Origin of the sequence: Vibrio sp. vnigr-6D03, from assembly GCF_002835515.1 — a bacterium.
Taxonomy (GTDB): domain Bacteria; phylum Pseudomonadota; class Gammaproteobacteria; order Enterobacterales; family Vibrionaceae; genus Vibrio; species Vibrio penaeicida.
In genome coordinates this window covers 57,672-115,342 of record NZ_PIZL01000019.1, presented here as the reverse complement: position 1 = coordinate 115,342, position 57,671 = coordinate 57,672, and the positions used below count along the sequence as shown (strand labels likewise).

54 protein-coding genes and 2 riboswitches (2 of these 56 cut by a window edge) are annotated in these 57,671 nt (G+C 43.9%); of the genes, 29 read left to right on the top strand and 25 right to left on the bottom strand.

Going from position 1 to position 57,671, the window contains the following annotated elements:
- The 11 genes from CW749_RS15700 to deoD form a co-directional block, all read left to right on the top strand.
- A protein-coding gene (locus CW749_RS15700; RefSeq protein ID WP_180958423.1) for an ABC transporter permease crosses the window boundary here: on the top strand, window positions 1-105 show its final stretch. The gene continues 903 nt to the left of window position 1, outside the view; only the last 105 of its 1,008 coding nucleotides appear in the window; its start codon lies beyond the left edge, outside the window; its stop codon occupies window positions 103-105.
- Between the two features lie 34 nt (window positions 106-139).
- Window positions 140-916: an SDR family NAD(P)-dependent oxidoreductase gene (locus tag CW749_RS15695; protein ID WP_101113213.1), complete on the top strand. Its 777-nt coding sequence runs from the start codon at window positions 140-142 to the stop codon at window positions 914-916.
- Window positions 917-1,005: 89 nt separating this feature from the next.
- Entirely contained in the window at window positions 1,006-2,286 is a 1,281-nt protein-coding gene (locus tag CW749_RS15690) for an FGGY family carbohydrate kinase (RefSeq protein ID WP_101113212.1), read from the top strand.
- The gene (locus tag CW749_RS15685) at window positions 2,255-2,581 is read left to right on the top strand and encodes an FGGY-family carbohydrate kinase (RefSeq protein WP_101113211.1); all 327 of its coding nucleotides are present in this window, start codon (window positions 2,255-2,257) and stop codon (window positions 2,579-2,581) included. Before CW749_RS15690 ends, CW749_RS15685 begins: the two co-directional genes overlap by 32 nt.
- A 66-nt stretch (window positions 2,582-2,647) precedes the next feature.
- Window positions 2,648-3,682, top strand: coding sequence for an alcohol dehydrogenase catalytic domain-containing protein (locus tag CW749_RS15680; protein ID WP_101113210.1), 1,035 nt, complete (start codon window positions 2,648-2,650; stop codon window positions 3,680-3,682).
- 17 nt (window positions 3,683-3,699) lie between these two features.
- Window positions 3,700-5,250, top strand: a complete 1,551-nt coding sequence (locus CW749_RS15675) for an FGGY family carbohydrate kinase (protein ID WP_101113209.1) — start codon at window positions 3,700-3,702, stop codon at window positions 5,248-5,250.
- 104 nt (window positions 5,251-5,354) lie between these two features.
- Window positions 5,355-6,131: a TatD family hydrolase gene (locus CW749_RS15670; RefSeq protein ID WP_101113208.1), complete on the top strand. Its 777-nt coding sequence runs from the start codon at window positions 5,355-5,357 to the stop codon at window positions 6,129-6,131.
- A 206-nt stretch (window positions 6,132-6,337) separates the two neighbouring features.
- Window positions 6,338-7,600: a NupC/NupG family nucleoside CNT transporter gene (locus CW749_RS15665; protein WP_101113207.1), complete on the top strand. Its 1,263-nt coding sequence runs from the start codon at window positions 6,338-6,340 to the stop codon at window positions 7,598-7,600.
- 426 nt (window positions 7,601-8,026) lie between these two features.
- A complete protein-coding gene (deoC, locus tag CW749_RS15660; protein ID WP_101113206.1) occupies window positions 8,027-8,803 on the top strand; it encodes a deoxyribose-phosphate aldolase in 777 nt (258 codons plus the stop codon).
- Between the two features lie 216 nt (window positions 8,804-9,019).
- Window positions 9,020-10,348, top strand: coding sequence for a thymidine phosphorylase (deoA, locus tag CW749_RS15655; protein WP_101113205.1), 1,329 nt, complete (start codon window positions 9,020-9,022; stop codon window positions 10,346-10,348).
- 237 nt (window positions 10,349-10,585) lie between these two features.
- Window positions 10,586-11,302 carry a purine-nucleoside phosphorylase gene (gene deoD / locus CW749_RS15650; protein WP_101113204.1) on the top strand — a complete coding sequence of 239 codons (717 nt, stop codon included), beginning with the start codon at window positions 10,586-10,588 and terminating at the stop codon, window positions 11,300-11,302.
- Between the two features lie 83 nt (window positions 11,303-11,385).
- Here deoD and CW749_RS15645 read toward each other — a convergent pair whose 3' ends face one another.
- On the bottom strand, window positions 11,386-12,000 hold the full coding sequence (locus CW749_RS15645; protein ID WP_101113203.1) for a YtjB family periplasmic protein: 615 nt from the start codon (window positions 11,998-12,000) through the stop codon (window positions 11,386-11,388).
- Between the two features lie 98 nt (window positions 12,001-12,098).
- Here CW749_RS15645 and serB point away from each other — a divergent pair, with 98 nt between their 5' ends.
- On the top strand, window positions 12,099-13,067 hold the full coding sequence (serB, locus tag CW749_RS15640) for a phosphoserine phosphatase (RefSeq protein ID WP_101113202.1): 969 nt from the start codon (window positions 12,099-12,101) through the stop codon (window positions 13,065-13,067).
- A gap of 97 nt (window positions 13,068-13,164) precedes the next feature.
- On the opposite strand, the gene CW749_RS15635 is transcribed toward serB, so the two are convergent.
- Window positions 13,165-15,507 carry a PilZ domain-containing protein gene (locus CW749_RS15635; RefSeq protein WP_101113201.1) on the bottom strand — a complete coding sequence of 781 codons (2,343 nt, stop codon included), beginning with the start codon at window positions 15,505-15,507 and terminating at the stop codon, window positions 13,165-13,167.
- A gap of 138 nt (window positions 15,508-15,645) precedes the next feature.
- Between CW749_RS15635 and radA the strand changes: the two genes are divergently transcribed.
- A complete protein-coding gene (gene radA / locus CW749_RS15630; protein WP_101113200.1) occupies window positions 15,646-17,025 on the top strand; it encodes a DNA repair protein RadA in 1,380 nt (459 codons plus the stop codon).
- Between the two features lie 75 nt (window positions 17,026-17,100).
- Here radA and CW749_RS15625 read toward each other — a convergent pair whose 3' ends face one another.
- The 3 genes from CW749_RS15625 to CW749_RS15615 form a co-directional block, all read right to left on the bottom strand.
- Complete coding sequence (locus tag CW749_RS15625; protein ID WP_101113199.1) at window positions 17,101-18,579, bottom strand: hypothetical protein; 1,479 nt, start codon at window positions 18,577-18,579, stop codon at window positions 17,101-17,103.
- Between the two features lie 31 nt (window positions 18,580-18,610).
- A riboswitch (cyclic di-GMP riboswitch) is annotated at window positions 18,611-18,704 on the bottom strand.
- A gap of 213 nt (window positions 18,705-18,917) precedes the next feature.
- Complete coding sequence (locus CW749_RS15620) at window positions 18,918-20,435, bottom strand: hypothetical protein (RefSeq protein WP_101113198.1); 1,518 nt, start codon at window positions 20,433-20,435, stop codon at window positions 18,918-18,920.
- 39 nt (window positions 20,436-20,474) lie between these two features.
- A riboswitch (cyclic di-GMP riboswitch) is annotated at window positions 20,475-20,573 on the bottom strand.
- Between the two features lie 196 nt (window positions 20,574-20,769).
- Window positions 20,770-22,272, bottom strand: a complete 1,503-nt coding sequence (locus CW749_RS15615; RefSeq protein ID WP_180958422.1) for a hypothetical protein — start codon at window positions 22,270-22,272, stop codon at window positions 20,770-20,772.
- Between the two features lie 538 nt (window positions 22,273-22,810).
- Here CW749_RS15615 and CW749_RS15610 point away from each other — a divergent pair.
- Complete coding sequence (locus tag CW749_RS15610) at window positions 22,811-23,692, top strand: HAD family hydrolase (RefSeq protein WP_180958421.1); 882 nt, start codon at window positions 22,811-22,813, stop codon at window positions 23,690-23,692.
- Between the two features lie 350 nt (window positions 23,693-24,042).
- Window positions 24,043-26,127, top strand: coding sequence for an elongation factor G (gene fusA, locus CW749_RS15605; RefSeq protein WP_101113196.1), 2,085 nt, complete (start codon window positions 24,043-24,045; stop codon window positions 26,125-26,127).
- A 110-nt stretch (window positions 26,128-26,237) separates the two neighbouring features.
- Here the strand turns inward: fusA and CW749_RS15600 are convergent, their stop codons facing one another.
- Window positions 26,238-26,777, bottom strand: coding sequence for a dihydrofolate reductase family protein (locus tag CW749_RS15600; RefSeq protein ID WP_101113195.1), 540 nt, complete (start codon window positions 26,775-26,777; stop codon window positions 26,238-26,240).
- Between the two features lie 103 nt (window positions 26,778-26,880).
- Here CW749_RS15600 and CW749_RS15595 point away from each other — a divergent pair, with 103 nt between their 5' ends.
- Window positions 26,881-27,450: a TetR/AcrR family transcriptional regulator gene (locus tag CW749_RS15595; RefSeq protein ID WP_101113194.1), complete on the top strand. Its 570-nt coding sequence runs from the start codon at window positions 26,881-26,883 to the stop codon at window positions 27,448-27,450.
- Between the two features lie 17 nt (window positions 27,451-27,467).
- Here CW749_RS15595 and CW749_RS15590 read toward each other — a convergent pair whose 3' ends face one another.
- On the bottom strand, window positions 27,468-28,427 hold the full coding sequence (locus CW749_RS15590; RefSeq protein ID WP_101113193.1) for a LysR substrate-binding domain-containing protein: 960 nt from the start codon (window positions 28,425-28,427) through the stop codon (window positions 27,468-27,470).
- Between the two features lie 100 nt (window positions 28,428-28,527).
- Here CW749_RS15590 and CW749_RS15585 point away from each other — a divergent pair, with 100 nt between their 5' ends.
- Window positions 28,528-28,734 carry a DUF1127 domain-containing protein gene (locus CW749_RS15585; RefSeq protein ID WP_101113192.1) on the top strand — a complete coding sequence of 69 codons (207 nt, stop codon included), beginning with the start codon at window positions 28,528-28,530 and terminating at the stop codon, window positions 28,732-28,734.
- Window positions 28,735-28,871: 137 nt separating this feature from the next.
- Here the strand turns inward: CW749_RS15585 and CW749_RS15580 are convergent, their stop codons facing one another.
- A complete protein-coding gene (locus CW749_RS15580; protein WP_101113191.1) occupies window positions 28,872-29,807 on the bottom strand; it encodes a LysR substrate-binding domain-containing protein in 936 nt (311 codons plus the stop codon).
- A gap of 111 nt (window positions 29,808-29,918) precedes the next feature.
- Here CW749_RS15580 and CW749_RS15575 point away from each other — a divergent pair, with 111 nt between their 5' ends.
- The gene (locus CW749_RS15575; RefSeq protein ID WP_101113190.1) at window positions 29,919-30,131 is read left to right on the top strand and encodes a hypothetical protein; all 213 of its coding nucleotides are present in this window, start codon (window positions 29,919-29,921) and stop codon (window positions 30,129-30,131) included.
- A gap of 165 nt (window positions 30,132-30,296) precedes the next feature.
- On the opposite strand, the gene CW749_RS15570 is transcribed toward CW749_RS15575, so the two are convergent.
- Window positions 30,297-31,988, bottom strand: coding sequence for an AMP-binding protein (locus tag CW749_RS15570; RefSeq protein WP_101113189.1), 1,692 nt, complete (start codon window positions 31,986-31,988; stop codon window positions 30,297-30,299).
- Between the two features lie 341 nt (window positions 31,989-32,329).
- On the opposite strand from CW749_RS15570, the gene CW749_RS15565 reads away from it, so the two are divergent.
- Both CW749_RS15565 and CW749_RS15560 read left to right on the top strand, forming a co-directional pair.
- A complete protein-coding gene (locus CW749_RS15565) occupies window positions 32,330-32,536 on the top strand; it encodes a Flp family type IVb pilin (RefSeq protein ID WP_101113188.1) in 207 nt (68 codons plus the stop codon).
- A 159-nt stretch (window positions 32,537-32,695) separates the two neighbouring features.
- Window positions 32,696-33,280 carry a hypothetical protein gene (locus CW749_RS15560; RefSeq protein ID WP_101113187.1) on the top strand — a complete coding sequence of 195 codons (585 nt, stop codon included), beginning with the start codon at window positions 32,696-32,698 and terminating at the stop codon, window positions 33,278-33,280.
- A gap of 9 nt (window positions 33,281-33,289) precedes the next feature.
- Here CW749_RS15560 and CW749_RS15555 read toward each other — a convergent pair whose 3' ends face one another.
- Both CW749_RS15555 and chrA read right to left on the bottom strand, forming a co-directional pair.
- Window positions 33,290-34,444: an HD domain-containing phosphohydrolase gene (locus tag CW749_RS15555; protein WP_101113186.1), complete on the bottom strand. Its 1,155-nt coding sequence runs from the start codon at window positions 34,442-34,444 to the stop codon at window positions 33,290-33,292.
- 200 nt (window positions 34,445-34,644) lie between these two features.
- Window positions 34,645-35,799: a chromate efflux transporter gene (gene chrA, locus CW749_RS15550; RefSeq protein WP_101113185.1), complete on the bottom strand. Its 1,155-nt coding sequence runs from the start codon at window positions 35,797-35,799 to the stop codon at window positions 34,645-34,647.
- Between the two features lie 158 nt (window positions 35,800-35,957).
- On the opposite strand from chrA, the gene CW749_RS15545 reads away from it, so the two are divergent.
- Complete coding sequence (locus tag CW749_RS15545; protein ID WP_101113184.1) at window positions 35,958-36,869, top strand: LysR family transcriptional regulator; 912 nt, start codon at window positions 35,958-35,960, stop codon at window positions 36,867-36,869.
- An 11-nt stretch (window positions 36,870-36,880) separates the two neighbouring features.
- Here CW749_RS15545 and CW749_RS15540 read toward each other — a convergent pair whose 3' ends face one another.
- Both CW749_RS15540 and CW749_RS28425 read right to left on the bottom strand, forming a co-directional pair.
- Window positions 36,881-37,240: a hypothetical protein gene (locus CW749_RS15540; RefSeq protein ID WP_101113183.1), complete on the bottom strand. Its 360-nt coding sequence runs from the start codon at window positions 37,238-37,240 to the stop codon at window positions 36,881-36,883.
- Window positions 37,241-37,516: a T6SS effector amidase Tae4 family protein gene (locus CW749_RS28425; RefSeq protein WP_237322466.1), complete on the bottom strand. Its 276-nt coding sequence runs from the start codon at window positions 37,514-37,516 to the stop codon at window positions 37,241-37,243.
- A gap of 383 nt (window positions 37,517-37,899) precedes the next feature.
- Here CW749_RS28425 and CW749_RS15530 point away from each other — a divergent pair, with 383 nt between their 5' ends.
- Window positions 37,900-38,712, top strand: coding sequence for a LysR family transcriptional regulator (locus tag CW749_RS15530; RefSeq protein ID WP_101113423.1), 813 nt, complete (start codon window positions 37,900-37,902; stop codon window positions 38,710-38,712).
- 47 nt (window positions 38,713-38,759) lie between these two features.
- Here CW749_RS15530 and CW749_RS15525 read toward each other — a convergent pair whose 3' ends face one another.
- The 8 genes from CW749_RS15525 to CW749_RS15490 form a co-directional block, all read right to left on the bottom strand.
- Complete coding sequence (locus CW749_RS15525) at window positions 38,760-39,791, bottom strand: efflux RND transporter periplasmic adaptor subunit (protein ID WP_101113182.1); 1,032 nt, start codon at window positions 39,789-39,791, stop codon at window positions 38,760-38,762.
- 2 nt (window positions 39,792-39,793) lie between these two features.
- Entirely contained in the window at window positions 39,794-40,351 is a 558-nt protein-coding gene (locus CW749_RS15520; protein WP_237322464.1) for a magnesium transporter, read from the bottom strand.
- Window positions 40,352-40,477: 126 nt separating this feature from the next.
- Window positions 40,478-41,983 (bottom strand): hypothetical protein, encoded by a 1,506-nt coding sequence (locus tag CW749_RS15515; RefSeq protein ID WP_101113181.1) that lies wholly within the window; start codon window positions 41,981-41,983, stop codon window positions 40,478-40,480.
- Window positions 41,984-42,099: 116 nt separating this feature from the next.
- Window positions 42,100-42,492 carry a ribosome recycling factor family protein gene (locus CW749_RS15510; protein WP_101113180.1) on the bottom strand — a complete coding sequence of 131 codons (393 nt, stop codon included), beginning with the start codon at window positions 42,490-42,492 and terminating at the stop codon, window positions 42,100-42,102.
- A 101-nt stretch (window positions 42,493-42,593) separates the two neighbouring features.
- A complete protein-coding gene (locus CW749_RS15505; RefSeq protein ID WP_101113179.1) occupies window positions 42,594-43,733 on the bottom strand; it encodes a glycerate kinase in 1,140 nt (379 codons plus the stop codon).
- Between the two features lie 24 nt (window positions 43,734-43,757).
- Complete coding sequence (locus tag CW749_RS15500; protein WP_101113178.1) at window positions 43,758-45,113, bottom strand: GntP family permease; 1,356 nt, start codon at window positions 45,111-45,113, stop codon at window positions 43,758-43,760.
- 262 nt (window positions 45,114-45,375) lie between these two features.
- Window positions 45,376-46,518 (bottom strand): sugar diacid recognition domain-containing protein, encoded by a 1,143-nt coding sequence (locus tag CW749_RS15495; RefSeq protein ID WP_101113177.1) that lies wholly within the window; start codon window positions 46,516-46,518, stop codon window positions 45,376-45,378.
- Window positions 46,519-46,527: 9 nt separating this feature from the next.
- Window positions 46,528-47,082, bottom strand: a complete 555-nt coding sequence (locus tag CW749_RS15490) for a gamma-glutamylcyclotransferase family protein (RefSeq protein ID WP_101113176.1) — start codon at window positions 47,080-47,082, stop codon at window positions 46,528-46,530.
- 801 nt (window positions 47,083-47,883) lie between these two features.
- On the opposite strand from CW749_RS15490, the gene CW749_RS15485 reads away from it, so the two are divergent.
- From CW749_RS15485 to CW749_RS15460, 6 genes are all read left to right on the top strand, one after another.
- On the top strand, window positions 47,884-48,330 hold the full coding sequence (locus tag CW749_RS15485; RefSeq protein ID WP_101113175.1) for a DUF4402 domain-containing protein: 447 nt from the start codon (window positions 47,884-47,886) through the stop codon (window positions 48,328-48,330).
- Window positions 48,331-48,352: 22 nt separating this feature from the next.
- Window positions 48,353-48,817 carry a hypothetical protein gene (locus CW749_RS15480; protein WP_101113174.1) on the top strand — a complete coding sequence of 155 codons (465 nt, stop codon included), beginning with the start codon at window positions 48,353-48,355 and terminating at the stop codon, window positions 48,815-48,817.
- Window positions 48,814-49,518, top strand: coding sequence for a fimbria/pilus periplasmic chaperone (locus CW749_RS15475; RefSeq protein WP_101113173.1), 705 nt, complete (start codon window positions 48,814-48,816; stop codon window positions 49,516-49,518). Before CW749_RS15480 ends, CW749_RS15475 begins: the two co-directional genes overlap by 4 nt.
- A 72-nt stretch (window positions 49,519-49,590) precedes the next feature.
- Window positions 49,591-52,134, top strand: a complete 2,544-nt coding sequence (locus CW749_RS15470; RefSeq protein WP_101113172.1) for a hypothetical protein — start codon at window positions 49,591-49,593, stop codon at window positions 52,132-52,134.
- A 422-nt stretch (window positions 52,135-52,556) separates the two neighbouring features.
- Window positions 52,557-53,246, top strand: coding sequence for an MOSC domain-containing protein (locus tag CW749_RS15465; RefSeq protein WP_101113171.1), 690 nt, complete (start codon window positions 52,557-52,559; stop codon window positions 53,244-53,246).
- A gap of 92 nt (window positions 53,247-53,338) precedes the next feature.
- Entirely contained in the window at window positions 53,339-53,986 is a 648-nt protein-coding gene (locus tag CW749_RS15460; RefSeq protein WP_101113170.1) for a DsbA family oxidoreductase, read from the top strand.
- Window positions 53,987-54,105: 119 nt separating this feature from the next.
- Here the strand turns inward: CW749_RS15460 and CW749_RS15455 are convergent, their stop codons facing one another.
- Window positions 54,106-54,294, bottom strand: coding sequence for a YqaE/Pmp3 family membrane protein (locus tag CW749_RS15455; protein WP_101113169.1), 189 nt, complete (start codon window positions 54,292-54,294; stop codon window positions 54,106-54,108).
- 114 nt (window positions 54,295-54,408) lie between these two features.
- Here CW749_RS15455 and CW749_RS15450 point away from each other — a divergent pair, with 114 nt between their 5' ends.
- Window positions 54,409-55,578: a MalY/PatB family protein gene (locus tag CW749_RS15450; RefSeq protein WP_101113168.1), complete on the top strand. Its 1,170-nt coding sequence runs from the start codon at window positions 54,409-54,411 to the stop codon at window positions 55,576-55,578.
- Window positions 55,579-55,701: 123 nt separating this feature from the next.
- Here CW749_RS15450 and dapD read toward each other — a convergent pair whose 3' ends face one another.
- The 3 genes from dapD to CW749_RS15435 all read right to left on the bottom strand — a co-directional run.
- The gene (dapD, locus tag CW749_RS15445) at window positions 55,702-56,733 is read right to left on the bottom strand and encodes a 2,3,4,5-tetrahydropyridine-2,6-dicarboxylate N-succinyltransferase (protein ID WP_101113167.1); all 1,032 of its coding nucleotides are present in this window, start codon (window positions 56,731-56,733) and stop codon (window positions 55,702-55,704) included.
- Between the two features lie 254 nt (window positions 56,734-56,987).
- The gene (locus CW749_RS15440) at window positions 56,988-57,299 is read right to left on the bottom strand and encodes a YebG family protein (protein ID WP_101113166.1); all 312 of its coding nucleotides are present in this window, start codon (window positions 57,297-57,299) and stop codon (window positions 56,988-56,990) included.
- A 99-nt stretch (window positions 57,300-57,398) separates the two neighbouring features.
- Window positions 57,399-57,671, bottom strand: the 3' end of a protein-coding gene (locus tag CW749_RS15435) for a LysR substrate-binding domain-containing protein (RefSeq protein ID WP_101113165.1). 612 nt of this gene lie beyond the right edge of the window; only the last 273 of its 885 coding nucleotides appear in the window; its start codon lies beyond the right edge, outside the window; it ends in the stop codon at window positions 57,399-57,401.

Below are 57,671 nucleotides of genomic sequence, written 5' to 3'. Positions count from 1 at the left end.
CTGCTTGGGGTGTTTGTGCTGATCCGCGGAGGACGCATTCACGCGCTAAAGCCTAAAGAGAAACAGCCTTACGAAGCCGATAAATCGGTGCTTTCGTCAAAATAAGACCAAGGTCAACAGACACTAGGGATGGTGAAAAATGCAAAATACGAGTCGATTCGACGGTCGAACGGCCATCATTACCGGAGCCGGGAATGGTATTGGTCGAGCGTGCGCACTCGAGCTGGCGAAGGATGGCGTAAAGATCCTGATATGTGACATTAACAACAAAGGGCTCGAAGAAACTCAGGCGCTTATTGAAGCCGAAGGTGGATGCTGCCACTTACAGGTATTCGATATCTGCAATGAAGATCAGGTGGCGGAATCGATTGGACGCTGGGTATCGGAATTCACAGTGGACATGCTAATTAACTGCGCAGGGATAGTGCAGGAAAGCAGTTTTGTTGATATCTCGCTTTCCGAATGGGAGAAAGTATTTTCCGTTAACTTAACAGGGGTATTCCTGGTCACACGTGCTGTTATCCCGTCCATGTTGGAAAACAACTACGGAAAAATCGTCAACATCTCTTCTCAGTCTGGCATCTTCGGCAGACCTAGGCGCGTGGCGTACAGTGCGTCTAAGTTCGGTTTGAATGGATTAACACAGGCGTTGGCGCTGGAATTGGCTCCGCACAATATCAACGTAAATGCCATCTGCCCCAGTCGAATCGAATCGAAAATGACCGAGGAAATACTCGAGTCTCGGGTTGAAAGCACCGGTGAAGATTACGCCTCGGTTCGTGCAAAGTACGAGAAAAGCGTACCCATTGGACGGTTAGGAACTCCAGAGGATGTCGCCTCTTTAACGGCTTATCTTATCAGTGACGAGTCGTCCTACATTACAGGGCAGTTCATTTCATCGTCGGGTGGTCGCTAAGTGATCTTTAACCAAGAGATAGGTTTAAGCTAGGGACAGGTTTTAACAAGAAATGGGCAGACGTTATCTTTTTGAAGGAATAAATAGATATGAGCGCAGACAACAATGCAGAACCTTTGGTTATGGGGATTGATGCTGGGACGGGTGGTTTAAGAATTGGCGTATTCAATGCTAAAGGTGAATGCCGATACCTGCGAAATCAAGATTACGCCACTTGCTTCCCCAAGCCAGGGTGGGCAGAGCAGAGCCCAGAAGATTGGTGGAGTGCGTTAGTAAACTCTGTTCAAACACTGTTTTCAGAATCTGACATTAAACCCGAGCAAATCCGTGCTATTGCTGTGGATGGAACCGCGAGTACCGTGGTATGCGTGGACGATAATGGTGAATCTATAGGACCTGCTATTTTATGGATGGATGCCCGTGCCAGCGATCAGGCTGAGAATATCTTTCGCACTGGACATCCCATTTTAGAGCGATCAAGTGCAGGGGTCAGTTCTGAGATGATGTTACCCAAGTTGTTGTGGCTGAAAGAGAATGACCCAGAGCGTTTCGAGCAGTCCCGCTATTTTATGGAAGAAGTGGATTATCTGACGATGAAACTCAGTGGTGTTCCTGCGTTGAGTATCAATCACATTACGCATCGATGGTTTTACAACCCGCGTACAGGAGGTTGGCCGCATGACTTTTATCAACATATTGGGCTCGGCAACATTGTTGAAAAATTTCCAGAACGCGTGCTGCCAATGGGAGAGTCGGTCGGTAAAATTTCGAACGATGTCGCGGAGTTAACAGGGTTATCGCCCGATACCTTGATAGCCATGGGCGGCTGTGACGCTTACGTAGGAATGTTAGGGCTCAATGCCGTAAGAAAGAATCAAGCCGCGTTGATCACAGGATCTTCCCATGTATTTTTGCCTGTATCAGACAGCACGGCACCGATTAAAGGGGTGTTTGGCCCTCATCCAGATTGTGTGATCCCCGGTTTAACGGTGTATGAAGGGGGTCAGGTCTCTAGCGGCTCTATCATAAAATGGTACAACGACAACTTCATTCATGAAGCGATGTTCGACAACCCCGGGTTACCGGAAAAAAACACAGATAAGTTGGAGAAACTAACTCAAGAAGCCAAACAGATCTCGATTGGGTCTGAAGGGTTAATTGTATTGGATTACTGGCAGGGAAACCGAACGCCGCATACCGACTATAAAGTTCAAGGTGCTATTTGGGGGCTGACGTTGAAACACAGTAAGGCCCATGTGTATCGGGCGATTTGTGAGTCAATTGCCTACGCGACAGAAAGCATGCTGACTCGGCTTCGGAAAAACGGTGTCCACATCAATGCCATGTATTTTGGGGGGGGGATTCTCTAAAAGCGAATTCAGTTTGCAGCTTCATGCCGATGTTAGCAACGTCGATATTTATGTTCCTGAGTTTACGGAAGCAACCGTGCTTGGGTGTGCCATCTGCGCGGCTAAAACTGCTGGGTTTTACGGCGATTTGGTCACCGCTTCCGACAATATGGTCACCATCACCAAGGTCATTAAGCCTAACCCGAAATCTCACCAAGATTATCAATTCTATTTTGATTTGTACGAAAAAACGTACGACGCGATGATGCCTCTCATGCACGAGATGGCGGAGCGACCGGATTCTGAAAGTACGTAGAACCCGAACGATACCCAATTGAAACAGGTCAACAGACCTTAATTATTCTATCTACGCGAGGCATACATGAAAGCGCTAGTAAAAACTCAGTCAGGCGTTGGGCACCTGAGGTTATCTGACATCCAAAAACCCACTCCTCTCGCCAATGAAGTATTGGTAAAAGTCAAAGCAGCAGGAATATGTGGAACCGATCTTCACATCAAAAAAGATACCTTTATTAATTTTCCACCTGTGACTTTAGGGCATGAGTTTTCTGGGGAAATAGTCTCTGTTGGAGAGGCGGTAACGGGCTTTCAGGTAGGCGAACGTATTGTTTCCCAACCCCATAAAGGCGGCTGTGGTCATTGTCGATATTGCAAAAATGGACAGGTCGAGATCTGCCCAGAGAAAAAAGCCATTGGTTACAAAATTGATGGCTGTTTTTCTGACTATATATGTATGCCCGCGGCGTCGCTACACCGCATACCCGACTCGTTATCTTTTGAAGAAGCCGCGTTAGCCGAGCCACTTGCTGTCGGCGTGAAAGCTGTGTTAGAGCGCAGCAAAGTTGAACCCAACGATGTCGTGGTGGTGCTTGGTTGTGGTGCGATAGGGCTGCTTGCAGCTGCCGCAGCTAAAGCCAGTGGAGCAAAAAAAGTTTTGGTAACAGGCATGGACAGTGATCTTGATGTCCGGCTAAAGATTGCTAAAGAGATGGGTATGGACGATGCGGTGAGCGTTCAGCAGGTGGATATCAAAGAGAAGATAGCGGATTGGACGAATGGATTAGGTGCCGACTTAGTGGTGGAAGCCAGCGGGGCTCCTACTGCTATTGGTCAAGCATTTGAATTAGTGCGCCGAGATGGTCGAATTTGCGCCATTGGATTAACGGGAAAAGAGTCGGTGCCTGTTCCTTGGAACCTTGCGATGCATAACTCCGTCACCTTATCGTGCAGTTACAGCACCAGTTGGACCAGCTGGGAGACCGCGATTTCGTTACTGGATTCAAAGCGCGTCAATGTCGCGCCTTTGATGTCAGGAACGTATTCACTCCACGAGTATGAAGATGCGTTTCGACAGCTTGAAAACCTCCAAGCCGTAAAAAACTTATTCGTTTTCTGAGAATATGAGAGGGTAGCATGAACAAAAATGAAAGATTGCTCATTGGTGTAGACTGCAGTACCAGTGCAACCAAGGTAATTGTGTTTTCTATGTCGGGGAAAATTGTTGCTCAGAGTGCTAATAGCTACCCTCTTATTATGGAAAAACCGGGTTGGGTAGAGCAGAAAGCTGAAGATTGGTGGAATGCGTTTATTGCAGGGTGTCAGGACGTGATGTGCCACCCAGATGTAGATGCGAGGAAAATTTCTGGCATCGGTATTACTCATCAAAGGTTCACTTTTGTTCCCGTTGATTCAGATATGAAACCGCTTCGAAATGCCATTTTGTGGAACGACATTCGATGCAGTGAAGAGGCAGAATTTGCTGGAAGAGAAATTGGTGCACAACTGATATTCAGTAAAACAGGGTATGCGCCAGGGCAATGGACTTTGTACAAAGCTTTGTGGTTAAAGCGCCACGAACCGGGCTTGTATTCACGAACGTTTAAACTGATGCTAGTGCAAGATTACTTGGTTTACCAACTTACTCGCCAATTGGTTACCCTTAGCGGTGCGGCAACCATGACAGGTGCCCTCGATATCGAAACACCGACTCAATGGGCGAGCGAAATTATTGGTGCTCTAGGTGTAAGAAAAGACATATGGATTGATACGATATTACCCGGTTGTAGCTCTGCGGGAGCCGTCACGAAAGAAGCTAGCCAGATAACAGGGCTGCCTGAAGGGATTCCCGTTGTGGTGACGGCCGGGGATCAACCATGTGGCATTCTTGGTGCGGGTGTTACGGAACCGGGTGAGATTGGTATCAACGGTGGTACATCTTGCACCAATGAAATGCTGGTGAAAAGTTTGCCCTCTCGAGATCGGCAAGATTACATTATTGAACTCAGCCCTTCTGGTAACTATGTGATGGAAAATTACATCTCAAGCGGTGGTTCGGCACTGATGAAGTGGTATAGAAATAATTTTTGTTTGAGTTGTAATAACGAAGAAGTGTGTCCTGATTGGAGTGATGTTTATCGATCTGCGGAGCGAAGCCCCGTCGGGAATAGTGGCATGATGATTGTACCGTATTTTCAGGGAGCAAACGGGCCTTATTGGGATTTAAATGCACGTGGGATGGCGTTCGGGCTTCACACTGAACATGGTCAACCACAGATGGTTCGCGGAATCATGGAAGGGCTGGCTTATGAGTCGAGACGGCAAGGTGAGCTGATGGAAGTGGGCGCGAAAACGTTAATAGAACAGATTAAAATGTACGGAGGCTCTGCGCGAAGTGATGTTTGGAATCAGATTTTCGCTGATGTGTTTAACAAGCCCGTACTCGTTCCTAATACCTCAGAAACCACCGCCTTGGGTGCAGCGATTAGTGCTGCTGTCGGTTGTGGTGAATACAACGATTGCAAGTCAGCTGCAGAAAACATGGTGTCGGTAAAATGCTGCTTCAATCCGATTTCAAAGAATGTTGATATCTACAATGAGTATTATCAGAAAGTGTACTTACACCTTCACGACGCCGTGAAAACCTTATCTAAAACCAATGCTCAAATTACCTCGAATCTCGTTTGAAAGCCCAACAAAAGGCTGCGGCAGAAGATATAGCCTTACCCCTGCATTTTGAGCTGGTTTGGGTATAAACTAAACGAAGAATCTCAGCACAATGTAGTCAGTCCATGTCTTCACTCTTTGATACCCATTGCCATTTCGACTTTGATGTTTTTTCTGATATTGATGTAGAACTTGCATTAGCCAAACAATTTGATGTTGAGCGAATCTTGATTCCTGCTGTTGGCTTGGTTAACTGGGATAAAGTGAACGAGCTTGCTTCTAGCCACCAAGAAATTTACTTCGCATTAGGGCTTCACCCTTATTTCATCGACCAACATCTGGATGCGCATTTGGAACAGCTGGACGACAGGCTCCAAGATCGCAGTGACAAATGTGTTGCCGTTGGTGAGTGTGGGTTGGACTTTTATTCCGGTAGCGATACCCAATTGAAGCAAGAAGCGCTGCTTCAGGGGCAGATTGAATTGGCAAAACGACACCAGCTTCCACTGATTCTTCATCAAAGAAAGTCCCATCAATCGATGGTATCGATGCTCAGAAAGTCACGATTTGATGGTGGGGGAGTGATCCATGGTTTCAGTGGTAGCTTTCAACAAGCCAAAGATTGGATTGATCTCGGATTTGCTATTGGTGTTGGTGGGACAATTACTTACCCAAGAGCTCAAAAAACACGCAATACGATCACCAAATTACCCCTTGATTCCTTAGTGCTAGAAACCGATTCACCCGATATGCCTATGAATGGATATCAAGGGAAGCCAAATCATCCTAAGTACTTACCTCTAGTCTTGGAATGTCTTGCGGAGCTCAAAAAAAGAACAAAGCAAACGATTGCGCCACAGCTGTGGAGTAAAAGCAATTTAGTGTTCGGAATTTGTGAATAAATCGCCATCTTCACTGAAAGTTCCGCAAGCATACGATTGCTTTGTGTGATTGTTGTCACAATTTATAATGATACAAGAGTGAATAAGGCACGAATTTGTGACTATGCCATTACTTTATTTATAGCGGGGTGCTTATAATGCCCACGCTTCATATAAGCGCCAATTTGTAACACGCCAATAAATAACTAATAAGGAAGTCATAAACTATGAGCCTGTTTATGAGCCTCGTCGGTATCGTTGTACTGCTAGGAATTGCAGTACTGTTATCCGGCAACCGCAAAGCAATTAATTTCAGAACAGTGGGTGGCGCTTTTGCTATCCAATTCGCACTCGGTGCTTTTGTTCTATACATCCCTTGGGGTCGTGATCTTCTGGCTGCATTCTCTGCAGGTGTTCAGAATGTGATCGACTACGGTAAAGACGGAACAGGTTTCCTGTTCGGTAGCTTAGTTAACTTCTCTGTTGACGGTATTGGCTTCATCTTTGCTTTCCAAGTTCTACCAACACTAATCTTCTTCTCTGCACTTATCTCCGTTCTTTACTACGTCGGTATCATGCAGTGGGTAATCAAGATTCTTGGTGGTGCTCTTCAAAAAGCATTGGGCACATCTCGTGCAGAATCCATGTCGGCAGCAGCTAACATTTTTGTAGGTCAAACAGAAGCACCTCTAGTGGTTCGTCCATTCGTACCTAAAATGACTCAATCTGAGTTGTTCGCGGTAATGTGTGGTGGTCTAGCATCTGTAGCGGGTGGTGTACTAGCAGGTTACGCATCAATGGGTGTTCCTCTAGAGTACCTTGTTGCAGCGTCCTTCATGGCAGCACCTGGTGGTCTTCTGTTCGCTAAAATCATCATGCCTGAAACTGAAAAGGCAAAAGATGACCTCGATTCTGATATCGATGGCGGCGACGACAAGCCAGCTAACGTAATTGATGCAGCAGCAGGCGGCGCCTCTGTTGGTCTTCAGCTAGCATTAAACGTTGGTGCAATGCTATTGGCATTCATCGGTCTTATCGCTCTAGTGAACGGCGTTCTTGGTGGCGTTGGTGGCTGGTTCGGTATGCCTGAACTGACTCTAGAACTTGTTCTTGGTTGGGTATTCGCTCCTCTTGCATTCGTTATTGGTGTGCCTTGGGAAGAAGCGACACTTGCAGGTTCATTCATCGGTCAGAAGATTGTTGTAAACGAATTCGTTGCTTACTTGAACTTCACACCATACATCGGCGAAGGTGCGAAAGTGGTAGCTGAAACGGGTCTGCCAATGTCTGAGAAGACAACAGCAATCATCGCATTTGCATTGTGTGGTTTCGCGAACCTTTCATCAATCGCGATTCTACTTGGTGGTCTAGGTAGCCTTGCGCCTTCACGTCGTCACGACATCGCTCGTATGGGTGTGAAAGCTGTTATTGCAGGTACACTATCTAACCTAATGGCAGCGACTATCGCTGGTCTATTCTTGTCTTTCTAAGTGTAAAGAGAAAGATTATATAGACGCCACGAAAACCAACCCCGTAGCAAGAAATTGCTGCGGGGTTTTTTTTGTTTTAAGCGGACTGAATTTTTTGAGATACAAACCGTTTGCGTCACATGGAATGCTATTGTTTTGAACAAATAGAGCGTATTGTATAGATCGTGAAAAGGTCAGACCTTTGCAGGAAGCAAAGAGACCAGAATTTGTGAAAAACGTTAGCCACGACTTAGGCATCAAAACTTAACGTTGTGCCATAGACCTTATGGGTACTGTGCGGTGACAGGGATAGCAATTGAACTCGACATCTCGCTTTCTAGTAAAGCGAAAATGAATGAGTTTAAGTCTTCAGGGAACCAAGTCCGTTCATGTTGTGATGAGTTACCAAACTCACTTACTAATTGAATAAACTGATCGGAGATAGAAATGAGCGATTTAAAAGCAGCAGCTCTACGTGCACTTAAACTGATGGATTTGACTACGCTGAATGATGATGACACAGATGCGAAGGTGGTTTCGCTATGTCATAACGCAAAATCAGCAGTCGGCAACACGGCCGCCATCTGTATTTACCCTCGCTTTATTCCTATTGCTAAGAAGATACTGCGCGAGCAAGGTACACCAGACGTTCGCATCGCGACCGTTACCAACTTCCCACACGGCAATGACGACATCGAGATTGCGGTTGCTGAAACCAAGGCAGCCGTCGCCTATGGTGCTGATGAAGTTGACGTTGTTTTTCCATACCGCGCACTGATCGCAGGTAATGAGAAAGTCGGCTTCGAACTGGTTAAACAGTGTAAAGAAGCGTGTGGCGATATCCTTCTTAAAGTGATCATTGAAACAGGTGAACTTAAAGAAGAAGCATTAATCAAGAAGGCGTCTCAAGTTTGTATTGAAGCGGGCGCTGACTTCATCAAAACCTCTACGGGTAAAGTGCCTGTTAATGCCACCCCTGAATACGCGCGCATGATGCTGGAAGTGATCCGCGACATGGGCGTAGCAGAAACCGTTGGCTTTAAGCCTGCTGGTGGTGTTCGTACTGCGGAAGACGCAGCAGCATACCTAGCAATGGCAGATGAGATCCTAGGCGACAATTGGGTAGATGCTCGTCACTACCGCTTTGGTGCATCAAGCCTGCTGACTAACCTACTTAATACATTAGAAGTAACAGACAAAACGGCTGATCCAGCTGCGTACTAATATTTGAAGCTTCAGTGTTGTTGACGGCGTAAGTTCCCCCTAACCACATAGGAAATCTATGCTCATAGGGATGAACTTACTTGTCGCCTAGCTGCAACTCCAACTATTTAGAGTATAAAAAATAAGATCTGTTTGATTGTGGGCGATGTTCTCTCGCCCATATTCTGCCTCTATTCCCTACAAAGCCGAACCACTTGAGTCCGGTAGGAACTGACAATGTATTTACCTCAAGAAATTATCCGTAAGAAGCGTGACGGCGAAGTGCTGTCTGCGGAAGAAATTCAATTCTTTATCCAAGGTGTTGCGAAAGGTGAGGTGTCTGAAGGGCAAATTGCTGCGTTCGCGATGGCCATTTTCTTCAATGAAATGAGCATGCCCGAACGAATTGCACTGACTTGTGCGATGCGAGATTCCGGCATGGTGATCAACTGGGATCACATGAACTTTGGTGGTCCGATTGTCGATAAGCACTCCACTGGTGGTGTGGGTGATGTGACTTCTCTCATGCTTGGTCCAATGGTGGCCGCGTGTGGCGGTTTTGTACCCATGATATCTGGTCGAGGTCTCGGTCATACTGGTGGCACTCTGGATAAGTTGGAATCCATTCCGGGCTACAACATTACGCCAAACAACGATGTGTTTGGTGACGTAACCAAGGATGCGGGTGTGGCGATCATCGGTCAGACAGGTGATCTCGCGCCAGCCGATAAACGTGTTTACGCTACCCGTGATATCACGGCAACGGTCGATAATATTTCCCTGATTACCGCTTCTATTCTGTCTAAGAAACTGGCTGCCGGTCTGGATTCGCTCGTGATGGACGTGAAAGTGGGTTCCGGTGCGTTTATGCCGACTTATGAAGCGTCGGAAGAACTGGCGAAATCAATTGTTGCAGTAGCCAACGGTGCTGGCACTAAAACGACCGCCATCCTTACAGACATGAATCAGGTGCTTGCGTCTTCTGCAGGTAACGCAGTAGAAGTGCGTGAAGCGGTGCAGTTCCTTACAGGTGAATACCGCAATCCGCGTTTGCTGGAGATTACCTTAGCACTGTGTAGTGAAATGCTGGTACTAGGCAAGCTTGCAGACGATACCGAAGATGCGCGCAAAAAGCTGATCGCAGTCCTAGATAACGGAAAAGCAGCCGAATGCTTTGGCAAGATGGTGGCTGGCTTAGGTGGCCCTGTCGACTTTGTAGAAAACTACGACAACTACCTCGAAAAAGCAGAGATAATCAAACCGGTTTATGCCAAAGAAAACGGGGTTGTCTCTTCGATGGACACCCGAGCGATTGGCATGGCTGTCGTGGCGATGGGCGGCGGTCGTCGTGTGGCAACCGACAGTATCGATTACGCGGTTGGCTTTGATCAATTCATACGCCTTGGTGAAGTTGCAAGCAGTGAGAAGCCACTAGCGGTGATCCACGCACGCACTGAAGCGCAGTGGAATGAAGCGGCGGATGCATTACACAAAGCCATTACGGTTGGCGGTGAATATCAAGAGACGCCAGATGTGTATCGTCAATTTCGCTCACAAGACGTCTAGGTAAGATAGAAATAGAGGTGCAAAATATTTTTAGATAAAGCACGTCTAGATAGACCAATTTATAGAAAAAAGCCTGTCATGGATAACGAAATGAACCGTGCTTTCTTTCATTTTATTTACTCATAATAAGAGCGTAGGCAAAGGTGTTACCGAACGTAAATTGGGTTGATCTCATTAAGCGATAAGCGGTATTTTGCCTGCATCGAACATTTATTACTTTTTATAAGGACCACTTCAATGGCTACTCCTCATATTAATGCTGAAATGGGTGCATTCGCAGACGTTGTATTGATGCCGGGCGACCCGCTACGTGCCAAATACATCGCAGAAACATTTCTGGATGACGTTGTACAAGTCTGCGATGTTCGCAATATGTTTGGTTACACGGGGACTTACAAAGGTCGTAAGATCTCTGTTATGGGACACGGAATGGGGATCCCTTCGTGCTCAATTTATGCAACAGAATTAATCAAAGATTTCGGTGTTAAGAAAATCATTCGTGTAGGCAGCTGTGGTGCAGTAAACGAAGACATCAAAGTACGCGATGTAGTTATCGGCATGGGCGCAAGCACGGATTCAAAAGTAAACCGTATTCGCTTTAAAGGGCATGACTTCGCAGCAATTGCGGATTACCAGATGGTAAAAAATGCTGAAGAAGCAGCAAAAGCTCGTGGCATTGATGTGAAAGTCGGTAACCTGTTTTCGGCAGAGCTATTCTACACGCCTGATCCAGACATGTTCGACGTGATGGATAAATACGGAATCGTTGGTGTAGAAATGGAAGCGGCTGGCATCTATGGCGTATGTGCAGAATACGGTGCCAAAGCGCTGACTATCTGTACTGTGTCTGACCACATAAAAACGGGTGAGCAAACCACTTCAGAAGAACGTGCAACGACGTTTAACGAGATGATTGAGATTGCATTAGACTCGGTTTTGCTTGGCGATAAGTAAGCCAAGAATTCATGAATTAAAAAGCCCCGCTAAGTTGGTTTAGCGGGGCTTTTATGTTGTTGGAACTCGCCGATATATTCCGACTAAGATGCGACATTCTTGAGTAGTAAATTTTCACCTTTTTGGCGGCTACGACGCTGACGTCGGAACAAAATCGCAATCAATATGCCACTGGCAAAACTCATCAAAATCATTAAGTACATAAGGCGGTCACTGTTGCGATAGTGGTGATCCGATATTGCGGTCACACGACCTTTTTCAAAGGTAATACGCATAAAGCCAATCATGGCACCATCGTTGTAAATCGGTTCAACCAACTGCTGACGCCCAATGGCTGCAGTGCCTAATGGGGTATCTAGCCCTAACACTTCACGCACGGGTTTTGCATCGTGGCTTGCGGCCAGCTTAACGCCTTCCGCATCGTAGATTGTTGCATCGAGTACAAGGCGATCTTTAGACAGCTGCTGAGTCAGCTTAAGCAGGTTTTCCTGCTCCTGATTCACTAGCATATCACTGGCAGACAGCGCTGCTTGGGTGACCAAAACATTGGTCAGAGTTTCAAGCTGTCGAGCCTGAATCGCTTCGTTACCCTTACTGATAACCACGCTGTTTTGCACCATGGAAAAAACCAGCAAAGCGAGCACGATCATCGCGATAATGCGTAAGAAGGCGCGGAATGAAAATAGGGAACTGCTCATACAAAGGTTCGCCACTCGTTAAGATTTAAATTGATCATAAACTTGCGTTTCCAAATTGCAATAGGTTAAGTTTACGTTCACTACAGGATTAAACTGTCATGGACGCAATGAAAACTCTGCCAATTAAGAAACACATCACACTAGTTAAACGTCTTCCAGAAACACGATTTGCCTCTCGCATCGATTTACAACGCGCGAATTGGATCATTTTTGCTGATTACCTTTCCCCTAACCATTTTGACGACATTGATTTCTATACCGGAACCTACAATGCCGTAGTGGCAACATGGAAAGTCGGCAAATACGAAGTGGCGTTGATGACGGGCGAGCTGACCAGTGAGCATGAAACCATTTTGCAAGCGCTATCCCTAGATTACGCCAATTTGCATGATGTTCCGGATCTCAGCAAGCCTGGGTTGGTCGTAATGGATATGGACTCGACCGCTATTCAAATCGAATGTATTGATGAGATCGCTAAGTTAGCGGGCGTGGGTGAACAAGTATCTGAAGTAACAGAGCGCGCGATGCAAGGTGAGCTGGATTTTGAAGAAAGCTTGAGACAACGTGTCGGTGCGTTGAAAGATGCCGATGAAAGTATTTTGGAAGCGGTGAGAAGCGATTTGCCAATGATGCCAGATTTGCGTGAGTTCGTTGCTAGCTTGCAAGCGTTTGGTTGGAAAACGGCGATAGCGTCTGGCGGCTTTACCTATTTTTCCGATTACTTAAAAGAGACGCTAAACCTAGATCATGCTCAATCCAATACGTTGGAAATTGTCGGTGGTAAGCTGACAGGGCAAGTACTGGGCGATGTAGTATCTGCGCAGACTAAAGCTGAAATTCTCAGTGAACTTGCGGAGCAATACGATATTGAAACTCATAATACGGTTGCAGTTGGTGATGGTGCCAACGACTTGGTCATGATGAATGCCGCGGGTTTAGGTGTGGCGTATCACGCTAAACCTAAGGTGGAGCAACAAGCGCAAACTGCCGTGCGCTTCAGCGGATTAGGCGGAGTACTTTGTATTTTAAGTGCTGGGCTAGTGAAACAACAAAAAGTGGCGTGGTAGCGGGTTACATCTTGGTTTTAATATAAAAACACACGTATTCAAAAACAAAAAAGCGGGCTATTTAAGCCCGTTTTTCTATTTTTCCCATAATATGAAATTATGTCAGTTCCAGCCTTATCAGAACTTCTTCTGTAATATCGGTAAATTCACCGTATCCCACTAAGCTGGTGAATTCCTTCTCTAACGCTCTAGCGTGATGGATAGTCGCTTTGGCCAAGCTGCTCAATTCTTCATTGAGAAGGTTGGTTAATGAATCGAAAATGGGCATACCAGAGATTCGAATCACATAAAACTGCCCAATTGATTTGGCTTTCTTTACAAAGCGCATGCGCTCTTTTATCGATTCAAAGTCACTGATTAAGCGAGTATGGATTTCTTCAATCTGCTTACCATTTTGATTAACGGCGATATACAGCTCATGAAACGCTGGCTCTGCCCCCTCGATAGGGCGCATGGGCGTTGCCAGCAAAGTATTCGTTCGATTCTTAAAAATAGGTTCCAATGAGAGTTTGCCGCCATGCCCTAACGATTGGAAAATTTTAGCAAGACCATCCATTGGGAAATTCACACCAATGGCTCTTGGTTGCAATATCCGATCTTTCTTTTCAATGTAGAAAGGAACGGACACCATTCTTCCAAGCAACAAATGATGCATAGTGCTCAGCAGCTCTGAAGAGGGGATGGGTTCATTGTCTTCTTTAAGCTTACCCTGATTATGGGTAATCAAACGTTTTAAAAAATTTAGGCTGCGAGTACTTTGAGCGTTTTCAATGATCGATAGATGGACATTTTTACAATCAGGACTGAGTTTGATCACCTTGTAGGGTACTTCTGACAATGGTACTCCACTGTCGTAGCGTTGAAGCTCAATATAGTTCACATTGATTTCGTCGCCTGCTTTGGCCTGAAGAGGCGTTGCCAGTTGAATGTTCAACCCTCTGCTGGAAAAGTCGACGGTTTTTCCTTTTAGCGGCTCTGCACTTTCCAATTGAGCTTCGACAGGAGAATCAAATACAAATCTTGGTTCTGTACGGCGAGAGCTGGAATCAAAGTATATGCCTTGTGGCGAGCCCACTATCTGACGAGTATGACGGAATCGATTGAGCTCAGAGCTTGGTATGCTGGGCTTTTCTGTTAACAAATAGTCGTGGCTGGTTTTCGCGTCACTCACTTCTTGTAAAATGCCAGTGTGTGTCAGAGTTTTGATGGTTTCTGACATTTCCGGCGCAACTTCCAATAAGTGTGAGATCTCATCTTTAGATAACTCAAACATATGTAGCCGGAATACACGCCAGCTATCGCGTCTAGCGCCTACATGCCAAAATAGCTGTCTTTGTTCGCGGGAAGCCTCAGGCAGCATCATGCTGTAAAACAACGTTTTATCTTGATGTTCGTGAGTAAACGAATAGATGAAATTACTACTGGTCTTCATTCCCGGCGGGGTAAGAGGAGCCATGCGTTCACGATTAAAGAGAGTGCCTAGAGTCTGTTGGTTACGCTCGTCATGCCAATATGTCCAAAGCCCCTGATTAGCATCTGTGAGCAGTGAATATCGGAGCTCAGTACCAGAGAAAAACAGCGGAAGGTTACTGGTGTGTTTTAAGTAGCTGTGCTCGTAGCCTCGAGAGCGTGCACGAAGAATATGGTCTTGGTTATCGTGTTTGGCTCTTTTAGAGTTGTTTTTTAGCATCAGCTCAATGGCATGAGAAATCGCATCGGTTTCGGTGAGTTTCATCAATCGAAGCCATTTCACGCTGTTATTTTCAAAGCAATTGTCTACACCAAGAATTCGATATTCGAGCGCTTCTTCTAATTCGGGGTTATTGGTTTCTTTCGCAAGCTGGACGAAGCGCGCTTCTATGACTTCTCCGAGTTTGTAGTCGAATGCACTCGGTACTTTGAATTTTGCACCTGAACACGACAAATCAACACTGACGCCGTGGATCTCTTGGCCGGACTTTAATTTGATGTCTACTTGGCTTGCCATGCGTAAGCGATTTTCTTGGCGGCGTAAATCGTAGCCTAACCGTATGGCTTCTGCTTCGTATGGGCTGTCTGGGTCGGTGATGCTGTAGGTCATATTCGGGCGATTTTTATTCATCACCCTAAAATTATTACGAGTGTTGACTAACGCTTCCCACACGCCTTCGGTATAGCCACCAAAGCGCTTCACTTTTTTGTGGTAGGCATTAATCGCTACGTCGTCGAGCCAATGGGTTAGCTCCTCAAGCTTGTATTCGCGACATTCCCCTTGTACTCGTCCTCTCAAATCTATGGTCTTGGTGCATGGCGCCATCACGCGCTTCATTTCCATTTTGACCAAAATTTTGACCGACGGATGCTCCCCTTCTGTCATTTGTGACAATACAAGGTCGAAGTCATCCGAACGGTATACGGGTATGAGGCGCTCAACGAGCGAGAGTATTTCAGCTTGTTCCATTATTTCTGTTAAAGTACCTGTCCTAACTGGGTTATCGACGACATAATCGTTATCTTTAAAATAATTATACTCTTATGATCAGAGATATGACCCCAATGTTAAATTTTTATTGTAAATAATTGAGGGACGGCAAGTTCTATGGCGAAAGCAAAACGTGCATATGTTTGTAATGATTGTGGTGCAGATTTCCCCCGCTGGCAAGGGCAGTGCAACGCTTGTGGGGCTTGGAACACCATATCTGAAATTCGTCTTGCCGCTTCGCCAACTGTAGCCCGTAATGAAAGGCTTTCAGGGTATGCAGGCTCTGGAACAGAATCCAAAGTACAAAAGCTTTCGGAAATTGATCTTCAAGAAGCACCTCGTTTTTCTAGTGGGTTCAAAGAATTAGATAGAGTACTTGGTGGTGGGATTGTGCCGGGAGCGGCTATTCTGATTGGTGGTAACCCTGGAGCTGGTAAATCAACACTTCTTTTACAAACCATGTGTTTGCTTTCAAGCCAAATGCCTTCGCTATATGTGACAGGTGAAGAGTCTTTACAACAGGTCGCAATGCGAGCATCGCGATTGGGCTTGCCAAAAGACAGCCTCAGCATGTTGTCTGAAACCAATGTCGATAAAATTTGCCAAATTGCAGAAAAAGAACAGCCCCGCATTATGGTGATCGACTCCATTCAGGTGATGCATGTTGCCGATGTGCAATCGTCACCTGGTAGTGTGGCGCAGGTTCGTGAGTCCGCAACTGCTCTAACGCGCTACGCCAAACAGAACAATGTGGCCGTTTTTATTGTTGGTCACGTGACGAAAGATGGCACGTTGGCAGGGCCAAAAGTGTTGGAGCACATTATTGACTGTTCGGTCTTGTTAGATGGCGGTACAGACACGCGTTTCCGTACTATGCGCAGCCACAAAAACCGTTTTGGTGCGGTGAATGAACTGGGTGTGTTCGCGATGACAGGGCAAGGGCTAAAAGAAGTCAGTAACCCTTCTGCCATTTTCTTATCCCGTGGTGAAGAGGAAACTTCTGGCAGTTCAGTCATGGTGGTGTGGGAAGGAACGCGTCCACTTTTAGTTGAAATTCAAGCGTTGGTGGATTATTCGCAGCTGGCTAACCCTCGCCGAGTGGCGGTGGGGTTGGAGCAAAACCGCTTGTCTTTGTTACTTGCCGTTTTGCATAAACACGGCGGCTTACAAATGGCTGACCAAGACGTATTCGTGAACGTGGTTGGCGGGGTTAAGGTGACTGAAACCAGTGCCGACCTTGCGTTAGTGATGGCGTTATTATCGAGCTTTCGAGACCGACCATTGCCGAAAGATGTCGTGGTGTTTGGTGAGGTTGGGCTAGCGGGTGAAATCCGCCCTGTACCCAGTGGACAAGAGCGATTAATGGAAGCGTTCAAACACGGCTTCACCAAAGCCATTGTTCCAGCCGCTAATATGCCAAAAGGCGGAATTCAAGGCATGCAAATTCATGGTGTTAAAAAGCTCTCAGAAGCCATTGAAGCGTTTGATGAGTTGTAAGCTTTATACTTTTATCATCAAGATGACTTGGGTTAAAACGTTGAATGAAAGCCACCTCGCGGTGGCTTTTTTTGTTTATTGAAGCTTCAGGTTGCGAATGTCGAAGCCATCGTTATTTTCGTCATATCCAGCCTGAGTGGTGGGTATGATATGCGTACGGTCTTCAAAACGTAACGCGAGCAGCAGACAATTTTGGTATTTGGCGTCGTTAAAGGTTTTATCTATTTCCCCTTGAGTGACCAAAAGGTTGTCGTCGCGTTCAGTTCCTATGGTTTCCCAACGAGTTTCTCGTGTACCGTTAGCCGCTAAACAGTTCAATTTGGCAAGTACATAACCTTGTTCAGCGTAACGTTCGTAGTCCCAGTTGTTCGACGTAAACTCTTGCAAGGTGATTTGCTTGTTGAAGATAGGGCAAGCAGAAAGTTTACCGTTGTTCGACATGTTGAACGTGGAAATACCACCTTTACCCACCGAGTAGAATTGCTTCCAGCTGAAGATATTTTGAGGGTTGTAGCGCCACGGTTCGCTTAGTGCTCGTTCGCCTGCTTGATCAACAACAAAGTTACCCAACTGAGAGTCGATGTTCAGGTTACAACTTATTTCTGAAGGTACACCCGTGGAGCCGCCATTCAAGCAATTTTGCAGTTCAGCGCTTCCAGCAGGGTAAAGAAGTTCGCAAAGCTCTTTATTTGGATTCTGTTTGGTGACGAATACTTTTACGTCTTTTAACATTAACCCATAAGAGTCAGGTAACCCTTTGTCGCGAAAGACGATTGGCGTGTGAAAACGGTCGGCTTTAAAGTGAACGACTGCTTTGTTGAAACCTTTAATAAGGTTAATGTCGTTCAACTGAATAGGAAATTGTAGGCGATGACCGCTGATCCCAACGCCACCATGTCCATTCACTGTCGCACTTGTCACTTCACCACCGACATTGTTGATAAGGTCGCGGTAGTAATTATTCGCTTGTGACGTTGGTGTGTAAGCGCGTCTTTGATATTTAAATACTAAGCGATACTCCGCCCCCGGAGTTGTCGGTACAAACGTGCGAATGTTAACTGCAGCTTCATTATTATTGAAGTTAAGAGGGTAGTACGTCCCCCCAACATTTAAGCGACGATTTTTAGGGCAATGTGATGTATCTGAATCTAGCTCCGCAAGATAACCCCCACCTTTGTATTGTTGGCCGTAAGTTTTAGATGTCCCCACCTCCAGCTGAGCTTCACAGTGGTTATTGATACGGCGGCGAACTTCTTCTTCACCAATGGTGCTTTCCAAATACTGGTATTGCGATTTTCCGAGCACATGGCGCATGGTGCGTTTGGTCCAACGAGGTTCAAACAGTAGCGTACTGCCTGATGTGTAAGCTTGCGGGTTACTAGGCGTTAGCTGCTCACCAGAAGGGGTAAAATCAACCAAACCCCAAGTGCCGTGTTCTAGCTGATTTTGATAGGTATTAAATAGTTGGGTGTATTTGTCTAATGTATCTGCTGCAATAGGGAAAGCTAAGACTGCAGAAGCCAGGCTTAAACTTACCAAAGTTTTTTTTATCATGACTCTAATCCTTGTGTTTTTAACAGAAACACTCAGCAATGCAGCCTACCTGAATGCATACCACTGCGATGTTAGGTACTGTCATTTTGCGTCCCGATTTTTCAATCAGTTTGCCCTAAGAGTGGTGATAGATTAGATCAGCCAAAAACGGAAAAAAGGCTAATATAAATAAATTCTTAACTTCGATTTACAGTCTTTATTTTAAGAATAAGAGAGAGTGAAGTTCGACACCAATCATGTGTTCGTGACATAAAAAGACCCCCAATAATTGGTGTCCAACTATTGGGGGGCACTTCATAAGCGGTGGCATTTTGGGAAGGTATTAATTAAAAAAGTGTTTAGTTTTCGATACGCATAGCACGTACATCAAAACCATCACTGTTCGCATCGTAACCAGACTGTGATTCTGGAATTAGGTGCGTACGGTCAACAAAACGTACCGCAGTAAGCAGACAGTTGTCGTACTTAGCGTCGTTGAACAGTTTGTCGATTTTCTTGTTCGTGATTAGGTAGTTGTTCTCTAGTTCAGTTTCAACTACTTCCCAACGGCTCGCACGGATACCATTGTCAACACAAGAAAGTTTAACTTTCACTAAGCCTTGCTCTGCCCAACGCTCGTAGTCCCAGTTGTTCGCAGTGTACTCGTCCAGTCTTAGACGCTTACCTTTGATAGGACAACCAGAGTATTTGCCGTTAGAAGCCATGTTGAACGTAGTGATGCCTTCTCTACCTACACCGTAGAAGTTCTTAGTATGTAGGATATTAAGAGGGTCGTAACGCCATGGTTCACTTGTCGCACGGTAACCAGCTTGGTCTACCACTACGTTACCCAGTGTTGAATCCACTTCAAGGTTACAGCTGATAACTTCAGGTGCCGGCTCGCCACCATTCAAACAGTTAAGTAGCTCTTGGCTTCCTGCAGGGAATAGCACTTCACACGTTTCTTTATTTGGATTCACTTTCGTTACATGAGTGCGTACTTTGTTCACCAAGATACCGTATGAATCAGGAAGACCTTTATCTGCAATAGCAATAGCCGTGTGGAAGCGGTCTGCCGTAAATTTAATACGTGCAACGTAGAAACCGTGACCATCGCGGCTAGCGTGAGGAGCGGCTGGTAAGCTTACACGCTGACCATCAAAGCTGGCGTTTGAACCACCATCCAGTTTCGCCGATTCGATATCACCACGAACCCATACTGCTACGTCACGGTATGCATTGTTGGAACTGTTGTGATAGTTACGTTTAGTGTAACGAATTTCAACTTCGTACTCAGAGCCCGGTGTTGTTGGGATAAATGTACGTAAGTTTACTGTAGAAGCGTTGTTTTTAGGGTAAGACAAGTCGTAACGCTTACCGCTGACATAGATAGCAGGCTTGTGCTTCTGGCAGTGGTAAGTATCTGAATCTAATTCTGTTAGATACTGTTTCTTTTGCTCCCACCAAGGAAGTGGGCTGCCGAAGTTATACGTTTTATGTTTACCGACTTCTGCGCGAGCTTCACATACTTGATCAACAAGACGGCGGATTTCATCTATACCGATGCTGTTGCGAAGTTCGTCAAACTGGTTAGATCCCAGCATTTTTCTAAGAGTGTTCCAGGTCCAACGTGTTTCAAACAAGATGTTTTGACCGCTGGTGGTGTAAGCTGCTTTGTTGCTTGGTGAGAGAGTTTGGTTAGGTGAAAGGTCAACAGTTGCCCAATAACCCCAAACTTGATTCTTGTAGCTATTAAAGTCCTGTACGTACTCTTCAGCTTTTGGTTTGTTATTATCAATGACACTTGCGGGTACAAATGCTTGTGCTTGCGTTGCTGCAAGTGCTACTAGGCCTGCAACTAAAAATTTCAATTTCATTACTCTAAATTCCTTTGTGTTTTCGTCTCGGTAAAAACACTCAGCAATGCAGCCTACCTAAAAGCAAATACCCTAAAAGGTTGTTTAGGTACTGTCATTTTGCGCCCTCATCTCTCAATGAGTTAGCCCTAAGAGTCGCGGTAGAATACATGATCTCCATTCAAAAAAAATGCAGGAAAACAGGTATTCTCATATATGCTACTAATGTCTTACATCAGATATGACTAATTTAGATGATGGGAATTAGCACCGAAGAGAAAAGGAACTGCACAACTCCGGGGTTGGAGGAGATTGAGTCATGCAGTTCAACCTAAGGTACTAGACCCTAAGACTTCTAATTTTCGATACGAAGGTTACGAACGTCATAACCATCGCTTGCTGCGGAGTAACCAGGTTGGTCTTCCGGGATAAGGTGCGTTCTGTCTACGAAGCGAATCGCGCGAAGTAAACAAGACTGGTAATCATCATCGTTGAACACTTTATCAACTTTCTTGTTAGTGATAAGTAGGTTATCTGGGCGTTCAGTTTCTAATGTTTCCCAGCGTGCTACACGCAAGTTGTTCTCGTCTAAGCATGCTAGTCGTACTTGAATCCAGCCTTGCTCAGCAAAACGAGTGTAATCCCAGTTGTTGCCAGTGAACTCTTCTAATCTTAGTGTTTTGCCATAGATTGGACAGCCTGAATATTGGCCATTGTTCGCTAGTCTCAAGGTTGAGATGCCACCTTTACCTACGCTGTAGTAGTTTTTCACGTGGAAAAGGTTGCTCGGATCGTAACGCCAAGGTTCCGCTTCAGCTCGGTATCCTGCTTTATTTACTTTGAAGTTGCCTAACGTCTCGTCAACTTCTAGATTGCAGCTCAACATGTCTGGTGTTTGTTCGCCACCAGAGGTGAGACATTTTTTCAGACCGCCGCTGTTAGGTGGGAAGAACAGCTCACAGGTTTCTTTAAAAGGATTAACCTCGGTAACTTCGGTTTGGATTTCATTGATCAATAGACCATACGAGTCTGGGTGACCACTGTCTGCCAATGCAATCGGTGTGTAGAATCGATTTGCTGTGAAGCTAATAGTCGCCACGTTGAATCCATCTTCTTGGTTGGCGTCAGAGATCGAAGGATTGGCTGGCAGGCGTACACGTTGTCCAGTAAAGGTGATATCACCAACACCTTGTAGCGACGCTTCTTCAAGTGAGCCACGAACCCAAACATTCATGTTGCGGTAAGCTTGTGCTTCTGTGATTCCAAAGCGTCTAAAGTTATAGTTACGCTTGTGATATTTAATGGTAAGCGAGTATTTTGAGCCCGGTGTTGTCGGTATAAAAGTACGCATATTCACAGTAGAAGACTTCTGTGGATAGGAAAGAGGGTAAACAACACCGTCGACAGTAATTTTTGGATTGTTGCGGTTACAGTGATAGATATCTGAATCCATCTCTGCGACATAACCACCTACAGAAGGCGCACCGTAATTGTATGTGCGCTGTGTACCTACTTCGATGCGAGCTTCACATTGTGTATCAATAAGCTGGCGAAGCTTCTGAACACCAATTTCCTTTCTTAAGGTATTGAAAGCTTGTTTCCCTAACATGCGACGCATGGTGTTCCATGTCCAACGCACTTCAAATTGAAGTTCATCGCTGTCATTAACGTATGATGCTTTATCAGAAGGGGTTAGGTTGGGTGTGCCAGGTGTGAAATCTACGGTTCCCCAAGAACCTCGATCGGTTTGGTTAGCGAAACCGTTAAAGTTCTGAGTGTAGGTTTCTCCAGATACAGCAAATGTAGATACTGTCGCAAGAGCCAAAGTAGAGGCAGTTAAGAGCAATCGCTTAGTCATAACGTCCATTCCTTGTATTTATAGTTAGTGCGGTGCTTATCGAAATACCGCTTTTATAGACAATCCACTTAAAACTTTCTCCCCAAGTTCAAAGTGGTAAATTGGCACCTGCTGTTTGGCTGGATTACCAATAAGTGTTGGGCAAAAAATAAGCTAAATAGGCAACTTCGCCTACATGATAAAAGTGTTAATTAATGAGGTGAAGGTCAGTCTGAGAAGTGGATTTTCTAGTACTTTACTAAGTGGCATGAACTATGTAACAAAACCGTCATATATATCTATCTAATTTGCTTGATAAATATTAGCGGGAAAATAGGCGGTATCAATATTGATACCCTTTCAAGCATTACATACTTTGTTTGAACTAAAATTATAAAAAAGTACTTTTTTGTCTTTTTATTGTGATCTTCTGTCAGGAATTAGCTTGATTTTTATATTGACATCCGAAATTTTCATTCAAAAAAAGAAGAATTATTCGCTGAAAATGTCTTCTTGAAGTAACTTGATCTTAATGCGCGACTTAAAAACGGAGCCTTCATTGAATTCATCTTCATATTGGAACGAAACCCCTGTCTATTTTGCTTGGAAACAAGCATTGCATAACTGGATAGACCCGCAATCTCCACAATATCTTTCACCAGAGAAGCGGGTGGCGGTGTTTGATTTGGATGGCACCATGTGGTGTGAGAAACCGTATTTTGCTGAAATCTTCTTTGTTATTGATAAGTTAAAAGCGGCATTGCAAGAAGATTTGGATGAAACCGTTCGTTCTCAGGTTTCTGATGCGGTAGCACAGGCTGAAAAACAGTTTGCGGGTTCTGGGATGGCTTTAATCGATGCCTTTAACCTTGCATACCCTGATTACTCGAACGCACAATTGGAAATGATGAGTGGTGAATGGCTGGATAGAGCGAAACATCGCGATTTCTCTTGTTCTTATCTGGATCTCGCTTATCTACCTATGAAAGAGTGGATAGATGAACTTCATTCCCAGCAATTCACTTGTTATGTTTGTACTGGCAGTTCTGAACCATTTGTTCGTCCATGGATTGAAGCGGTGTTCGGTATTCATGCTGATAAGGTATTTGGATCTGAACTGTATGGTAACAGTGGGGGTCAACCGATCACACTCAATATAAATGAAGAGAAAGTGTGTTCTGTTGAGTCGCGTTGTGAAATCGCTCCGGTATTGGTGGTTGGGAACTCGGACGGCGACTTTGAATTATTAGAGTGGATGTTAAAGAAGAATCCATCTGCTCAATGTTATGTGGTTGACCACGATGATCCCGAAAGAGAATATCAATACCCACTAAGCCACTCCATAGAACAATGGCTTGCGCAAGATAACACCCAGTTAACGCGCATTTCTATGAAGAATGATTGGTATCGTGTCTTTACAGACAACCATAAACAAGTCTAACCTTTGAATCTGAAAATGTGTCCCCACTTATACTTGTACAAACTCGAAATGCAGAGTTCAAAGATCGAATTTCTTAACTAAGAAAGAAGAGTAACGCTCGTTGAGGGGAAGTAAGGTCGCTGAATGGCATACCTTTTCAAGGTAATGGAGTATATAAAGGGGCATGGTGAGTTAACGCGTATTCATCAAATTGAAAAACTTTTAAGGCTACTTTTTACTTCCAAGAGCTACTTTTTATTTCAAAATAATGTTAAAAAGTTTTTTTTCTACAAATGCACGCAAGGGTATCAGTCTTGACAGATTGTGATATACTCTGCGCGCATTTTATATCCTATTAATAGAGTAAGACAATGGCAGATTTATCGAAATACAGAAACATTGGTATTTTCGCGCACGTTGATGCGGGTAAAACCACTACGACTGAGCGTATCCTAAAGCTTACTGGTAAGATCCATAAAACTGGTGAAGTACATGATGGCGAATCTACTACTGACTTCATGGAACAGGAAGCTGAGCGCGGTATTACTATCCAGTCAGCAGCGGTAAGTTGTTTCTGGAATGATCACCGTTTTAACGTTATCGATACTCCGGGACACGTTGACTTTACTGTAGAAGTTTACCGTTCTCTTAAAGTACTTGACGGTGGTATCGGTGTCTTCTGTGGTTCTGGTGGTGTTGAACCACAATCAGAAACTAACTGGCGTTACGCGAACGAATCAGAAGTTGCACGTATCATCTTCGTTAACAAACTAGACCGTATGGGTGCTGACTTCTACCGTGTTGTTAAGCAAACTAAAGATGTACTAGGTGCTAACCCACTAGTTATGGTTCTACCTATCGGTATCGAAGATGACTTCGTTGGTGTTGTAGATCTTCTAACTCGTAAAGCGCACATCTGGGATGATTCTGGCCTTCCAGAAAACTTCGAAATCACTGATGTTCCTGCGGACATGGTTGATAAAGTAGAAGAATACCGTGAGATGCTAGTTGAAACTGCTGTAGAGCAAGACGACGACCTAATGGAAGCGTACATGGAAGGCGAAGAGCCATCTATCGAGCAACTAAAAGCATGTATCCGTAAGGGTACTCGCACGATGGACTTCTTCCCTGCTTACTGTGGTTCTGCATTTAAGAATAAAGGTATGCAACTTGTTCTTGATGCTGTTGTTGACTACCTACCTTCTCCAACAGAAGTTGATCCACAACCTCTAATGAACGAAGAAGGCGAAGAGACAGGCAAGCACGCACTCGTTTCTGCTGATGAAACATTCAAAGCGCTAGCATTCAAAATCATGGATGACCGTTTTGGTGCTCTAACGTTTGTACGTATTTACTCTGGTAAATTGAACAAGGGTGACACCATCCTTAACTCGTACACAGGTAAAACTGAGCGTGTTGGCCGAATGGTTGAGATGCAAGCAGATGACCGTAATGAACTGACTTCAGCTCAAGCTGGTGACATCATCGCTATCGTTGGTATGAAGAACGTACAAACTGGTCACACTCTATGTGATCCTAAAGATCAAGTAACACTTGAGCCAATGGTATTCCCTACTCCAGTAATCTCTATTGCTGTAACGCCAAAAGACAAAGGTGGTTCTGAGAAGATGGGTATCGCTATCGGTAAGATGGTTGCAGAAGATCCATCATTCCAAGTTGAGACTGATGAAGATTCAGGTGAAACAATCCTTAAAGGTATGGGTGAACTTCACCTAGACATTAAGGTTGATATCCTTAAGCGTACCTACGGCGTAGACCTAATCGTTGGTCAACCTCAGGTAGCTTACCGTGAGACTATCACTCAAGAAATCGAAGATAGCTACACGCACAAGAAGCAATCAGGTGGTTCTGGTCAGTTCGGTAAAATCGATTACCGCATCAAACCAGGTGAGCCAAACTCAGGCTTCAAGTTCTCTTCAATAGTTGTTGGTGGTAACGTACCGAAAGAATTCTGGCCTGCAATCGAGAAAGGTTTTGCTGGCATGATGGACAACGGTGTTCTAGCTGGTTTCCCAACTCTAGACGTAGAAGTTGAACTATTTGATGGTGGTTTCCACGCAGTCGATTCATCTGCAGTAGCATTTGAAATCGCAGCGAAAGGTGCATTCCGTCAATCTATGCCTAAAGCGGGTGCACAGCTTCTAGAGCCAATCATGGCTGTAGACGTGTTTACTCCAGATGATCACGTTGGTGACGTAATCGGTGACCTTAACCGTCGTCGCGGTATGATCAAAGATCAACAAGCTGGTGTTACTGGCGTACGTATCAAAGCTGACGTTCCTCTTTCTGAAATGTTCGGCTACATCGGTACTCTACGTACAATGACTTCTGGGCGTGGTCAGTTCTCTATGGAGTTCGCACACTACTCAGCATGTCCACAAAACGTTGCTGAAGAAGTAATCGCTAAAGTTAAAGAAGAGAAAGAGAAGAAGTAATACTTTTCCTCTAATGTAACTTGAAAGCCCCGTCAGCCTTGCTGGCGGGGCTTTTGTTTTATTAGAGGCTCTTTAAGTTTTGGATGCCATTAGCCTATGTGCTTTATGGGTTATGTTGTCCGTTTTCGAACGTAATGGCTTTGCGTAATAGCAGCGTTGAACGTTTGGCTCTCTACCAATTCAAAGTTGATTGGTGCGCTCAGGTTTCCAAATAGAGGAGAACCACCACCTAGCAGCACAGGAATAGATGTTAAAATCAATTCGTCTATCAGATCTTCCGCTAAGAAATTTTGTATGGTTATCCCACCATCAATATACAAATCGTTAAACCCCTTCCTGTTTAAATCGTTAACCACCGTTTTCAAATCACCGTTGATTAGAAAAATCTTATCTTCATATCCTTTGGGCACTGATGTCATGGTGTGACTTAAAACAAAAACGGGTTTACTGTATGGCCAATCAACGCCAAAACTCAAAATGGTATCTAGCGTATTTCTTCCCATGATTAGACCGTCAACACGCTCCATCAGAGCTGAAAAGCCCATGTCATTGCCCTCTGGAGTTGAAGCAGAGTAAAGCCAATCGAGATTGCCTTCTTTGTCTGCAATATATCCATCGAGGCTGGTCGCAATAAAAACGATGTTTGCCATGAGTGGTCTCCTTTTTAGTGGGGAAGTAAGTGACTTGGCAAATAAGCCAGTTTCAATTATTCTGCAGTGTAGAATTTAGATTGAAGTTTAAGAGAAAATAGAAATGACTGTCAAGAAGAAGCGAGGGCGTCCAACGGGCAACAAACCTCAATTGAGTTCGGAAGCCATCCTTTCCACAGCAAAAGCGTTGTTAAAGGAGCAAGGAAAATTGCCGAGTATCAGAGGTTTAGCTACTGCCATCGAGGTAGATGCGATGGCGATTTACCATTACTTTGAAAACAAGAATGCGTTGCTTGAAGCGATCACCACATCGCTTATTGAAGAGATCTACATGCCCACATCAACACTTGAATGGGAGACTGAATTAAAGGCTTTGTGTGCGAGCTATGTTTCTTTATTGGATACCTATCCTGGTCTATTGGAAACCTTACTTACAATGAGCTCCACCAGTCCAGCTGAGGTGTTTTTTGAGCGTTTTAAGTTGGTGACGAAGCCACTTAAACTCAATGATGAACAAGAAAAGCAGGCATTAGATCTATTGGGAGATTACTTGCATGGTTTTGCTTTAGCGATGAACTGCAATCAGGATAAAGACGCGCTAAATATACAGATGCTTGATGGCGCATTAGCACTTTACTGTGTCGCCCTAAAGAATATTCGTCAGAGCGACTAGAGGGAGGAGAACTTAACTCACGTTCTGTGTTTTTTTCCATTCCACTTGAGTGAATAGTCCGTTTCGATGATTGTTAATCCTTCACGACCAAGGCTACAAAATTCTTGCACTTGCTGCTGTATCCAAGTGGCAAATGTTTGGATTTTTTCACGGCGAAAGTAACCGGAGGGAGCACATAGAAAGTAATTAAACTTAGGCTTTAAGCCAACATCGCCAATTCGTACTAACTTTCCTTCTTGCAGATAACGATAAGCGAGGCTGTGTTTAACCAGTGCCACGCCTTGTACCGATAATGCGCCTTCTAAAACGAAATGCGAACCGTCGTACTGAAGGGTGGACTTTCCGGCTTCTATACCAAGTGTTTGCTGCCATAATTGCCAATCCATATCTGGCCACATATCTTCAATTAGATCGGCTTTACTTAGATCTTCAATAGTGTGGATCTGATGCTCTTTTTGGTAAAGCGGGTGGCAAACTGGGTATACCACTTCATCCATGAGCCAAATGCTTTCGACGTTTTTGTAATTCCCCGTTCCATAGCGAATGCATAAATCGACGCTGGAATCTTGGAAGGTAACCAATTCATTTTTGGGCTCGATAAGTAAAGCAACTTCTGGATGTCTTTCTCTGAAATGGCGAATTCTAGGTACAAGCCAATGTTGAGCAAAAGAAGGAAGCGTGGAAATGGATAAGCGATTTGGATCGGGATCTTGGTTTATTTGTCGAATCCCATCCTGTAAGTGTGCAAAGCCTTTTTGAGCTTGTCTGAATAACATTTCGCCTTCATGAGTTAAGTGAACTTTCCTATGCTGTCGGACAAATAACTCGGTTCCAAGCCATTCTTCAAGCAGCCTAATTTGTTGGCTAACTGCAGCTGCCGTTACAAATAAACGGCTAGCCGCTGCTTTAAAACTTCCCGATTCCCCAGCAATATAAAAATAGTAAAGCCCTTGAAGCGGCGGCATTTTATCTTTCACTTAAGTTTTCCTTAACTCAATGTCAATTTCTATCGTTTGTCTACGCACTTAATTTGATTAATTATTAACCCCGAAGCTTAAACTAATCAAGGAGGAAATGATGACTGTATCAGCGATTTATTCGGCACGAGTAGTGGCAAGAAAGCCGGCAGATTTAATTAAGAAAATTTTCTCTGAGATTAAGCGATGGCATCAAAATTACCACACGCGCAAGCAGATGGCGGAAATTCCTGAGCATCTGCTTGATGATCTCGGCTTAACTAAAGAACAAGTTTACAAAGAATCTCGTCGGCCGTTTTGGGATTAACTCCAAGTTAGCGACCTTCCTGTATCCCGTTTTGTTGTCGGCGTAGGAGCTAACAAAACGCTTAATGTGTCGCGCACTCAGCATGATTATCATGCTGAGTTTTTTCTTTTTTGGCGGCAATCTTTTTGCTGCAAAAATCACATCGAAAGATCAACAGAGCCTAGGGCTACGTTCTCTGAAATAGTGGATACTTCGAAATGCATCCAATCTGAGAAGGCTTTGATTCGATCACGGCGTGGAGAACTAGGGTCGGAATACAAATGAAATTTAAGCCCCGGTGTCATACCGATATCAAAAGGTTTTACAAGCAAGCCACGTTCAATGTAATCAGATGCTAAACATTCCGTTGCTAAACAAGCTCCGTGACCGGCAATGACGGCATTCATGGCTAAATCAAAAGTGCCTACTTCCATCCATTGAATGAGTGATTTTTCCATTTTTACATCGACAAGTTTAAACCAATCTTCCCATGGGAAACATTTCGATTCGTAATGTATTAGCCAACAATTGAGTAGTTGTTTCGGGTCAGTAAAATTAATGGAATTCGCGAGAGCAGGAGAGCAATAGGGAAAAATCGGTTCTTCCAGCAACATGTCTTTAATCAAGCCTTCAGAATTTTCCATGTCGTCGCCTTGCCAAACTGCCACATCGATGTTTCCGTGGCGAAGATCCAAATCGTCACAAGTCGTGATTACTCTGATTGGAATGTTTGGGTGCAACATGGAAAATTTCCACAGCCGAGGAAGCAGCCAACGAGAAGCAAATGAAGGTGGGGCACTCACCGATAATACACCGTCGATGGGCTCGTTGGTTATTTGATTCAAACCTTTCAATATATGCTCAAAGCCACGAGAAACTTGCCCGAAAAGTGTTCTTCCTTTTTCCGTTAACGCCATTTCTCGGCCTTGGCGTATAAATAATTTACACCCCAATGCCTCTTCTAGTTGGCGTATTTTCTGACTTACTGCCGCTTGGCTAACAAATAGCTCTTCAGCCGCTTTACTGTAGCTGCTTAAACGCGCTGCTGTTTCAAAATATCGGAGCCCTGATAAGTGGCGTAGTCTTGAGTCCATAACTTCTACTTATATTATTTGTAAGTAATCGTCGTTCGATTATTGCCTGCTTGAATCTCATAATAACGACAAATGATAAGAATTAACAAGCGGAACATGAGGAGAAACATTATGAGAATTGCACTTAATTGGGGTTTTGATTTTGAGATTTCATTTCCTAACTATCAGTTTTCTTGGGGTTTTGGTGCTAAAAGAAAAAATGGGCGCTCAGTGAAAGAAAAGGAACACTATTCGGAGATTTCCGACATGTCTAAGCACCTTCAAAAAGATGTCGGTGTTGAAGTCACTTCGGCAAATAATCGGGATTATGTACGTTTTCTATAAGTCGAGGTTATTTTTGAATGTGTAGAAAAGAAGGGGTAAAGATCACAACTGATATTAGTTAGCGCCTAAATAACGAGCAGTATCGAGTGACAAGAAAGAAAAAGGGAACCATTTGGCTCCCCGAGTTAATCAATGCGATGGGTTAATCAATACAATGGGTCGGCGTTACTCTTCCCAAACGATAAGCTTGCCTTTTGGCCAGTTTGCACCGACATCGTGATATTTCTTTTCCAGTATATGGCGTTTAATTTTAAGCGTAGGAGTGAGAATGCCATTCTCAATGCTCCAAGGTTCTTTTACCATGAGCACGCCTTTAATCTGTTCATGAGATTCTAGCGTCTGATTCATGCGCTCGATGACTTTGGCGGCACGTTTTTCATAGCGAGCTGGATCGAAATTAGGATAGGCATGAGGTATCGCAAGTAAGATTGGAGCCGGCAACCCTGAACCTATCAAGCACATCATTTCTACTTTGCTGTACTCAAACAATTTTTTCTCAATAGGTACAGGAGCGACAAACTTCCCTTTGGCCGTTTTAAAGGTGTCTTTCTTTCTACCTTGAATGGTTAAATAACCATCGCTATCAATAGAGCCAATATCGCCAGTGTGCAGCCAGCCGTCTTCATTAAACGATTCTTTGGTGGCTTCATCATTGTTGTAGTACCCCGCAAACAAACCTTGGCTGCGCACTAGAATCTCTTCATCTTCAGCAAGTTTCAGTTCTACGCCAGGGCCTGCATTGCCCACTGTACCAATTTTATCGGCTTTAAATGGGTAGTTTAGCGTGCTGTATGCAAAGGATTCGGTCATGCCCCAAGCTTCGGTAATGTTCAAACCAACGGAACGATACCATTCCAGAAGTGCAGGGGAGACAGGTGCCGAACCACAACCCAATATTCGAGCTTCATTCAGTCCTAGCCCATCTGCCAATTTCTTTTTGATGAGTGAGTTAATGAATGGGATTTTCAGCAATATATTCAGTTTTCTCTGAGGTAATTTTTCCTGAATCCGCTGTTGGAAGACCGTCCATAAACGTGGAACGGAAATAAACAGTGTCGGTCTTTGCATCTTCACATCTTCAATAAAGGTATCCAAAGATTCTGGGAATGCGGTCATAACACCTTCGCGAATCGATGTACCAAATATATAGACACGTTCCGTTATATGAGCGAGAGGAAGATAGGACATCAATCGATCGTTACCATTGCTGTCTACACCTAAGTGTTCAATCAATTTCTGGCTCGACCAATTGAATGCGCCGTAGGTTAACATTGCGCCTTTCGGTAAGCCCGACGTACCTGATGTGTATACGATAGACATCAGTTTGTCGTCGTACTGCTCAGGTCTTAGTTCGCTGGGGGCTTGGTTGCTAATCAGTGTCGTGAACTCATATTGGCATTTTGGCGCAGAATCGTAAGGAAGCGATAGGGTGATCAAGTCACATAACTTATTGATGACTTCGGTTGTTGCGGCAGAGTCATCCAACTTGCCTGCAATAAGCGCTTTACTGCCACTGTGCGTTATACAGTGTTCTATCGTGTCACTACCTGCTGTTGGGAAAATAGGAACACTTATGTAGTCTCCCAACATCAAAGCAAGATCGGTGATAAACCATTCCGCACAGTTTTTAGAGATCAGCGCTATTTTGTCCCCGGGCTCTAAACCCAAAGATTGCAATGCGGAAACCAGTTTAAGTGCTTTGTCGGCAACATCAGCGTAGGTGAATTCTACAAATTGTCGGTTAATGATCTGTTTGAGGTAAACCTCATTCGGGCGTTCTTGTGCCCATTTCAAGATCAGTTCATTCGGAGGTGTGAGAGAGCATTTCGCGTTATGTGTCGTTTGAGGCTGAACCATCAGGTGACTCCATGTCTTTTTTTATAATGAATTGTAATTGTTATCATGATGTTAAACTAGTCGTTAAGTATAGCCTCGGTCAACCGTAGTATTCAAATTTTGCGATGTCTTGAGATCGTTTACTCACTTGATGATGTTAGAACAACTTGAACGCCGAAAGTAGACGGATAAATGAGGCCATAATTTTCCATTCTATAGCCAAATTTTCTTTTCGAATCATTACATTATTTCTCGCCGTTTTTTTGTTCTTATATCGTGCTTATCTTTGTTTGAAGATCTAACTATATCCAACTAGCCTTATAGATGAGAGACAGTTCTCTGGCAGATAATTGGAGTGAAGTATGGGTTCAGCAATTATACATCTCATCAGGATCTGTACTGGCAAGGTGATAAAAAACCAATCCGGCGTTACTGCAATCGAATATGCGATTATTGGCGTGGCATTATCGGCAATCGTGATCGCGATATTTGACAATGATTTACAAGTATTCCTTTCAGAAGCGATCATTTCTATTTCTGAAGGTGGATCTTCATCTTACTCGGAATAAATGTTTGGTGACTGATTCATTCGTTTACTAGAACAGTAATGGTTTACTTGTGGTTTTACATCGCTTCAATATTGTTTTGTTCACTAGCGAGAGTAAGTTTTTTATGTCGTTAATTGGACAACATCTATTGATAAAGAAAGACGAAATTCAGTAAGTTTAATGCGCACAAAAAATAGCTTATTTCTATATGTTCCTCTCTTTTTTTTGGTTTCAGCCATCAGCTTTGCTTCGCATCTAGATCGCCAGTCAAACGGTCTGGTTATTCATTGTGATGCTCCAGTGATTGAATATCACCAAACCATTGGCTTGGGGAACGGAACAACAGGCAAGTATGTAAATCAAAATTTGGACTCGTCTTTTATTCATGCACAACCCCATTTTGATGCTAAAGCAAAGCCAATTAATCAGTGGCTTATTACTGATATTCAAAATTTAGGTGTAGATAAAAAATGTGCAGAATATTTGGTGTCGCGTGGTGAGGTTTCGGTAGCGAGAGAACCCGACTTATTGGCGTATGTCACGTTTACTTTTAAGCAAGACGAGTTGACTCAAGAATCGATGTGGGTATTGGATTATATCGCTAAATCGGTCACGCAAAGCTATTCGTCTTTACAACTTGAAAAACGAGCAGACCAAAGCGGTAATCACCTATCGTTGTCGATAAGGTTATCCGATGAGATCGAAGCATACCTTGCTCTATATGATATCAATCCTAATACCTTAAACTTGTCGGAAAGACATTAAGGCAAAGGCTCAATGATGAATCACACCTTCACGCGGATCATGCTCGGGATGTTGTTCAAGAACTTGGGTTATGTAGCCTTGATGATCTCGAAGTACGTTAACGCAATTGCCATCCAGTTTTCCATCTGCAACCATTTTCTCTAACTCAAGAAGCGCCGACGTCACACACCAAGCTTGGGCATATGGGCGGTGGCTGGTTAACGCATCAAATATATTCGCGACTGCAACAATCCTTGCTGAAACAGGAATGTCACTATGGCTAGCCCCGTTAGGGTAACCACTGCCGTCCAGAAACTCATGGTGATAAGCCATAATATCTCTAAGTACTTGAATACAAGGTTGTTTAGGGGAGCCTAAATTATGAAGGATCTTGTTGATGATGATTAAGCCTTTATCAACGTGGCTTTCCATGACTTTTCTTTCTTGTGCGTTGAGTGTAATTGGCTTGAGCAATAAGGTATCGGGTAAAGCAATTTTGCCAATGTCGTGGAGGCGAGAAAACAAGTGAATATGCTCAATGGTTTCATCATCTAGCTCGTATAACTCAGATACCTCTAATGCAATCAATTTGGCGTAAAGACTGACTCGCAAAATGTGTTCGTCAGAATCGCTTTGCGCACCAGGGTATATGTCTCGCGTCAATTCAGCGGAAGTTAAAATGGAATGCACCAAGGAATATTCCGAGTTTATGGTGAAGTTGATTTGTTCACAAAAAGGCATTAACTCATTTTGCACTTGTGGGCTAAAAACATGGCTTTGATGAGAATTGAAGTTAATAAATCCAATGAATTGATTGTGGTGGTATGTCGGAACGGTAAATGAAGAAAGATAGCCTTGCTCAATTAACCATCGTGAATGGTGTCGATTGGAATTGACTGTAGTCGCTATGTCATTGATGACGCGATATAGATTTTTATTGGCACATTCTTGAAGGGATCGACATTCCGAAAAAGGGTATTCATGGTGGCTTAATGTATTTCCATCCGTATCGCTTTCAGCGTAGGTACGAAGAAGATCCAAATGCGCGTCGTATAAGGTAAATGAGATCCGATCCACTTGAGGCACTTTATCTTTTATTTGGTGGTGAACGTGCTCAAGATGTTGGTTTAAAGATGCCATTTGACTTGGAAAAGAATGAAACGACTGACGCTGCCGAATAAACATAACCACGATCCTCTATGTCTAAAGCCTTGAGTGCGAATTTTTTATAAATAAATGTGCACTTAAGATAAGTGAATATCTAACGATCAAGTCTAGTCAAGGAAACGATCTTTTGCATGAAAAACGATCAATAAATTAGCTATTAAAGAAAGTGAAAAAACCGAGCAGATCATGCTCGGTTTTATCTTAAATTTGGACAAGCCTTAAGCCATTAATTGACCAAGAAATATACCAGCGGCAATGAAAAATGCCACAAGAGCAACGATGGGAAGTTTACGTTGTTTCAACAAATAAAAACCGGCCAAAACTACAGCCATATCTGCCCCCGTTAATACACCACTGGTAAAAACAGGTTGGTAGAGAGCCGCTAATAAAAGACCGACTACCGATGCGTTTACACCTGCGACAGCACCCGCTAATTTGGTTTTGTTTGCCAACTCTTGCCAGTTATTTAATACCGCCAATAACAGTAAGAAACCCGGAAGAAATACCGCTATGGTTGCCAGTAATGCGCCAGCAACAGGAGACGTGGGTAAAAGCTCGTAGCCGATGTAAGTAGCAAAAGTAAACATAGGTCCAGGCACGGCTTGAGCTGCGGCATAACCAGTAAGAAATGCATCTTGGCTGATTTGTTCACCGATAATATTTTGCAACAAGGGCAGTACCACATGACCGCCGCCAAATACTAAGCTACCTGCTTGGAAAAAGTCACTGAACAGTTGGATCTCTTTCATTAAATTACCCGCGATAGGTAAACCTATTAAGAGAACAACAAACGCAATGAGAGGCATCCAGTTGATTTGTATTGGATGGGAAGTGTCGTTTGCTTTCGGTTGCCCTTTCAAAAAGGCTTGCCCTATAAGAGCGGCAACCACTAAAACCATCATCTGCGTATACAGGTTAGGAAATAACAGAAGTGCCATAGCCGTTGCAACACACAAGGCAATAGTTATTTTATGTTGGCAGAAATTCCGATACATGCCGATCGTCGCATCGGCAACCACAACAACAGCGAGCAACTTCAGTCCGTGAATGACATTTTGGAAGAGGCTGGAATCCGTGAGTTGGCTACTGAGAATAGCCAGCCCCAACATCAGAAGAATGGAAGGCAAAGTAAAGCCTAAAAAAGCCGCCGTTGCCCCCGTAATTCCTCCTTTGCGATAACCGATCGCAAAGCCCACTTGGCTAGAACCTGGTCCAGGTAAGAATTGGCTGAGTGCAACAATCTGTGCGTATTCTTCTTCACTTAGCCATTTGAGCTTTTCAACAAAGGTATTTCGAAAGTACCCAATATGCGCTGCTGGGCCTCCAAAGCTTACCCAACCAAGCAGGAAAAAGGTTTTAAAAATCGAGAACATCTACCAAGTCCAATTTAAATACAGTGGTTATTGGTAGAAAGACTACTGGCACAACATAAATGATTCAAATTGATAGTTTTAATATAGAATATGAATGAAATGGGTTTGAGTTTTAGTTTGGTTTTGGTTGAAAGTAATAGTGGGGCAGGGAGTGAGGTATGCGTCTCGACATTAATTGGAAAAGCATCGATTTAAATCTTTTGGTGGCATTTTCTGCCTTGTTTGAAACTCAGAGTGTGAGTGCTGCTGCCAAACAGTTGCATTTGAGTCAATCGGCGATGAGCCACAGCTTGGCTAGATTACGAGTGCTTTTGGATGATCCGTTATTTGAGAGGCATGGTCATACCATGTTGCCGACCGAAAGAGCACTCTCATTAGCCTCTACCGTCGAGAGCATATTAGATAAAGTGACCGGAGAGCTGCTGTCTCCCAAAGTCTTTTTACCCAAAGACTATAAAGGTGTGTGCCGAATAGGTTTAACGGACTACGCCGAATTTATTTTTGCACCTGTATTGTTTGATGTTATCTCCAGACAGGCACCTGAAAGCCAGATATGTTTTGTTAACGTCAACCGAAGCAACTATGTTCGATTGGTTGAAGAGCAAAAGCTGGATGTGGTTGTGGGAAGCTTTCCTGATCTGGATGCGAGATTTCAAAGTGAGCACCTATATGATGAAGAACATGTGTGCCTTTTTGATGAGTCTCTGTTTGGCAAGGTCAAAGTGCTAAAACTGGAGCAATATCTGTCAATTGACCATGCGCTAGTCAGCCCGGGCGGCGAACTGGTCACCGGTATCGATAAACATCTGGAACAGATGGATGAATCCCGTCAGGTACGTGTAGCAGCAGGGAATTTCCTGACTATTCGGCAATTACTTTGTCAGCGAAAGCTGCTTGCCATTGTGCCCAAGCGAATGGCACAAATTGAAGGCTTTGATGACCAACTGGTGATGGCTAAGTCACCCATTGATGTGAACGACTTTGCTATATCTTTGATTTGGTCATCACGCCAGCACACCAGAGACAAAAATATATGGCTCCGCGAATTGGTAAAAGAAGAAATCAAATAGTCTTTGCTCTATTACTTTGCGAGTGCAATTTCCTCTATCTTTTTTGCAAAGTTCTTATCGAAAGGTATCTCGAAGCATTTTGTTAAGTTGGTATCAACGTCAGCTTTGTACTTGGCGCTAGATTCGTAACTTTTTACGAGTTCGTGTACACGCACAAATTTTTCTGGGTCTAGAGTACTTTTTTCAACAATTCCAGCTGACAGGGTTCTAAGATCTTCAGTTTCATACCCCATACTTTTCATGTAGTTAAACAGGCAGTTTACATGGGCAAAGTTTAACAATTGCTTGTGCTCTAGTCCTGCGTAGGAAGGAGCGCATACAAGCAGTGCTGTAGATAGGAGCGACAACATTAATGCTTTGCCTTTTTTCATTTACGGAGCCTCCCAAAATAAAATTCTATGAGCAGATGAATCGTAGCTAGCGTAGACGCAATCTTCCCCATCCCAAAGATCAGCATGTCCAGTGGCGTCATCCCATCCGTTAACTTCAAATATAATAATACCTTTTTTCCCTGATATTTCTTTTTTATATTCACTTGGGATATAAGTGCTGGGAGAACCATATTTTTCAGTTAGGTATTTGATTAAAATTTTCACACGAAAAATGTGCCAATTCTTGTTTTTGCCAGAAGAGACTTGAGCTTCCATTCTTCCATTTGGACCTACAGCTTTGTAGTATGGGATTTTGTGTCTCCCCCCCTGAGCCATTTAGAGCTTTAGAAATTCTAGTAGCACAAGTATTTTTAAAAACACCAATTTCGTAATTTAAGGCTACTTTCCCACCAATCTGCGTAAAAACAGTAGCAGCAGGTAGGTTTGGAAAGTTTCGATTTAAGGTTTCCCAGTTTGGTAGTTGCATAGTGTCTAAGTCCCAATAAAAACTATGTGGATAATTGTTTATTGAATAACAATATTTAACTTGTTTATTAGTAATTTAGATGCACCATTAGTTTAATGCTGAAATGAATGTAATTGAGAGTGTTGTTTTTATTTCATTAAGCTATTTGTAACGAATATGAGGTAACAATTTGATAAGCGATTTAAACTCCATTCCCGTTTTCTTAGCATTAATGCAAACCCATTCTACTCAGCGCACTGCGCTAAAGATTGGTCGCTCTCAATCTTACGTGTCTAAAGTATTGGCACAGCTTAGAGATGAGTTGGGCGATCCATTGTTTGTTCGTGGTAGTGATGGGCTGACTCCCACGTCTTACGCGTGTGAAGTCGAACCCAAACTCAAAGCCGCGCTAGAACAAGTTCAGCAAGCCCTTCACCCAGAAGAATTTGATCCAAGTAAACTGGAAAATATCTCGCTGCATTTGGTCGAGCCGTATCTAGTGGCGTGTGGGACAGAATTGATCAAAGCGATTAGGAAAGAAACCCAAGCCGTCATCGAATTAAGAACTTGGCAACAAACCAGTGAGTCTCTTATTTTAGAAGACTATGTCGACCTTGGCGTTCATATTCTTAGCGACAAATCTCAGCACTTCTACCAGAAAAAATTGCATAAAGGCGCGGGTTTTATCGATGGTAACCCTAGCGGAGAATATGTGAAGTTTTTGGTCTCGGGCATCAATGAATATACGCACCATTTTCATGCAATAGACCCATCAATAGAGCCAACGATTCAGATCGATAACTATGAGTTAATGAACCGCTTAATGGAAGATTGCTACACCATTCGCTACGCGCCTTTTTCTGAGCAACAAAATGTGACGCCAATTGAGCTGGATGTGGCCGTCATAGTTAAAGCTTCTCAGCGCAACAACCCTAAAACTCAATGGTTAATGGCGCTGGTGGAACATGTCTTAGAGCAGAAAGCTCAAAGCTGGATGGAGAAATAGCGCAGCCAATTTATAGGAGACTGCGCTTTCGATACATCAGCCAATATTTACATGGCCGAGAAGTACGCTTTGTAGGCCTTTAACCTCACCGCTGCCGCACCAATGATGTCCATAAAGCCGAGCATTTCATGTGGCTTAGTTGCTGATATCCAGCCAGAACCGGTTGCACCAATGGGGACGTTGTAGCCCTGAGGTTCTTCAAATTCGATGATGACAGTACGCCCATGTGTCCCTGCATTGTTATTGACGTGTTGGCGTACGTGTTGTGTGCCATTCACCACCGATACTCTCGCTTCCCCTGTTCCTGCCGTAACACTATGAACACGTCCTCTGAATATTTCACCGGGGTATGCATCCACATAAAATTCAGCAAATTGACCAGCCTTAATGTTGCGATAGGTTTGATCCGCAATTCGCATTTCCACAAACTTTTTCGACGTGTTGTATAAATGCATGTTACCGACACGGGTGCCTTCAGCAAGGTTAGCAATCGACACCTGTCCATCAAAAGGTGCGCGAACCTCTCGGCGATCATTTTGCCATTCGGCTGTCGCGATCTGCGCTTCAATCGATTTGATTTGAGCAAACACTGCCGCCACTTTTGCGTTGTTAGCATCGATTCGTGTTTTGGTGTCGTCTCTGTGCGATTCTTGAGCAAAATCGTCCAGCTTTTCCAGTCGACGTAATGTTTTCTCATCGTTGGTAATCTGATGTTTTAAGGCAACAATTTCCGCTTCTGCTGCCAACTTTTGTGCCTGTAGCCCTTTGACTTGTGAATCGGTATCTTCTGACTTCAATACGTAAATCAAATCGCCTTCACGGACGTGTTGGTTGTGACTTACCAGTACTTGTTCTACCTCCTGACCAACGAGAGGGCTGAGTACTGCGTGAGGGGCTTTTACTGTTGTACTGTCGGTAAGGTCTGCAGGTGACCAAAAGCGATGCGCGGTAAACAACATAAAGGCGATAAAAGCGCCTAGCCCCACCATCACAACCGCATTTTTAAGCGTCCAAGCTACCACTTTTAGCCTGACTAAAATCCAACAGATCAGAATGTAAGGGAGCATAATCTCTTTCATGATTACTCCTTAGTACTTTTGGTGATGTGAAGACCTTTACGAATGATGTTGGAGAGCGAGTCTGAAACAATGTCCCAACGAGTAAAGGCAATAATGATAGCGAGTACCCACCATGCTTTATCAATAAACAATCCACATAGAGAAAGCGCAAACACAATTTGGGTATGAGCGGACGACATTTTTTGTGCTTTATGAACCGCGACTTCGTGTAACTGCCACAATAAATACAACACATACACAATCACACTAATGGTGACGCAGAAGATGACGCCCATAAAGAATTCAGAATCGAGCAATACCAATATGCTGGGGTAACCATCCACAAAGTAAGTTTCTGGCAATTCCGTACCATGAATCGTGCTTAATTTCGAAAATGCCAGAGACGCGAAATACAAAGTGCCTAAGCCGATTGCGGTTTTTATTAATGTTACTAGCGCGGTTTTTATGGTTTTGCAGAGCGCTGATGTTTTGGCATTTCTAAAGCTAAGTGTTGGTATTGCTTTCCATGAAAAAGAGTTTGATGGCGTTCCTTGCCTCGGAGTCGAGTGGTGTCGAGACATTGTGATTGACCTGTTGTTACGCTTTAGAATGAGCGTAACAACGGTGCGAAGTAAAAATGGAATAACCGAAATTCCATATTAAAGAAAGGAGATGAGCTAACGCTTAGAATGCTTATCTTTCTCCACTTAAGCTGGGCGTTTTTTTAGTGTAATGACTCTGCTGTCTTTAAATTGTTTTTTCGGTTTACCAGAACGCTCGCAATGCCTGACTAACCAAGCTTGCACCTCCAGCTTTACATTGCCCGTGTTTGAGCGAGTGAATGCCAAAGTCATAAAGTGTTCTTTATTCTGATAGTAATTTTTCAGCATGTACCATTTGCTGACGAGCTCCGATTTTGTGCACCACACATCTCCGTATTCAACGTTTTTATTGTGACCAGAAAAGCGTGGTAGATTTTTCACTCTCTTGGGTGTGGCTGCAGAAAACTTCCCACCATCGGATGCAGGAATGTTCGACATAGGGGAAGAAATGACTTCATGCAGAGTGGCGTTTTTACTGCCAATCTTAACGCTGGCAATTCGACCGTAATGCACATCCCCCGACAAACACAGTATGTCGTTCCCAGATTTGGCTAATGCATCGAGCAGTTGCTTGTACTGGCTCTCATAGTTAGCGAGGTTGTAGTCCGACTCAGTACCCGGTTTAACGATAAGTGGCTGAGGCAACACTAACACGCCCACTTTATCGAGGCTTTTTGCCCAGTCGATAAGCTGTTTAAACACCTTACTGGTGGTCAGCGATTTTGGCGGTTCACGTTTGTCTCTGTCTGTTCTTAAGTCCACAAAACAGAAAGACAAATCGTTACCAATATCGAAGGTTCGAAATGGGGTAATCTGCTGCACATTTTTAACGCCATCTTTTGCGCTTTTCGTCCACGCTGCTTTTATCTTTTTGGATAAAGTAATCGCCCATAAATACGGATTGGTGCCTTGGACGTACGGGTAGTTATTCCAATATTCATGATCATCGGCTAAAAACCAACACCCACCATGTCGGTACATCTTACGGTTGATATCCCACGTTTCTTCATAATCCATCGCGATTCGTTTATGGGTTTCATTGACCACGGGTGAGAGTGAGTCCACCCCAATATCGAGATACACCTGATCGCCTGTAAGAAATTTAACATGAGGTTGCTCTTCAGGTTTTCCCTGAAAATACAAATGAGTGTACGCTTTCGCCGCTTGCCCCTTCTCATGCTTGCCGTTGTAAAAGCAACTTCCGAGCATGGCTACAAAGGGTTCGGTTTCTGAAAGCGAAGTGGGTAAGGTTTTGAGTGTGCCTGTTTCTAGCACTGTTTCCTTAATGGTTTTACGGTGATCTTCACTGCAGCTAAAGGTGTGCTCACCGCGAACAAAATCGACGTAATACGTTTTATTGGGCTCTAACCCCGTGATCGTTACTACCTTAAAAAAGCGCTCACGTAGTTTGGTAAACGGTCGTTCCCAGTCTTGTTTCTGTATGGGATAGGTAGCGATGGGCTGACGCTCTCGCTCAGTGATAGGTTGCGTGAACACGTTAACGGTAAAGGTGTCCGGTTTACCTTGGTATTCCGATAATGTACCAACCCAAACTTTCGCTTGGTCTGTCCCTACCTCTTGAATCACCAAATTCCATTTGTTCTTGCTCATCATCAATCCTTTGCTCTATCAGGCGATAAAGCAGGATTCGCCTATGTTATATGGAATGTCCGCCTGTTATATTTGGGTTAATTGGTATTATTGTCAATAATATAAGTGAGAAAACACTAGATAACATCAGCTTCAAACCTTGCCGTTCTTGCTTGAGCGAGTGTGCAGTTGGTTTTTTCCATTAATTCATTCAGCGTTATGTTCGGATTAGCCAAAATGAGAGCACTCAGTTGATCTGAAAGTGGAAGGTGCAGCTCTCGCAATGCCTCAACGCGTTCGTCAATTTTCTTGATGATGAATTGGTAGGTCTCATGGTCTATTTCAACCAAAGCAGCAGAAAAAGCCCGCAAGTTTTCAAAGTCGGCGGTAACTTGCCAATTTCTCGAACGACGAATCCTTTTCAGTTCCGCTTGGTGTTGAAGCGCAATGGATTTGGCACATTTGGCATTTTCACCCCCAATCCGATGGATAAGAGAAGGGAGTGGGATAGAAATTTTATTTTTGCTCATAGTGCGAATTGTGCATGCTAATGATCGTAAACGCTACATTTCGCAAAGGTTAATGTAAAAAAGCGCAGGGAACCCTGCGCTTTGAGCTTTATCTTTAAAGGTTATTTCCCTAAATTCATCGACCACATTCTGGCCACGTTTTCAGACAGGTTGGTGAGGTTTTCCCCTGCTTCTTGAAACGCGGTGGACAGGTCTAAAGCTCGGGGCACAGCAGCAAATACAGCATCGATACCACACTGATACGCAGCTTGGTAGTTTTCGCCTACGCAGCCAGCAAGTGCAATAACGGGGAGGTCATATTTTTTCGCCAGCGACGCAACGCCCATCGGGGTTTTTCCGTGCGCTGTTTGCCAGTCTATTCTGCCTTCTCCGGTAACCACCAAATCAGCGCCTTCGAGCTGGTTTTCTAAGCCAACGGTTTCAAGCACGATATCAATGCCAGGTTGCAATTTGGCTTGGGTAAATGCAATCAATGCGGCACCCATCCCACCTGCTGCACCAGATCCTGCTGCATTTAAGACATCACGACCGATTTGCTTGCGAATGAGCTGACCATAATGATTCAGGTTTTGATCGAGCAGGCGAATATCCGCTTCGGTTGCGCCTTTTTGCGGGCCAAAGGTTGCTGATGCGCCTTTACTTCCACACAAAGGATTATCGACGTCACTAGCGACTAAAATTTCACATTCAGCCAGCCTTGAGTTCAATCCCGTCAAATCAATTTGCGCGAGTTCTTTTAATCCGCTGCCATTTAACGAAATAGGCTGACCGTTGTGATTAGAGAACTTGGCGCCAAGTGCCGCCATCATACCAACGCCACCGTCGTTTGTGGCGCTTCCCCCAAGACCAACGATGAGTTTCTTTGCACCTCGTTCAAGCGCGTGGTTGATCAACTGACCAGTACCGAAGGAAGTGGTCAGTTTTGGATCCCGCTGGGAAAGCGATACATGATGAAGGCCGCTGGCGGCCGCCATTTCAATAACTGCTGTTTGGTTATCGCCAAGCAACCCATAAAATGCGTCGACTGAGTTACCTAAAGGTCCCGTTACCGCAAGATGAACTAAGTGACCTTTTGTGGCATCAACCAGCGATTGCACCGTACCTTCTCCACCATCAGCGACAGGTACATGAACGAATTCACTGTCTGCCCACACTCGGCGAAAACCAGATTCAATGGCCAGACACACTTCTTTTGCTGTCAGGCTTTCTTTAAATGAATCTGGGGCGATAACTACTTTCATATCACTCTCCTAACGCGGTGATGATTACAATAAGATGAGGCTAAGAATGTAAACCAATACTATGGCAGTGATGCCTTGCACCAAGGTTGCCATCGTTTGGGCTCGGTATGCCAACCCAACGCTCATGCGGCTAAACTGAGAGACGACCCAGAAGAAGCTATCATTTGCATGAGATACCGTCATTGCACCCGCACCAATGGCCATAACCGTGAGCACTCGACCCATTTCTGAATCCAATCCTAATTGAGCAAGCATTGGGGCAACCAACGCAGACGTGGTAACCAACGCCACGGTTGACGAGCCTTGAGCCGATTTAAGTGCAGCGGCAACGATAAACGGCATGAAAATACCAATACCTAGTGCCGATAATGTTGTACCCAAATATTCGCCGAGCGGTGTGGCTTTTAGTACCGCACCAAATGCGCCACCTGCACCAGTGATCAAAAGAATAGGCGCGGCAGCAGTGATGCCTTGGCTAATACGCTCGCTAAACTCAGCCGCTTTGTTGTCAGACTTAAGCAAACGAATAGACAGCAGCAGACCGATAACCAATGCCGTTAACGGCTGACCGAAGAAGTTAAGCGTATCAAATAAGAAACCATCGCCCAATGGCGCACTTGGGAAGCGAGCAACCGACCCTAAACAGATAAGCAAAATAGGCACAAAGATTGGCGCGAATGCTTGTCCAGCAGTGGGCAGTATACCGTAGGATTCTTTCAGTGCTTTCCAATCAACATTATCCGCTGGGTTTTGAGCTTCTTCTCCATCAGGTTCTACATCTTTGAAGCGATTTGCCCAAAGCATACCAGCGAGTGCTGCGACACCTGCAACGAAAATACCGACAGCGATAACAATACCTAGATTAGATTCCAACCCAAGGTTACCGGCAGCAGCAATAGGGCCGGGAGTCGGTGGAACAAAGGTATGAGTTGCGTATAAGCCAGTGGCGAGTGCAACACTCATGGCGACGCTAGAGGTTTTCATTCGATTTGCCAGTGACTCTTTAAGTGAGTTCAAAATGACAAAACCTGAATCACAAAATACAGGTACAGATACGATGTAACCAATGAGCGACATGGTCAGTGTCGGGAATCGGTCGCCCAGCACTTTAATGACGGTATCCGCCATGGTGATGGCCGCGCCGCTTTTTTCGAGAATGACACCGATAATGGTCCCTAACACAATGACCAAACCGATGTAGCCGAGTATGCCTCCAAAACCTTTAGCTATGGTTTTGGCTATGCTGTCGGCAGGGAGCCCGTAAGCGAACGCAGCGATAAATGCTGCAACTAAGAGGGCGAGAAAAGGGTGTAACTTAAATTTGGTGGTTGCGACAACGATAAACGCGATCACAGCCAGCAGGATTAGTATAAGACTCATAATAACTCCGTTTATTTTTGCCACTTGTTTGCGCTTTTATGCAGTATTGCTGCTATGTGCAACGTTCATCGCATTCAGGCGTGTGGAGTGGCTATATTTTTCCAAGCGTAGGTATTCCTGGAATGCAATTCCCGATCATTCTGGTTTGCTGATCTTAGTTGGGAATAGGATTATTATCGGAGCTTATTGAGCTAAATCCTTTAGGCATGGGTGACAAATCAACTTCCAATGTGAAGCTTTATTTTTGTGCTTATGCACAGTTTCAGGGTTGTTTTGTGATCTGGCTTGCAATATAGAGTTCGACTAATCCGGTGAAATTTTTTGGAGAAACACGGGTGATTTTCTCTATCTTATCCAACCGGTATCGTAAAGTGTTTCTATGTATGTATAAGGCTTCGGCACACAGTTTTTGATTTCCTTGGTGTTCGAATAGCGTGTGTAGTGTTTTAAGTAGTTGCCCGCTTTTGTCTTCCTGCATAAGCTTAACGATTGGTTTACATAATTGGTCACCTTGCCAAAAGTTAGCTAGTGGTGAGAGCAAGACGGGTATGCGCATCTCTTCAAATAGGTATTTGTTTTTTTCTGGGTGATGCTTTTTTCCAAAGTGCAGAGCTTGCCGAGCACTTTGATAGGAAAGGTGGATGTCGTTGAGGTTTGGGAAGTACTCCCCTAAGGCGATATCCAGTTGATTGATCCCTTGCTGATTCAATCTGTCGAGCAAAATATCGATGCGCAAGCTTTCTTGCTCGCTGTCCCACTTGCCATGTCTATTATGACTGGGCTTTAGCACAACAATCTCATGCATTGAAATAACCGCAACTAAATTGTCGCGTTTAGGGTATTCCAACAATTCAACAATTTGCCGGGTTTGCTCTAAGCTGAGTGGAGCACGTTCTGAATGCAATTCAATCACTACGGCGACACGAGGTGTATCAAGGTCGATATCCAAGCGTGCCGCCCAATCTTTAAGTTCAGCTGAGGAAACTTCATTTTTGATCCACGCAGAAATGAATTCCTCTTTATGTCTTCTATCCCATTGGAGTTGTTCGATAAGCGCCGCTTGGTCGACAATCATTTCAGCCGTCATCTTGACCAGTGATGCGTAATTTCGAATAGAGTTAGGATCGCCAGTAATGCCGACCACTCCAATCACTTCATGCTGGCTTTTCATCAGCATGTTGATGCCGGGCTTTGCGCCTTTAAGCGACTGACAACTTTGCTGGGTTACTTCAACGGTATCCCCATGTTTTAGAGCCAAAAGTGCGCCATCATGAGTTTGACCGATCCGGTAAGAGTCGCCACTGCCTATAATGACACCAGCTTGATTCATCACGTTGATGTTATTACCAATGATCGCCATGGTTCGATCGACGATTTGCTGGGCAAGTTGCTGTTCTAGAATCATTATCTCGCCTTAGCGTCTTGCTGAATCAACGAGGTTATCGATAAGAGAGATATGCTGATTCTCAACACCAGCTATCCTTCGGTATTTGGGCTGGTGGCGATCGTTTTCAAGTGGGTGATGCCAACCTAAGGTGGACTGTATGAAGTGCTCGGCAAATTGAGTGGAAATGGATAAGCACCCAGCCAGAACGGTATCAACATAACTTTGCATAATGGGAGCATTGGTGCAGGGAGGCGCTACTTCGTCTTTCACATACATCCAAACCTCAGCACTGGTATCAATAACCGTGTCGGATTCAATTTGAGAAACAGCGACCTTGATACGGTGGTAGCCTGCTTCTCGTTTGTCGAACTCCAGCAGCTCCCGGTCATCAATCTCAATCAGAACACCGTTTACTGATCCTTTACCGCTCGTTACAACTAATGGTGAGATTTGATAACTGCCATCCACCTTACTCCAATGTCGGTTGAAGCCGCACACTATTGCTGGGTAAGCGTTTCCTGTCTGCCCAGTTAACTTACGAGATTCAGAGTTGATTAAGCTGCCATATCCGAAGATGTACATAGGTGAGCGAGTTCCTTTTCAAAGCGGGTCAATTAAGTATACAAGTATTCCATGAACTTCAAGTCTCGTCGAATTGAACGGTGTTGGAAGAGGTTGCAATGAAAGTGCTTTCAAAATCTAAAACAGACTCGAGATTGTTCTTTTCTATTTAGCTCAGTTGTCAAGTGGTCATATTTTAATCAGAACGATAATTTAGCTATATTTATGGTTGATATTGATATATCCATTCCAAGAAAGTTTAAATTTCACTGTTATTTAATTATTTTTTGAATTGTTAATTGTTTTTTTATTGGCTCTTTTGGTTTTGATTTACTCGTATTTAAATTGTTAGGTCGTAAATTGAGTATTTATAGGAATATATTTTGAGTAGTACTTAATAATTTTCTAGTTCTTTTCTAATCGAGTTGGTAAATATTGCTGTCTCAAATATCGGAATTTAACATTTAAATTTACAGTCTTCTGTTCTGAGCTGTATATGCTAGATTTTAATATCGCCCTAATTCGTTTTTCCAATATATAAATCTATCACTAGCACTTTGGCTCTCTTCTAATTGCTTGATAAGTAAAGTTTTATTTTTTATATGAGTTTAAATTCATATTTATTTTTACCTTCAATATTGATCGAGTTGTACTTGTTTTTGAACCTCCTCACAAATATTAATGATAAAATTAAAAATATTATGAAATTATTTATTAGTTGATCTTTAAATACGCCTGATACTTTTCTGGTTTCCAGTAGTACAAAAAAGTATTAATAAAAATAAGGTTATTTAAATAGAAAAGGAATTGGGGGAATTAGAAATGAAATTCATCAAAAAGCTTGCGTTAATTTCTTTAGCAGCAGTAGCACCTAGCGCGATGGCAGTTACAGATACATTCAACTCTAGCATCAACGTTTTAGAGCCTGTATCTATCTCTAAAACTAACGATCTAGATTTTGGTTCTATCTTCACAGACCAAGCGACAAACGTTACTGTTGCGGCAGCAGATGCAGGCGCAGCAGCATTCACTATTACGGGTACAAGTGGTAGTACAGTAGACGTAACGGTTGATACAACAGCTACAATGGGTGATGGTAACGGTAACAGCATCGCAGTAAACAGTATCGCTCCAGATAACGCTTCTCCAGCATTAACAGGTGGTACTGCCACAGTTAAAATTGGTGGTGTGGCTGATATCGTTGGTGCTGGTACTTTGGTTGCTGGTAACTACTCTGGCACAGTTAACATTACGGTTGTTTATCAATAAGACACCGGCATAAGGTGGCTTTGTGCCACCTTATTTTCCCTACCTTCATATTATGCCGCGCATCTATTTGGGGCTTTTGCTGTTTTTGTGCCTGGTGAGCTCCGCTCATTCTGTTGCTATCGAAATTACGCAATTAGAACCCATGGAATTTGAAACTACTGTCGGTGGTTCAAAAACCGTTGTGTATCTGAAACCTTCTGTATCGACTAATGGCGTGTTTCTCTTTCGGGTCACTGGTGATCCTTCAAGAAAAATTCAAGTTAAAGTAAATGGTTCTGAATTTCGAATGCTTAATTCACAATCAGGTCGTCATGTTGATGTGAAGCGCTTTAAGTATGGATGCGGGTTGAATAAGAGGGGACGAGTTCGGTTAAATGGTCAAGGGCAATCAGGGGTGTTGTGCATTGGAGCAAGAGCGGTGGTTAAAGCTAGCTCTCAGTCAGGCATGTTTTCTGTTGTTGTCCCATTCACAGTGAAGTATTTATGAAGTTTCTTTCCTTAATTTTCGTTTGCCTTATCGGGTTCAGCCAGGTTAGCCATGCGCAACTAAAAATTGCACCAACTCGTATTGTGGCTGAAGGTGAACAAGCCTCAACCCATAAATTGTTTGTCGAAAATACAACATCAGAACCTATGAGGGTCAAGGTGTCGGTTGTTTACCGGTCGGCGCTAGTGGGCAATGATAAATCGAAAACACGGCTTCAAGATGACATTGAAGTTCAAGAAGATTTGAGTAAATTTGTCAAAGTATCCCCGCCTATTATTGGAAACTTGAAACCCAATCAAAGACGAACAGTTCGCGTAAGAATTCAAGGTTTACCAGCGGAGTATGAAGAGGGAGAATATAGAACATATCTACTTTTCCAACCGGTTCCGCTGTCTTCTCAGCAAGCGAATGAAAATTCAGAGGGGCAGGGCATGACCATGAACCTGGATTTTATTATTAACACTATGATCCCTGTTTATTCGCAAAAAGGGACGGTAGAGCATCGCGTGCATTTGGAGTGTAAAGAAAACGCCATTCGAGTTCACAACCAAGGTAATTTTCAACTTAAAGGTAAACTTGTCTCTGGGAATGACGTGCAAAACGTTTTCTTAGTTCGAAATGCGTCGTTGGATAAGCCTGTTCGAAATTCTGCTGGTGCTCAATTTATCGTAGATGATCAAATTGTGAGCTCCTGTCAGTAAGTTCATTTATTTAACTGAACCAGCTGTGTGAAAACGAGTTTTGTGAAGTCCAGTTCAGTGAAACTTAGTTTCATGAAATTTAGCTTTTTAAAGCTAAGTTTAGCGAGATTAAGAGCGGTGTTTTTTGCTCTGTTAGCTTGTGTATTCGCATGGGTCGGATTGGCACAAGCAAATGATGAGAAAAGTGCCGACTCTGACCTTGTTGTCGCGGATATTATTGAAGCTGATATTGTTGAAGCGTACGTCGAATTGTTCATGCGGTATGAGCACGACAGTTTCTATCGAGTTATGCAAAACGCCAGTGAGGAGCCTTATTTAGCACTTCAAACCTTTGCGACACAATGGCTTCAGCTCGAAGGCGGTTGTCGTAACCAAATATGCTTGTTTTACCAGCCAAAGGATGTTCAGGAGCAGCGGCAACCGTATCAGCTGGATTTAAACTCAAAGCAGTGCATTCTTCCTAAAAGTAAAGAAATCCACACCATAGACTATGTGACCGTAGACGGGGAAGAGTGGCTTCATTGGGCGTCGTTTGTCGATTGCTTTCCCGTTTCCGTATTATGGGATCTGGATACCTATTCTCTCAAAGTAAAACTCCATTACAGTACCTACAAAGAATTAGAAAAAAAACTCGCGCAACGCCGAGCGATAGCAAAACAAAAAGCCAAAGAGTTGGAAGATAGGAAAGCTCAAAAGCGTATTCATCCTGCGACTGCCACAACGGCTTCGGCTCGAATCAAAGGGCGAGCTGAATTCTCATCCAATAACCAGCCGGAATACAACCTAAGAACCGATGCTTACCTCGTTCACCAAAATGCGCATTTAGAAGTCTCTTACGATACCAATGCACCAAAAGAGGTAGAGTATTACCAGTTTGAAATAACACCTTTTCCTTTGGGGTATCAGCTTCAAGTTGGGCATGTTGTGCTGGATTCAGGATTAGCCAGCAGCAGTGAAACCTTTGAAAACGGTGTGTACTACTCCAGGCTTAAACCCAAAAAGCAATCAGGACGCTTGGTGATTGAAGAGCAAACCTTACCCAACACATTTGTTGACGTGTATGTGAATGATATTTATCGCGGAACGCTGAGGTCGGATGCCTCTGGACGCTACAGCATTTCTGATTACCCTTTGTCGGCGGGAGACCAAGTTGAACTGCATGAAATGGTTCGCTCTGGTGTGGTGGAACGCAAAACCATCAAAGTTGCCGACATCGATGAAGCTCTCCTGGATAAAGGTCAATGGGATCTAGAACTTGGTGCATCGCTCATTGAGGAAAACACCGGCAAGGTCCAAATGAGTTATGGAGCAACTCACTCATTAACATTGGTTGGGTCCGCTTATAACACTAATGATTCAGTGACTGGAGGGCTCGGGTTACGTTGGTTACCAACACACTTTCTCTCTATTGCATTTGAGTGGCTTCCGTCTCAACCTGTCATGCCAGCCACTATTGAATTGGCTGTCGGTGAAAAACATAAGTTTGAGGCGGATATAAACCATGTCGATTTATTTGGTCGTGATCCTAAAAAGCGAGAGCATCAAATTCGATACCGTTATTTGGATAATCCCATCAGTTTCAATTTGGATGCGACCTATGACGAAAATGAACTCATCGTCATTCCTCAAGTTCGAGCGCAAACCGCTTCTTCACAATTTTTGACCTTGGAGCTTAAAAATCGGCGTACTTCTCAAAATATCCGAGATGAATTGAGCGCTAAGTACGCCATCCATACGCATGAACATGGCTCAGTTAACCTCAGTTCCACTTTTAGTGATGGTAATAGCCCAAGGTATCGTGTCGGATATCGTTATCTGTGTTCTAACTGTTTTTTTTCTGGTTGGTGGCAAACACTCCAAAGCACCTACAGTACTCAGCTGACGTGGCAAAATGCCAAGTTTGGGTATTCAGGTAACGCTAAATGGGAGTTAACACCAAATTGGTCTGGAGAGGTTGCCATTAATGATGACAGCGTTTCTCTTGCCTTGGAAACAAAATGGGGAGGAAGGTTATCCAAAAACGACGAATCAGTGGCAAGCTTAGAGCTTCCATGGGAAGAATTTATTTACGCAGAACTCACTGGGCGAGTACTCGATAATCACGATCAGCCAATCGCTAATGTTGAGTTAAAAGTGAATAACAAAAAGGCGATCAGCGATGCCAATGGAGAGTTTCATTTTACAGGCGTTGGTTACGGAGAAGATCTGCAACTGCATATCGATGATTCAACGTTAGATCTCAACCTAAAGCCAGAAGAGAACCCGATTTATTTCCACGCTGAGAAAGGCGGAAAAACACACATTGAAGTACGGGTAAACAAGAGTTTTGGTGTCGATGGCATTGTAACTGCGCCATACAGTTTCAGCGGATGGCATGTGAACTTTTATCATGAAGAGACTAGCCGAACGTTTTCTGCCAAAGTGGAACAAGACGGCTTTTATTTCTTTGAAGACTTGATACCGGGTGACTATCGAATTGTGATCGAAGACAACGAGACAGAAGTAGAGACACGGGCTCGAATTCGCAGTGAAGATTGGGTCAGTGGTTTAAATTTTGTTGTCTATAAGCTACACAAGAACGCCAAACCAGTGCTTCAAGTGGTTTATCAGCCTTGAGGTTGGGAACCATTTCGCACGCTCAACAGACCCTAATCACCTTATGCTTTCCGTTATATATTTTGTCTATCAGTGGGTTAACTGATACTTTACCCAGAATTCAGGTAGAACCCTCTATCCTGTCATTAAACAATCGGTTTTTAAAATAAAATAAGCTATATACTCAAACCACCTCAAGATGCTAGGTTCAGCGAGAATTACTTGGTTTTCAGGCAAGGCACCAATTTGCAGATCTAGTGGCTCTAAATCAAGAATTGGTTACGCAGCATGGAAACCAAGCAAACTCGCCCTTNNTGGAAAGGACTCGTCATTCCACTTCGTTCTTTTCCTTGAACTGGCACAGAAGATGGAGCTCTGAATCCTGCATCTTGAGGTGATTTGGGTATACGCCTTAGGCACCCCACACGTTATGGAGTAGACATATGAAGCAGTTGGGCACCATCGAGTCAGTACTTTCCGGCAAAATCCAGTCTTATTCACGTGGTGCGCTCAGTGCTATCAACAAAACCATCCAATCAAATCGATTACAAGTGACCACTCTAGGCTTTACCGAAGACGAGCAGGGCGATCCTCGCTTCCATGGTGGAGTAGAAAAAGCATTACATATCTACCCGTCAGAGCACTACCCAAAGTGGCGTAGCGAGCTCGGTGAGAAGCCGATCTTTGAAGAAGTTGGTGCATTTGGTGAAAACCTGAGTTCAACAGGGGTCGATGAGTATTCACTCTGCATTGGTGATGTTGTGCAAATAGGAAGTACCAAGCTTCAAATATCGCAAGGGCGAATGCCTTGCTGGAAACTTAATGACCGATGCGATGAACCAGATATGGCGCTTCGATTTCAAATGACTATGCGAACGGGTTGGTATTTTCGTGTGTTGGAAGAAGGGGATATAGGTGCTGGTGATGCGATTTACCTGATTGAGCGCCCGTATCCAGATTGGTCTCTTGCGCGTGTGATGAGGTTGGTTTATCGCGGTGTTTTAGACGAACAAGAGCTGAAAGCCGTGCTAGACATTCCTTTGGTCGATTCATGGAGAGCGTTGTTCGAAAAACGCATTGAAACTGGCAGTGTTGAGAACTGGGCATTTAGGTTGTTTGGGTCTCGATCATAACTTTCGTGTTGTTCAAAGCAAAAAGAAGATAATTTCAATAAGTTGAGTTACAGTAAGTTTGTACTGTATAGACCCTAATTGGAGAGCCACGGATGAGTAAACAGCAGCTTAAGATCGACTTGGTATCAGATGTTTCATGTCCGTGGTGTATTGTCGGTTATAAAAGGCTGGAAAAAGCGATTACCCAAGTTGCTGACCAAATTGAAGTGGAAGTGAATTGGCATCCGTTTGAGCTCAATCTCGATCTTCATCAAGGGGGCGTAAACTTGCGTGACTACCTGATGAAGCGTTATGGCACAACCGCAGAGCAAAGTATTCAGGTACGAAGTAATCTGACTCAACTAGGGAAAGAAGTCGGCTTTGATTTTAATTTCTCCGATGAAATGAACGTTTACAATACCCGTGATGCCCACAAACTGGTCGCTTGGGCTGGCGAATCCGATAAGCAGACTGAAATGAAACTCGCGTTGTTCCAAGCGTACTTTAGTGATGGCAAAGCGATTGAAAACCACGACGTATTAACTGAATGCGCTGAATCGATTGGGCTCGATCCTATAAAAGCGAAACAAGTCGTTTCTTCGGAGCGATGGAATAAGATTGTGGAAGATGAAGAAGTTCACTGGTTATCTTTGGGAGTGCATGCAGTACCCGCTATTGTGATTAATGAACAGCACCTCATCAGCGGAGCGCAACCTGTGGATATTTTGGTCGAGGCAATGAAAGACATTGCCTCGCAATAGTAAGGTATTTCGTAATAGCCGGAGTTTTTAAAACCGCCAAGCTGTGCGCCTAACGGTCTTATATATTCACAATCTACTGCTTATTCGCTAACTACTGTTTATTCGCTATCTATTACGTATTAGTTATCCATTGCGTCTTTGATTTTCTGATCGGTTTTGTATTGGCTCAACGCATATACCGACCAAATCGCAGCAGGAATCCAACCAACCAATGTAATTTGTAGAATCAGGCAGATGATTCCGCTGAATGGTCTGCCGATGGTGAAAAATTGCAGCCAAGGTAGCAACAAAGCTAAAAGTAAACGCATAGTCTATATCCATGATTTGTTTATATCGTCTTAGTATTATTGCGTCTGCTATTCGAATTAAAAAGTCTTATGAGTGAGAATCTTCCCTACAACCCCATTTCTAAAGGAAAAATCATGTCTTCTTTATTTGATAAACCACATAACCGTAGAGGAACGGGCTCAGTAAAGTGGGATTTCAACCAACAGAAATTTGGCGATGTCAGTGAAAATGCCATACCAATGTGGGTTTCTGATTACGATTTTTCGATTCCTCCTCAGGTGTCTAATGCCTTACAGTCGCGGCTAGAACATGGTGTGTTTGGGTATACAGAGGTCACTAAAACGTATTTCGAATCCATTCAAACGTGGTATCAGGAGCAGCACCAGCTCGATCTTGATACCGATTGGGTTGTACCAGTCAATGGCGTAATGCCGGGCATTGCATTGGTTATCGAACAATTGACCAATGAAGGCGATTCTATTGCAGTGCAGTCACCCGGTTACGGTAAATTCAAAGAGGCCATCGCTCTATCTGGTAGAGAAGTCGAAGAAATTACCATGGTGGAAGAGTCTGGTTGTTATGAGATGGACTTCAATGCCATTGAAGCGGCTTTAGCCTCTGGGGTAAAAGCTTTTATTTTATGTAATCCGCACAACCCTATCGGGCGTATTTGGAGCCCTGAAGAAGTACAAGCGATTGCCCAATTGTGTCACCGTTACAATGTGTGGCTGATCAGTGATGAGATATGGTGTGATTTGGCGTTACCTGGGTACCAATGTTGGAGTGCGCTTAACTTAGAAGAACGTTACTTACAAAAGCTTGTGGTAACAACGGCTGCAACTAAAACATTTGGATTAGCTTCCTTGAGGTTAGCCAATCTAATCATACCGAACCCCACGATGAGAGGGGCAATAGAAAAGCGAAAACAAGCTCTGTTTTTAGATTTGTTCGATGCGATGGCAATTGTCGCGTCCCAAACGGCTTACACCACTTCGTTGAGTTGGTTAAATGACTTAAAGGTGTATGTTCAAGGGAATATGGAATTTTTGAATAGCTTTCTTTCTCAACATATTCCTGCTCTCTCATTTCAAATGCCACAATGCGGATACCTTGTTTGGGTCGACTGCAGAGCACTCAACTTGACCGATGAAGCCCTTCGTCGATTATTTATTGATGTTGGAGTATTGCCTTCGGTGGGTACTGAGTTTGGTGCGGGTGGCAATGGGTATGTTCGATTGAATTTAGGGTGTTCTCGCGACACGTTAGAACAGGCTTGTCAAAAGTTATTAAAGATTAATAGTTAAAACAGAACGCTAAACAAATAGAAAAATAAAAGACCCCCAATAATTGGTGTCCAACTATTGGGGGTCACTTCATAATGCTGGTCTTTCCTACATCTAAACAAATACTGCCTTTCAGCTAAACAATTAGTTGTTGCTGTGAAGCTCGCTGTTCAGTTCAACGGCGGTTTTGTTTGTTAGGCACTCAATTTGACCTGTTACCGAGTTACGACGGAACAACAGGTCCGATTTACCAGCTAAGTCACGTGCTTTCACAACTTCGACTTCTTTACCGTCGGAATCCAGCATTCGTACTTTAGAACCCGCCGTTACATACAGACCAGATTCAACCGTACAACGATCGCCCAGTGGGAAACCAAGACCTGCGTTTGCGCCAAGTAGAGAGTTCTCACCGATAGAAACGACCACTGTGCCACCACCAGAAAGTGTACCCATGATGGATGCACCACCACCGATGTCTGAGCCATTGCCAACAACAACACCCGCAGAAATACGACCTTCAACCATGCTTACGCCAGCAGTACCCGCATTGAAGTTGATGAAACCTTCGTGCATCACTGTTGTACCTTCACCCACATGTGCGCCAAGACGAACGCGAGAAGTATCCGCAATACGAACGCCAGTCGGTACAACGTAATCCACCATTTTCGGGAATTTATCGACACAATCAACAGACAGGTTACGACCTGCTAGGCGCGCTTCGATTTGACGATCAGCAAGTTCAGGAAGATCGATTGGACCTTCGTTTGTCCATGCAATGTTGTGAAGCAAACCAAAGATACCATCAAGGACAGTTCCGTGAGGTAGCACTAGGCGGTTAGAGATAAGCTGAAGCTTCAAGAAACCTTCTGCAACAGAGGCTGGCTTCTCGTCAGTCGCTAAAACAACAAGAACCAGTGGCTGAGCTGACTCAGCGGCTTTTGCTGCAAAAGAAGCGTTAGCAGCGTCGCCGTTTGCTTCGAATGCTTTAGCCAATTCTGCACTTTGAGCCGCAGAGATTTCGATCGCTTGGTTGCCTTCTTGGTAACCAGCCACTTCCGCTACTGCTTTCACCAAAGCGTCGCTTGGGTTTAGAGCTGGGTTAGGGAAGAAAGCTTCAATGATTTTGCCATCGCGGTTCTTGGTAGCTGTACCAAATGCCAGAGAAAATGTTGCCATGAGTGAAATCTCCTTGGTTGAATTTCTTTTGTTTGCTTAGGAAGGGGAACGACCACCCAAGCAAGTCATCAATCTTGAATCTTGTTGACATGCATCCTACTCACCCCGCTTACGAGATGAAAGAGGGAAAAGCCGGATAGTCTGCCAAACGATATATGCTGTCTGATTGGAGATATAATATCTCTAAAAAGAAATAGCCAGCAATTATAAGCTGGCTATTCTGATAAGTTGTTAGGGTGTTGTGCGGCTCTAAATTAGGCTGCGTCTTCTTCAGACTCGTTAGAGTCGTCTGCATTATCTTCAACAACCTTAGGCTTTTTAGGCGTTGCAGCTTTACGCTTTTTAGCGCCAAGCGCATACAACACTTCATCTTTATTTTTCGCCAGATAAAGAGACAATTCTTCTTGCTTCCCTTCATCTTCAATAAGCTTGCTTTCTGAGATAAGGCCGAAAAGCTCATCTGCCATATCTAACATTTTGTCATAAGCGTCGGCTTCAGCCTTAGAGGTAAAAGTCATCTTTTCTTCTCCGTTGCGCTCCACCACGTACTTGACGATTACAGCCATGGTTATCCTCTTTTGAACTTAGATTTAATCTACTGGTTGTTTATACAGATTGTTTGCCTGAGTGTCCAGTCTACACACGTATTGTGAGAGGTCGATAGCCTACACTTGCCAGCGTGAACAAAACTCCAAAAACGTTTTTAGAAGTGGGCTTTGGTACTTTTCTTTATGTAGAAGTATCCAAAACTTACGTTGGAAATCTATTGGTAAATCTAAAACGACCACTCGTCCATCATCAATCGCATGTTGTGCGGAACGCCGTGACAAACACGCCAACCCCAAGTTTGCGGTTGTGCCGTTGATGATGGCTTCGGTTGTATTTAGCTGGAAAGATTCTTGCCAATACTCGATACGCGGGGCAATTCGTTGAGTGAA

Coding starts and splice junctions, on each gene's coding strand:
- CW749_RS15695 (WP_101113213.1), top strand. CDS start 140: ATGCAAAATACGAGTCGATTCGACGGTCGAACGGCCATCATTACCGGA.
- CW749_RS15690 (WP_101113212.1), top strand. CDS start 1,006: ATGAGCGCAGACAACAATGCAGAACCTTTGGTTATGGGGATTGATGCT.
- CW749_RS15685 (WP_101113211.1), top strand. CDS start 2,255: ATGCCATGTATTTTGGGGGGGGGATTCTCTAAAAGCGAATTCAGTTTG.
- CW749_RS15680 (WP_101113210.1), top strand. CDS start 2,648: ATGAAAGCGCTAGTAAAAACTCAGTCAGGCGTTGGGCACCTGAGGTTA.
- CW749_RS15675 (WP_101113209.1), top strand. CDS start 3,700: ATGAACAAAAATGAAAGATTGCTCATTGGTGTAGACTGCAGTACCAGT.
- CW749_RS15670 (WP_101113208.1), top strand. CDS start 5,355: ATGTCTTCACTCTTTGATACCCATTGCCATTTCGACTTTGATGTTTTT.
- CW749_RS15665 (WP_101113207.1), top strand. CDS start 6,338: ATGAGCCTGTTTATGAGCCTCGTCGGTATCGTTGTACTGCTAGGAATT.
- deoC (WP_101113206.1), top strand. CDS start 8,027: ATGAGCGATTTAAAAGCAGCAGCTCTACGTGCACTTAAACTGATGGAT.
- deoA (WP_101113205.1), top strand. CDS start 9,020: ATGTATTTACCTCAAGAAATTATCCGTAAGAAGCGTGACGGCGAAGTG.
- deoD (WP_101113204.1), top strand. CDS start 10,586: ATGGCTACTCCTCATATTAATGCTGAAATGGGTGCATTCGCAGACGTT.
- CW749_RS15645 (WP_101113203.1), bottom strand. CDS start 12,000: ATGAGCAGTTCCCTATTTTCATTCCGCGCCTTCTTACGCATTATCGCG.
- serB (WP_101113202.1), top strand. CDS start 12,099: ATGGACGCAATGAAAACTCTGCCAATTAAGAAACACATCACACTAGTT.
- CW749_RS15635 (WP_101113201.1), bottom strand. CDS start 15,507: ATGGAACAAGCTGAAATACTCTCGCTCGTTGAGCGCCTCATACCCGTA.
- radA (WP_101113200.1), top strand. CDS start 15,646: ATGGCGAAAGCAAAACGTGCATATGTTTGTAATGATTGTGGTGCAGAT.
- CW749_RS15625 (WP_101113199.1), bottom strand. CDS start 18,579: ATGATAAAAAAAACTTTGGTAAGTTTAAGCCTGGCTTCTGCAGTCTTA.
- CW749_RS15620 (WP_101113198.1), bottom strand. CDS start 20,435: ATGAAATTGAAATTTTTAGTTGCAGGCCTAGTAGCACTTGCAGCAACG.
- CW749_RS15615 (WP_180958422.1), bottom strand. CDS start 22,272: ATGACTAAGCGATTGCTCTTAACTGCCTCTACTTTGGCTCTTGCGACA.
- fusA (WP_101113196.1), top strand. CDS start 24,043: ATGGCAGATTTATCGAAATACAGAAACATTGGTATTTTCGCGCACGTT.
- CW749_RS15600 (WP_101113195.1), bottom strand. CDS start 26,777: ATGGCAAACATCGTTTTTATTGCGACCAGCCTCGATGGATATATTGCA.
- CW749_RS15595 (WP_101113194.1), top strand. CDS start 26,881: ATGACTGTCAAGAAGAAGCGAGGGCGTCCAACGGGCAACAAACCTCAA.
- CW749_RS15585 (WP_101113192.1), top strand. CDS start 28,528: ATGACTGTATCAGCGATTTATTCGGCACGAGTAGTGGCAAGAAAGCCG.
- CW749_RS15580 (WP_101113191.1), bottom strand. CDS start 29,807: ATGGACTCAAGACTACGCCACTTATCAGGGCTCCGATATTTTGAAACA.
- CW749_RS15575 (WP_101113190.1), top strand. CDS start 29,919: ATGAGAATTGCACTTAATTGGGGTTTTGATTTTGAGATTTCATTTCCT.
- CW749_RS15570 (WP_101113189.1), bottom strand. CDS start 31,988: ATGGTTCAGCCTCAAACGACACATAACGCGAAATGCTCTCTCACACCT.
- CW749_RS15565 (WP_101113188.1), top strand. CDS start 32,330: ATGGGTTCAGCAATTATACATCTCATCAGGATCTGTACTGGCAAGGTG.
- CW749_RS15560 (WP_101113187.1), top strand. CDS start 32,696: ATGCGCACAAAAAATAGCTTATTTCTATATGTTCCTCTCTTTTTTTTG.
- CW749_RS15555 (WP_101113186.1), bottom strand. CDS start 34,444: ATGTTTATTCGGCAGCGTCAGTCGTTTCATTCTTTTCCAAGTCAAATG.
- chrA (WP_101113185.1), bottom strand. CDS start 35,799: ATGTTCTCGATTTTTAAAACCTTTTTCCTGCTTGGTTGGGTAAGCTTT.
- CW749_RS15545 (WP_101113184.1), top strand. CDS start 35,958: ATGCGTCTCGACATTAATTGGAAAAGCATCGATTTAAATCTTTTGGTG.
- CW749_RS15540 (WP_101113183.1), bottom strand. CDS start 37,240: ATGAAAAAAGGCAAAGCATTAATGTTGTCGCTCCTATCTACAGCACTG.
- CW749_RS28425 (WP_237322466.1), bottom strand. CDS start 37,516: ATGGAAGCTCAAGTCTCTTCTGGCAAAAACAAGAATTGGCACATTTTT.
- CW749_RS15525 (WP_101113182.1), bottom strand. CDS start 39,791: ATGAAAGAGATTATGCTCCCTTACATTCTGATCTGTTGGATTTTAGTC.
- CW749_RS15520 (WP_237322464.1), bottom strand. CDS start 40,351: ATGTCTCGACACCACTCGACTCCGAGGCAAGGAACGCCATCAAACTCT.
- CW749_RS15515 (WP_101113181.1), bottom strand. CDS start 41,983: ATGAGCAAGAACAAATGGAATTTGGTGATTCAAGAGGTAGGGACAGAC.
- CW749_RS15510 (WP_101113180.1), bottom strand. CDS start 42,492: ATGAGCAAAAATAAAATTTCTATCCCACTCCCTTCTCTTATCCATCGG.
- CW749_RS15505 (WP_101113179.1), bottom strand. CDS start 43,733: ATGAAAGTAGTTATCGCCCCAGATTCATTTAAAGAAAGCCTGACAGCA.
- CW749_RS15500 (WP_101113178.1), bottom strand. CDS start 45,113: ATGAGTCTTATACTAATCCTGCTGGCTGTGATCGCGTTTATCGTTGTC.
- CW749_RS15495 (WP_101113177.1), bottom strand. CDS start 46,518: ATGATTCTAGAACAGCAACTTGCCCAGCAAATCGTCGATCGAACCATG.
- CW749_RS15490 (WP_101113176.1), bottom strand. CDS start 47,082: ATGTACATCTTCGGATATGGCAGCTTAATCAACTCTGAATCTCGTAAG.
- CW749_RS15485 (WP_101113175.1), top strand. CDS start 47,884: ATGAAATTCATCAAAAAGCTTGCGTTAATTTCTTTAGCAGCAGTAGCA.
- CW749_RS15475 (WP_101113173.1), top strand. CDS start 48,814: ATGAAGTTTCTTTCCTTAATTTTCGTTTGCCTTATCGGGTTCAGCCAG.
- CW749_RS15470 (WP_101113172.1), top strand. CDS start 49,591: ATGAAATTTAGCTTTTTAAAGCTAAGTTTAGCGAGATTAAGAGCGGTG.
- CW749_RS15465 (WP_101113171.1), top strand. CDS start 52,557: ATGAAGCAGTTGGGCACCATCGAGTCAGTACTTTCCGGCAAAATCCAG.
- CW749_RS15460 (WP_101113170.1), top strand. CDS start 53,339: ATGAGTAAACAGCAGCTTAAGATCGACTTGGTATCAGATGTTTCATGT.
- CW749_RS15455 (WP_101113169.1), bottom strand. CDS start 54,294: ATGCGTTTACTTTTAGCTTTGTTGCTACCTTGGCTGCAATTTTTCACC.
- CW749_RS15450 (WP_101113168.1), top strand. CDS start 54,409: ATGTCTTCTTTATTTGATAAACCACATAACCGTAGAGGAACGGGCTCA.
- dapD (WP_101113167.1), bottom strand. CDS start 56,733: ATGGCAACATTTTCTCTGGCATTTGGTACAGCTACCAAGAACCGCGAT.
- CW749_RS15440 (WP_101113166.1), bottom strand. CDS start 57,299: ATGGCTGTAATCGTCAAGTACGTGGTGGAGCGCAACGGAGAAGAAAAG.